At 53.1% G+C, this 57671-nt stretch carries 55 protein-coding genes, 2 tRNA genes and 2 pseudogenes (1 of these 59 running past the window's edge); 38 read left to right on the forward strand and 21 right to left on the reverse strand.

Annotation, left to right across the window (positions count from 1 at the left end):
• Positions 1-179 precede the first annotated feature (179 nt).
• Positions 180-983, forward strand: a complete 804-nt coding sequence (dkgB, locus tag B3X29_RS13370) for a 2,5-didehydrogluconate reductase DkgB (protein WP_103178361.1) — start codon at positions 180-182, stop codon at positions 981-983.
• Position 984: 1 nt separating this feature from the next.
• Here the strand turns inward: dkgB and yafC are convergent.
• Positions 985-1916, reverse strand: a pseudogene (gene yafC, locus B3X29_RS13375) (DNA-binding transcriptional regulator YafC).
• 104 nt (positions 1917-2020) lie between these two features.
• Between yafC and B3X29_RS13380 the strand changes: the two are divergent.
• The 3 genes from B3X29_RS13380 to B3X29_RS13390 all read left to right on the forward strand — a co-directional run bounded on the left by B3X29_RS13380 (position 2021) and on the right by B3X29_RS13390 (position 5002).
• Complete coding sequence (locus B3X29_RS13380; RefSeq protein WP_159339669.1) at positions 2021-3196, forward strand: MFS transporter; 1176 nt, start codon at positions 2021-2023, stop codon at positions 3194-3196.
• Positions 3197-3354: 158 nt separating this feature from the next.
• Positions 3355-4155: an endonuclease/exonuclease/phosphatase family protein gene (locus tag B3X29_RS13385; protein ID WP_039032074.1), complete on the forward strand. Its 801-nt coding sequence runs from the start codon at positions 3355-3357 to the stop codon at positions 4153-4155.
• A gap of 76 nt (positions 4156-4231) precedes the next feature.
• Positions 4232-5002: a class I SAM-dependent methyltransferase gene (locus tag B3X29_RS13390; protein WP_159339670.1), complete on the forward strand. Its 771-nt coding sequence runs from the start codon at positions 4232-4234 to the stop codon at positions 5000-5002.
• 52 nt (positions 5003-5054) lie between these two features.
• On the opposite strand, the gene mltD is transcribed toward B3X29_RS13390, so the two are convergent.
• Entirely contained in the window at positions 5055-6422 is a 1368-nt protein-coding gene (gene mltD / locus B3X29_RS13395) for a murein transglycosylase D (RefSeq protein ID WP_103178365.1), read from the reverse strand.
• Between the two features lie 71 nt (positions 6423-6493).
• The gene (gene gloB, locus B3X29_RS13400; RefSeq protein WP_159339671.1) at positions 6494-7249 is read right to left on the reverse strand and encodes a hydroxyacylglutathione hydrolase; all 756 of its coding nucleotides are present in this window, start codon (positions 7247-7249) and stop codon (positions 6494-6496) included.
• A gap of 32 nt (positions 7250-7281) precedes the next feature.
• On the opposite strand from gloB, the gene B3X29_RS13405 reads away from it, so the two are divergent.
• Entirely contained in the window at positions 7282-7998 is a 717-nt protein-coding gene (locus B3X29_RS13405) for a class I SAM-dependent methyltransferase (protein ID WP_159339672.1), read from the forward strand.
• Here B3X29_RS13405 and rnhA read toward each other — a convergent pair whose 3' ends face one another.
• Entirely contained in the window at positions 7999-8466 is a 468-nt protein-coding gene (gene rnhA / locus B3X29_RS13410; protein WP_290554644.1) for a ribonuclease HI, read from the reverse strand. It lies immediately after the preceding gene.
• 145 nt (positions 8467-8611) lie between these two features.
• On the opposite strand from rnhA, the gene dnaQ reads away from it, so the two are divergent.
• The 3 genes from dnaQ (at position 8612) to B3X29_RS13425 (ending at position 10496) form a co-directional block, all read left to right on the forward strand.
• Positions 8612-9355 carry a DNA polymerase III subunit epsilon gene (gene dnaQ, locus B3X29_RS13415; protein WP_156653947.1) on the forward strand — a complete coding sequence of 248 codons (744 nt, stop codon included), beginning with the start codon at positions 8612-8614 and terminating at the stop codon, positions 9353-9355.
• A gap of 130 nt (positions 9356-9485) precedes the next feature.
• Positions 9486-9562 (forward strand) — tRNA-Asp (locus B3X29_RS13420).
• Positions 9563-9968: 406 nt separating this feature from the next.
• Positions 9969-10496 (forward strand): cytochrome b, encoded by a 528-nt coding sequence (locus B3X29_RS13425; protein WP_156653948.1) that lies wholly within the window; start codon positions 9969-9971, stop codon positions 10494-10496.
• 110 nt (positions 10497-10606) lie between these two features.
• Here B3X29_RS13425 and B3X29_RS13430 read toward each other — a convergent pair whose 3' ends face one another.
• Together B3X29_RS13430 and fadE are read right to left on the reverse strand one after the other, a co-directional pair.
• On the reverse strand, positions 10607-11377 hold the full coding sequence (locus B3X29_RS13430) for an amidohydrolase (RefSeq protein ID WP_103178371.1): 771 nt from the start codon (positions 11375-11377) through the stop codon (positions 10607-10609).
• A gap of 110 nt (positions 11378-11487) precedes the next feature.
• Entirely contained in the window at positions 11488-13932 is a 2445-nt protein-coding gene (fadE, locus tag B3X29_RS13435) for an acyl-CoA dehydrogenase FadE (RefSeq protein WP_156653949.1), read from the reverse strand.
• 238 nt (positions 13933-14170) lie between these two features.
• Here fadE and lpcA point away from each other — a divergent pair, with 238 nt between their 5' ends.
• Together lpcA and B3X29_RS13445 are read left to right on the forward strand one after the other, a co-directional pair.
• A complete protein-coding gene (gene lpcA, locus B3X29_RS13440) occupies positions 14171-14749 on the forward strand; it encodes a D-sedoheptulose 7-phosphate isomerase (RefSeq protein ID WP_103178373.1) in 579 nt (192 codons plus the stop codon).
• 46 nt (positions 14750-14795) lie between these two features.
• Positions 14796-15563 carry a class II glutamine amidotransferase gene (locus B3X29_RS13445; RefSeq protein ID WP_103178374.1) on the forward strand — a complete coding sequence of 256 codons (768 nt, stop codon included), beginning with the start codon at positions 14796-14798 and terminating at the stop codon, positions 15561-15563.
• Here the strand turns inward: B3X29_RS13445 and dpaA are convergent.
• Positions 15534-16274 carry a peptidoglycan meso-diaminopimelic acid protein amidase gene (gene dpaA, locus B3X29_RS13450; protein ID WP_103178375.1) on the reverse strand — a complete coding sequence of 247 codons (741 nt, stop codon included), beginning with the start codon at positions 16272-16274 and terminating at the stop codon, positions 15534-15536. The genes B3X29_RS13445 and dpaA overlap by 30 nt on opposite strands.
• A gap of 424 nt (positions 16275-16698) precedes the next feature.
• Between dpaA and B3X29_RS13455 the strand changes: the two genes are divergently transcribed.
• From B3X29_RS13455 to nqrM, 7 genes are read left to right on the forward strand one after another with little or no spacing between them, the layout of a single operon-like run.
• Entirely contained in the window at positions 16699-18042 is a 1344-nt protein-coding gene (locus B3X29_RS13455; protein WP_159339673.1) for a Na(+)-translocating NADH-quinone reductase subunit A, read from the forward strand.
• A gap of 3 nt (positions 18043-18045) precedes the next feature.
• Positions 18046-19284, forward strand: a complete 1239-nt coding sequence (locus B3X29_RS13460; RefSeq protein ID WP_156653952.1) for an NADH:ubiquinone reductase (Na(+)-transporting) subunit B — start codon at positions 18046-18048, stop codon at positions 19282-19284.
• Positions 19277-20071, forward strand: a complete 795-nt coding sequence (locus B3X29_RS13465; protein ID WP_159339674.1) for a Na(+)-translocating NADH-quinone reductase subunit C — start codon at positions 19277-19279, stop codon at positions 20069-20071. The genes B3X29_RS13460 and B3X29_RS13465 overlap by 8 nt, the downstream gene beginning before the upstream one ends.
• On the forward strand, positions 20064-20702 hold the full coding sequence (locus B3X29_RS13470; protein ID WP_103178379.1) for an NADH:ubiquinone reductase (Na(+)-transporting) subunit D: 639 nt from the start codon (positions 20064-20066) through the stop codon (positions 20700-20702). Before B3X29_RS13465 ends, B3X29_RS13470 begins: the two co-directional genes overlap by 8 nt.
• 6 nt (positions 20703-20708) lie before the next feature.
• Complete coding sequence (nqrE, locus tag B3X29_RS13475; protein WP_103178380.1) at positions 20709-21305, forward strand: NADH:ubiquinone reductase (Na(+)-transporting) subunit E; 597 nt, start codon at positions 20709-20711, stop codon at positions 21303-21305.
• A gap of 11 nt (positions 21306-21316) precedes the next feature.
• Positions 21317-22540, forward strand: a complete 1224-nt coding sequence (nqrF, locus tag B3X29_RS13480) for an NADH:ubiquinone reductase (Na(+)-transporting) subunit F (RefSeq protein WP_103178381.1) — start codon at positions 21317-21319, stop codon at positions 22538-22540.
• Complete coding sequence (gene nqrM / locus B3X29_RS13485; RefSeq protein WP_168192001.1) at positions 22540-22755, forward strand: (Na+)-NQR maturation NqrM; 216 nt, start codon at positions 22540-22542, stop codon at positions 22753-22755. Before nqrF ends, nqrM begins: the two co-directional genes overlap by 1 nt.
• 32 nt (positions 22756-22787) lie before the next feature.
• Here the strand turns inward: nqrM and B3X29_RS13490 are convergent, their stop codons facing one another.
• Positions 22788-23633, reverse strand: coding sequence for a glycerophosphodiester phosphodiesterase family protein (locus B3X29_RS13490; RefSeq protein ID WP_159339675.1), 846 nt, complete (start codon positions 23631-23633; stop codon positions 22788-22790).
• 159 nt (positions 23634-23792) lie between these two features.
• On the opposite strand from B3X29_RS13490, the gene dinB reads away from it, so the two are divergent.
• On the forward strand, positions 23793-24851 hold the full coding sequence (dinB, locus tag B3X29_RS13495; RefSeq protein ID WP_114315831.1) for a DNA polymerase IV: 1059 nt from the start codon (positions 23793-23795) through the stop codon (positions 24849-24851).
• A 139-nt stretch (positions 24852-24990) separates the two neighbouring features.
• Here dinB and pepD read toward each other — a convergent pair whose 3' ends face one another.
• Positions 24991-26448: a cytosol nonspecific dipeptidase gene (gene pepD / locus B3X29_RS13500; protein ID WP_159339676.1), complete on the reverse strand. Its 1458-nt coding sequence runs from the start codon at positions 26446-26448 to the stop codon at positions 24991-24993.
• A 260-nt stretch (positions 26449-26708) separates the two neighbouring features.
• On the opposite strand from pepD, the gene gpt reads away from it, so the two are divergent.
• The 3 genes from gpt (at position 26709) to crl (ending at position 28968) form a co-directional block, all read left to right on the forward strand.
• The gene (gene gpt, locus B3X29_RS13505) at positions 26709-27167 is read left to right on the forward strand and encodes a xanthine phosphoribosyltransferase (protein ID WP_032616685.1); all 459 of its coding nucleotides are present in this window, start codon (positions 26709-26711) and stop codon (positions 27165-27167) included.
• Positions 27168-27264: 97 nt separating this feature from the next.
• Entirely contained in the window at positions 27265-28509 is a 1245-nt protein-coding gene (gene frsA, locus B3X29_RS13510; protein WP_290554656.1) for an esterase FrsA, read from the forward strand.
• A gap of 57 nt (positions 28510-28566) precedes the next feature.
• Positions 28567-28968 (forward strand): sigma factor-binding protein Crl, encoded by a 402-nt coding sequence (gene crl, locus B3X29_RS13515; protein ID WP_103178387.1) that lies wholly within the window; start codon positions 28567-28569, stop codon positions 28966-28968.
• A 62-nt stretch (positions 28969-29030) separates the two neighbouring features.
• Here the strand turns inward: crl and phoE are convergent, their stop codons facing one another.
• Positions 29031-30083: a phosphoporin PhoE gene (gene phoE / locus B3X29_RS13520; protein WP_156653956.1), complete on the reverse strand. Its 1053-nt coding sequence runs from the start codon at positions 30081-30083 to the stop codon at positions 29031-29033.
• Positions 30084-30385: 302 nt separating this feature from the next.
• Here phoE and proB point away from each other — a divergent pair, with 302 nt between their 5' ends.
• Both proB and proA read left to right on the forward strand, forming a co-directional pair.
• Positions 30386-31489 carry a glutamate 5-kinase gene (proB, locus tag B3X29_RS13525; protein ID WP_103178389.1) on the forward strand — a complete coding sequence of 368 codons (1104 nt, stop codon included), beginning with the start codon at positions 30386-30388 and terminating at the stop codon, positions 31487-31489.
• A gap of 10 nt (positions 31490-31499) precedes the next feature.
• The gene (proA, locus tag B3X29_RS13530) at positions 31500-32753 is read left to right on the forward strand and encodes a glutamate-5-semialdehyde dehydrogenase (RefSeq protein ID WP_159339678.1); all 1254 of its coding nucleotides are present in this window, start codon (positions 31500-31502) and stop codon (positions 32751-32753) included.
• Between the two features lie 18 nt (positions 32754-32771).
• On the opposite strand, the gene B3X29_RS13535 is transcribed toward proA, so the two are convergent.
• The gene (locus B3X29_RS13535; protein WP_290554660.1) at positions 32772-35420 is read right to left on the reverse strand and encodes a bifunctional diguanylate cyclase/phosphodiesterase; all 2649 of its coding nucleotides are present in this window, start codon (positions 35418-35420) and stop codon (positions 32772-32774) included.
• Between the two features lie 295 nt (positions 35421-35715).
• Here B3X29_RS13535 and B3X29_RS13540 point away from each other — a divergent pair.
• The 14 genes and pseudogenes from B3X29_RS13540 to B3X29_RS13605 all read left to right on the forward strand — a co-directional run bounded on the left by B3X29_RS13540 (position 35716) and on the right by B3X29_RS13605 (position 47341).
• Positions 35716-35791: transfer RNA gene (locus B3X29_RS13540), tRNA-Thr, on the forward strand.
• Between the two features lie 166 nt (positions 35792-35957).
• Positions 35958-37172, forward strand: coding sequence for a tyrosine-type recombinase/integrase (locus tag B3X29_RS13545; protein WP_290554661.1), 1215 nt, complete (start codon positions 35958-35960; stop codon positions 37170-37172).
• A 68-nt stretch (positions 37173-37240) separates the two neighbouring features.
• On the forward strand, positions 37241-37837 hold the full coding sequence (locus B3X29_RS13550; RefSeq protein WP_045142012.1) for a hypothetical protein: 597 nt from the start codon (positions 37241-37243) through the stop codon (positions 37835-37837).
• 167 nt (positions 37838-38004) lie between these two features.
• Complete coding sequence (locus B3X29_RS13555) at positions 38005-38202, forward strand: helix-turn-helix transcriptional regulator (protein WP_032441478.1); 198 nt, start codon at positions 38005-38007, stop codon at positions 38200-38202.
• A 100-nt stretch (positions 38203-38302) separates the two neighbouring features.
• Positions 38303-38614 (forward strand): annotated as a pseudogene (locus tag B3X29_RS13560) (ash family protein); the annotation flags it as partial.
• Between the two features lie 47 nt (positions 38615-38661).
• Positions 38662-38907: a host cell division inhibitor Icd-like protein gene (locus tag B3X29_RS13565; RefSeq protein ID WP_020802552.1), complete on the forward strand. Its 246-nt coding sequence runs from the start codon at positions 38662-38664 to the stop codon at positions 38905-38907.
• Positions 38900-39775, forward strand: a complete 876-nt coding sequence (locus B3X29_RS13570) for a tyrosine-type recombinase/integrase (RefSeq protein WP_126501463.1) — start codon at positions 38900-38902, stop codon at positions 39773-39775. The genes B3X29_RS13565 and B3X29_RS13570 overlap by 8 nt, the downstream gene beginning before the upstream one ends.
• A 115-nt stretch (positions 39776-39890) precedes the next feature.
• Positions 39891-40094, forward strand: coding sequence for a hypothetical protein (locus B3X29_RS13575; protein WP_290554683.1), 204 nt, complete (start codon positions 39891-39893; stop codon positions 40092-40094).
• A gap of 10 nt (positions 40095-40104) precedes the next feature.
• Positions 40105-40419 (forward strand): DUF4222 domain-containing protein, encoded by a 315-nt coding sequence (locus tag B3X29_RS13580; protein WP_290554685.1) that lies wholly within the window; start codon positions 40105-40107, stop codon positions 40417-40419.
• Positions 40416-42179, forward strand: a complete 1764-nt coding sequence (locus B3X29_RS13585; RefSeq protein WP_290554687.1) for a DNA primase family protein — start codon at positions 40416-40418, stop codon at positions 42177-42179. Before B3X29_RS13580 ends, B3X29_RS13585 begins: the two co-directional genes overlap by 4 nt.
• 413 nt (positions 42180-42592) lie before the next feature.
• On the forward strand, positions 42593-42766 hold the full coding sequence (locus B3X29_RS13590) for a hypothetical protein (protein WP_014830800.1): 174 nt from the start codon (positions 42593-42595) through the stop codon (positions 42764-42766).
• On the forward strand, positions 42763-43548 hold the full coding sequence (locus B3X29_RS13595) for a hypothetical protein (protein WP_290554699.1): 786 nt from the start codon (positions 42763-42765) through the stop codon (positions 43546-43548). The genes B3X29_RS13590 and B3X29_RS13595 overlap by 4 nt, the downstream gene beginning before the upstream one ends.
• A 35-nt stretch (positions 43549-43583) precedes the next feature.
• Complete coding sequence (locus tag B3X29_RS13600; RefSeq protein ID WP_290554701.1) at positions 43584-44075, forward strand: DNA-binding protein; 492 nt, start codon at positions 43584-43586, stop codon at positions 44073-44075.
• A gap of 716 nt (positions 44076-44791) precedes the next feature.
• A complete protein-coding gene (locus B3X29_RS13605) occupies positions 44792-47341 on the forward strand; it encodes an SIR2 family protein (protein WP_290554703.1) in 2550 nt (849 codons plus the stop codon).
• A 399-nt stretch (positions 47342-47740) separates the two neighbouring features.
• Here B3X29_RS13605 and B3X29_RS13610 read toward each other — a convergent pair whose 3' ends face one another.
• The 7 genes from B3X29_RS13610 to B3X29_RS13640 all read right to left on the reverse strand — a co-directional run bounded on the left by B3X29_RS13610 (position 47741) and on the right by B3X29_RS13640 (position 52643).
• Positions 47741-48847, reverse strand: coding sequence for a PTS fructose transporter subunit IIC (locus B3X29_RS13610; RefSeq protein WP_159339679.1), 1107 nt, complete (start codon positions 48845-48847; stop codon positions 47741-47743).
• A gap of 41 nt (positions 48848-48888) precedes the next feature.
• Positions 48889-49200, reverse strand: coding sequence for a PTS fructose transporter subunit IIB (locus tag B3X29_RS13615; protein ID WP_103178392.1), 312 nt, complete (start codon positions 49198-49200; stop codon positions 48889-48891).
• Between the two features lie 71 nt (positions 49201-49271).
• The gene (locus B3X29_RS13620; RefSeq protein WP_156653958.1) at positions 49272-49742 is read right to left on the reverse strand and encodes a PTS sugar transporter subunit IIA; all 471 of its coding nucleotides are present in this window, start codon (positions 49740-49742) and stop codon (positions 49272-49274) included.
• A 190-nt stretch (positions 49743-49932) separates the two neighbouring features.
• Entirely contained in the window at positions 49933-50610 is a 678-nt protein-coding gene (gene alsE, locus B3X29_RS13625) for a D-allulose 6-phosphate 3-epimerase (RefSeq protein ID WP_103178394.1), read from the reverse strand.
• 21 nt (positions 50611-50631) lie between these two features.
• The gene (locus tag B3X29_RS13630) at positions 50632-51894 is read right to left on the reverse strand and encodes a PTS ascorbate transporter subunit IIC (protein WP_103178395.1); all 1263 of its coding nucleotides are present in this window, start codon (positions 51892-51894) and stop codon (positions 50632-50634) included.
• 31 nt (positions 51895-51925) lie between these two features.
• Positions 51926-52192, reverse strand: a complete 267-nt coding sequence (locus B3X29_RS13635) for a PTS sugar transporter subunit IIB (RefSeq protein ID WP_103178396.1) — start codon at positions 52190-52192, stop codon at positions 51926-51928.
• A gap of 10 nt (positions 52193-52202) precedes the next feature.
• Positions 52203-52643 carry a PTS sugar transporter subunit IIA gene (locus B3X29_RS13640; protein WP_103178397.1) on the reverse strand — a complete coding sequence of 147 codons (441 nt, stop codon included), beginning with the start codon at positions 52641-52643 and terminating at the stop codon, positions 52203-52205.
• Positions 52644-52865: 222 nt separating this feature from the next.
• Between B3X29_RS13640 and B3X29_RS13645 the strand changes: the two genes are divergently transcribed.
• Positions 52866-53918, forward strand: coding sequence for a LacI family DNA-binding transcriptional regulator (locus B3X29_RS13645; protein ID WP_103178398.1), 1053 nt, complete (start codon positions 52866-52868; stop codon positions 53916-53918).
• Between the two features lie 116 nt (positions 53919-54034).
• Here the strand turns inward: B3X29_RS13645 and B3X29_RS13650 are convergent, their stop codons facing one another.
• The 3 genes in view from B3X29_RS13650 to B3X29_RS13660 are tightly spaced (at most 9 nt apart) and all read right to left on the reverse strand, a layout consistent with a single transcriptional unit that may run on beyond the window.
• Positions 54035-54946, reverse strand: a complete 912-nt coding sequence (locus B3X29_RS13650) for an XdhC family protein (protein WP_159339681.1) — start codon at positions 54944-54946, stop codon at positions 54035-54037.
• 9 nt (positions 54947-54955) lie between these two features.
• On the reverse strand, positions 54956-57154 hold the full coding sequence (gene paoC, locus B3X29_RS13655) for an aldehyde oxidoreductase molybdenum-binding subunit PaoC (RefSeq protein ID WP_159339682.1): 2199 nt from the start codon (positions 57152-57154) through the stop codon (positions 54956-54958).
• On the reverse strand, positions 57151-57671 hold the 3' portion of the coding sequence (locus B3X29_RS13660) for an FAD binding domain-containing protein (protein WP_156653962.1). It continues 436 nt past the right edge of the window; 521 of the gene's 957 nt are visible here — the last part of the coding sequence; the start codon falls outside the window, past its right edge; it ends in the stop codon at positions 57151-57153. Before B3X29_RS13660 ends, paoC begins: the two co-directional genes overlap by 4 nt.

The following is a 57671-nucleotide window of genomic DNA, read 5'->3' on the forward strand; positions in this document are numbered from 1 at the left end:
CCGTCCGTTCCGCCACTTATTAAGAAGCCCTGAGCTCACGCTCAGGGCTTTTTTCTTGCCTGCTGTTTGATTATTGCTGTAAACGCAAAAATCCTCTGCTTAATACGATCTTTTTTCACATATCCCCGCCAGAGATAATCCTCTTTATTAACAAACATGATGAAGAAAAGAGGAATTTCATGTCTATCCCTGCATTCGGTCTTGGCACTTTCCGCCTGAAAGACGACGTTGTTATCGCATCCGTTAAAACTGCCCTCGAACTGGGTTATCGCACGATTGATACCGCCCAAATCTACGACAACGAAGCCGCTGTGGGTCAGGCGATCGCAGAGAGCGGCGTACCGCGTAACGAACTTTTTATTACCACCAAGATCTGGATTGAGAACCTCAGCAAAGAGAAATTAATCCCAAGCCTGAAAGAGAGCCTGAAAAAGCTGCGCACCGATTATGTGGATCTGACCCTGATTCACTGGCCATCGCCGAACGATGCGGTGTCCGTTGAAGAATTTATGCAGGCTTTGCTGGAAGCTAAAACGCAGGGACTGACGCGCGAAATTGGTATCTCCAACTTCACTATCCCGTTGATGGAAAGGGCAGTTGCCGCAGTTGGCGCAGAAAATATCGCCACCAATCAGATCGAACTATCCCCTTATCTGCAAAACCGGCAGGTGGTGGAGTGGGCGAAGCAGCATGGCATCCATATCACTTCTTACATGACGCTGGCTTACGGTAAGGCTCTGAAAGACGAAACCATTCTGCGCATTGCTACCAGGCATAATGCCACCGCAGCACAGGTTATCCTGGCATGGGCGATGGGCGAAGGTTATGCAGTGATCCCGTCTTCAACCAAGCGTGAAAACCTGGCGAGCAATCTGCTGGCACAGGATCTGAAGCTGGATCTGGATGATAAAAAAGCGATCGCGGCGCTTGACTGCAACGATCGTCTGGTTAGCCCGGAAGGTCTGGCGCCGAAGTGGGACTAATCTAGCCCGCCCTCTGTACCCTGAACCCTCTCACAGCTCCTTCGGGAGCTGTTTTACATGCTCGCTCAGAAAATCAATAAAGGCCCGGATGCGGGTGCTTACCGCTCTGTCACTGTAATAAACCGCACTGAAGGGCATCTCTACCGGCAGGCGCTTGTCTGCCATCAGCTCGACTAACTCCCCCCGCGCAATCTCTTTATCAATCATATAATCCGACAGGCAGGCAATCCCATTTCCTTCAAGGCATAACTGTTTGAGCGTCTCGCCGCTGTTGGATGATAAACCGCAAACCACTTCATGCAGCTGGCCATCATGGCAGGCGAGAGGCCATGTATTAAGGGATACCGGCTCCGTAAAGCCCAGGCAGAGATGCTGCTTCAGTTCCTCTATCGTCTCAGGCTTGCCGAAGCGGGCAATATAGGCCGGGGAGGCGATGATTTTGCGATAACTGGTGAACAGAGGGCGTGCCCGCAGGCTGGAATCGGTCAGCGTCCCCGCGCGGATCGCCACATCCACCTTGCGCTCAATCAGGTTGATAAACGTTTCTGAAGAAACCAGAGAGAGCGTCATTTCCGGATAACGTTCGCGGAAAGGTTTAATTAAAGGCATCAGGAAATGCAGCACCACGGGCGTCGCCGCATCGATACGCAGAAGCCCGCGTGGCGTGCTGCGCGTCTCCATGATCTCTGTTTCTGCGGCGGCCATCTCCTGCAGAATAGACTGCACGCGGCGAAAATAGCGTTCGCCTTCTTCGGTCAGGCTCAGTTGCCGGGTCGTCCGGTTAAGCAGGCTGACGCCCAGCTTCATCTCCAGCTTTTTCACCGAGCGGCTGACGGCTGAATTAGCCTGTCCCAGCTGTTCTGCGGCACGGCTAAAACTGCCGCTCTCAACGACGGCGACAAATATCGCCAGCTCCTCAGACGTTGCTTTCATTGTTGCTTTATCCGCAAAATTGTATTGATACTTTGAGCATTTTTGTTATTTAAACACTGGCGCATACTCCGTGTCATCTTAATCCTGATGAGACGGAGTTATTTATGCCTCTGGCGCTACTTGCCCTGACGATCAGTGCCTTTGCAATCGGCACGACTGAATTTGTTATTGTAGGTCTGGTTCCTACCATTGCTGACCAACTTGCCATCTCGCTGCCTTCGGCGGGTTTACTGGTCTCTATCTATGCCCTCGGTGTGGCTATCGGCGCACCGGTACTGACCGCACTCACAGGCCGTCTGCTGCGTAAACAGCTGCTGATGGCGTTGATGGTGCTGTTTACCGCAGGCAACATCCTTGCCTGGCAGGCACCTGATTATACAACCCTGGTCATTGCCCGCCTCCTGACGGGGCTGGCTCATGGTGTCTTCTTCTCCATCGGCTCGACAATTGCGACGAGCCTGGTGCCGAAAGAGAAAGCGGCCTCTGCTATTGCCATTATGTTTGGCGGTTTAACCGTAGCCCTGGTGACAGGTGTACCGCTGGGCACCTTTATTGGGCAACATTTTGGCTGGCGTGAAACCTTCCTCGCGGTCTCTCTGCTGGGCGTGATTGCGCTGATTAGCAGTCTGGTGCTGATCCCGTCCACTATTCCGGGACGCGCGGCAGCGACGCTGCGCGATCAGCTGAAAGTGCTGACTCATCCTCGTCTGCTGATGATCTATGCCATTACGGCGCTGGGCTATGGCGGTGTGTTTACCGCATTTACCTTCCTGGCGCCAATGATGCAGGATCTGGCAGGGTTCTCACCGAGCGCAGTAAGCTGGATCCTGCTGGGCTATGGCGTTTCGGTGGCGATCGGCAATATCTGGGGCGGAAAGCTGGCCGATAAGCATGGCGCAGTCCCGGCGCTGAAAATTATCTTTGCTGCCCTGGTAGTGCTTTTACTGGTCTTCCAGTTCACCGCTTCCATACAGTATGCCGCGCTGGGTACGGTACTGGTAATGGGGATCTTCGCCTTCGGTAACGTACCGGGTTTACAGGTCTATGTCGTGCAGAAAGCCGAACACTATACACCCAACGCCGTGGATGTTGCTTCCGGTCTTAATATCGCCGCGTTTAATGTCGGTATCGCCCTGGGTTCCATTATTGGTGGGCAGACGGTCGAGCATTTTGGTCTGTCGCAAACGCCGTGGATTGGGGCGGTCATTGTTCTCGTGGCGTTTCTGTTGATTGGCCTGAGTGGTCGTCTGGATAAGCCCGCGCGCGTTACTCTCGGATAACTTTATGTAAGTACTTACCGACAAAACAGCTCAGCGGAATCTGAGTAACTCAGTAGTTTCTTAGTAATAGCGTTGAAAGTGTGAGCTGAAAACCCTATAACATTAGAACCCGCTCCTGTTTCTGGACGGGTTCAAGTTGATAGGGGTCGTTTCACACCGTGCGAAAAAATACCTATGCCATGCGTTATGTTGCCGGACAGCCAGCGGAGCGAATTTTACCTCCGGGGTCGTTTGCGAGCATTGGCCAGGCATTGCCTGCGGGTGCGCCTTTAAGCAGCGACGAAAAAATTCGGGTGCTGGTATGGAATATCTTTAAACAGCAACGCGCCGAATGGTTATCCGTCCTGCAGAATTTTGGTAAAGATGCTCATCTGGTGCTGCTGCAGGAGGCGCAAACCACACCTGAACTGGTCAGGTTTGCGACCACTAACTATCTCGCTGCTGACCAGGTGCCGGCATTTGTCTTACCCCAGCATCCGTCAGGGGTGATGACGCTCTCTGCCGCTCATCCCGTCTATTGCTGCCCACTGCGCGAGCGCGAACCGCTTCTGCGCCTGGCGAAATCCGCCCTGGTCACCGTGTATCCGCTGCCGGATACCCGGCTGCTGATGGTGGTCAATATCCACGCGGTTAACTTCAGCCTTGGCGTGGATGTCTACAGCAAGCAGCTGCTGCCTATCGGCGATCAGATTGCCCATCACAGCGGCCCGGTGGTTATGGCTGGCGATTTCAATGCCTGGAGCCGTCCGCGAATGAATGCGCTTTATCGCTTTGCGCGTGAGATGTCGCTGCGCGAAGTACGTTTTACCGATGACCAGCGGCGCAAGGCCTTTGGTCGTCCGCTCGATTTTGTCTTCTATCGTGGTCTGAACGTGAGTGAAGCCTCTGTGCTGGTCACTCGCGCATCCGATCACAATCCGCTACTCGTTGAATTCAGTCCCGGCAAACCTGAGAGATAGAGGTGCGTCAGGTCTGCCGTGGGGCAGGCCTGTACGGGTGCTGCCCTTTATTTTTCATCAACCGAAGGACAGCAAAATGACAACACAGTCCCATCATGACAACGTAGAAAAACAGTTTGGCTCTCAGGCTAAGGCCTACCTCACCAGCGCGGTTCACGCATCCGGGCGCGATTTGCAGCGTCTGGCTGAACGTCTGGCTGATTTTCCGAAAGCCAGCATCCTTGATTTAGGCTGCGGGGCAGGTCATGCCAGCTTTGTAGCAGCGCAGCAGGTGGCTCAGGTGACGGCATATGACTTATCCAGCCAGATGCTGGAGGTGGTTGCCGCCGCAGCCAGCGAGAAGGGGCTGAATAATATTGCCACCCGTCAGGGCTATGCAGAATCATTACCCTTTGACGATGAAATGTTTGATATTGTGATCAGCCGCTACTCGGCGCACCACTGGCATGACGTCGGCCAGGCGTTGCGCGAAGTTAAGCGGGTGCTGAAGCCGGGTGGGCTGGTTATCATCATGGATATCATGTCGCCGGGTCATCCGGTACGTGATATCTGGTTACAGACGGTGGAAGCGTTGCGGGATACCTCGCATGTCCGGAACTACTCCAGCGGCGAGTGGTTGTCCATGTTCACCGATGCCGGGCTGATTGCACAATCGCTGCAGACTGACAGATTAAGGCTGGAGTTTTCTTCGTGGATTGCGCGTATGCGCACCCCAGAGGCATTGAGTCAGGCGATCCGGTTGTACCAGGAGAGTGCCTCGGCCGAGGTCAAAGCCTACTTTGAGCTGCAGGAAGAGGGCTCCTTTACCAGCGATACCCTCCTGGCTGAAGCCCAAAAGGCGGGATAAACAAAAAAGGCACCGAGGGGAATCGGTGCCTTTTTACATCAGGTCTCTGAAATCAGGAATCCGGTGTGGCGTTGTTTTTTACAAACAACGTTATCCGGTCGCCAGGCTGCAGATTATCCGTATCGCTGTTCCAGCGCATCACATCTTTGATGTTTACGCCGTGACGCTTGGCAATACTGGAAAGCGAATCGCCTTTTTGTACGCGATAGGTAATGCTATCGCTATTATTGGCGAGACGCTGCGCGCTGTTACCCGCGCCAATCGTCAGGTTCTGACCCACTTTCAGGGTAGAGCCACGCAGCTTGTTCCACTGCTGCAGATCTTTCGTGCTCACGCCAAGACGTGAAGCAATGCCTGAAAGCGTATCGCCTGTACGTACCCGATAGCTACGGCTATTTAACGGTGTGTTATCCGCAATCAGCGTAGACTGAACCGCTGCAATCTCACCCGACGCTAACGATACCCGTAACTGTTCAGCGTGTTTCTGCGGCACCAGAACGTATTTTGGTCCGCTGGTACCTAACGTAGAGCCCTTCACACCTGCGTTGAAGGCTTTCAGTTTGGTCACCGAGATACCTGCCATATCCGCAACCTGTTTCAGTTCAACAGGGTTGTTGATACGCACTTTCGCCAGCGCACGACTTTCGTCGGAGGTTGGCAGCTGCACGCCGTACTGTTTGCTGTTTTTGAAGATTTCACTCAAAGCCAGCATTTTAGGTACGTATAATTTGGTTTCCCGTGGCAGTGGAAGCGACCAAAAGTCGGTAGGTTTACCCCGTGCTTTATTCGCTTTCATTGCCTTCAGTACACGACCCTCACCGCTGTTGTACGCAGCGACAGTCAGCAGCCAGTCACCGTCGAACATCTTGTTCAGACGTTGCATCATATCGAGAGCGGCAGTCGTCGAGGCGACCACATCACGACGCGCATCGTAGTTGCGGGTCTGTTTTAAACCATAATTGCGCCCTGTGCTCGGTATGATCTGCCAAAGACCTGCGGCCTTGGCGCCAGACGTTGCGTGTGGGTCAAAAGCGCTCTCCACTATGGGTAGTAGTACCAGTTCCATGGGCATGTTACGTTTCTTAACTTGCCCTGCTATCCAGTACATATACGGCTCTGCCCGTAAAGTTACATCGTGGAGATAGCTCTTATTGCTTAAATACTTCTGTTTCTGTTCGCGAATCCGGCTGTTTTCCGGAATTCCCATCTTTAGCTCGTCACCAATAGAGACCCACAAGTCTTGATCCTGTGCGAAGGACGTCCCATCGTCTGCCCATCGCGATTGACTTGTGAACTTCCCTGCTTCCCCTTGACCAGCTGCAGAAAGGCTCTGTGCGTGCTGTTGTACGTTGCCAGTGTTCTGTGACGACTGGCAACCCACAAGCAGGACAGAGGCGAGTAATATCGCTTTTGCCTTCATGTGTGTGTCAATAGTTGCTTAAAAGACGAGCGATGATAACGACGAATAGTTAAAAAGGCAACATGCAATTGTCAGAAGTCATCTTTCTTTGCCCTTAACCACGCGAAACAATCCTCAGGTTGTAACATATTTGTTTCTTCTTTAATTTTATTAACTAAATCAATGTCATTTGTTCTAAGAAATAAATTAATTTTACGTTCATTTTTCAGAATTACGGGCAGTGTTTTTTGGTTTTTTGCACGTAACTCATTCACTTTGCGGTAATAATCCTGAATCGCACTATCCTCAGGCAGAACGTGCATCGCAAACTTCATATTCGCTAAAGTGTATTCATGTGCGCAACAAATAAGGGTATCGTCGGGGAGAGCGTTAATTTTCTGGAAGGACTGGTACATCTGGGCTGGAGTGCCTTCGAAGAGTCGTCCGCAGCCACCAGAGAACATTGTGTCCCCACAGAAAAGATAAGGGAAGCTAAAGTACGAAATATGTCCAGAAGTGTGACCCGGTGTTGCAATTACAGAAAATTCCAACGTTAGAATGAGGATCTTTTCGCCATCTTTTACTACGCGCGTAGCCCCCTTATCTTGTGTCTCAGCAGGACCGTATACCACAAGATGCGGAAATTTTGCGCAGAGTGCCGCCACGCCGCCCACATGGTCATGGTGATGATGCGTGAGCAGAATGGCTTCCGGCTGCCACTGGTTTTGCTCGATGGCGTTTAACACCGGCTCCGCCTCGCCAGGATCGACAATCACGCAACGACCCTCATCATTGCTTAAAACCCAGATGTAATTGTCCTGAAAAGCAGAAATACTGTTAAGATTCATACATTACCTCTCATAGCGTGGCGGGTGTTTTGATGAAACCGGCAAGGATACCTCAGATTGTTACCGCACCGAAACACTGGGCGGAGTTGCCCTGGGGTGAATACTATCGTGAAGCGCTCGAGTTACAGCTTAAGCCCTGGTTTGCGAAAATGTATGGTTTTCACCTGCTTAAGATTGGCAATCTGAGCGCGGAAATCAACTCTGAAAGCTGCGCCATCTCGCATCAGGTCAATGTTTCGCTGGGCGGGGAACCCGTTCAGGTGAAGGCCAATCCGCTGCAGCTCCCTTTTGCCGAGAAGTCCGTTGATGCGTGCCTGTTGGCACATTTGCTGCCCTGGTGCGATGACCCGCACCGTCTGCTGCGGGAAGCCGATCGGGTTTTGATTGATGATGGCTGGCTGGTGATTAGCGGCTTTAACCCGATGAGTCTGATGGGGCTGAGAAAGCTGGTGCCGGTGCTGCGTCGCACGCCACCCTATAACAGCCGCATGTTCACGCTGATGCGCCAGCTGGACTGGCTCTCGCTGCTCAATTTTGAGGTGATGCACCAGAGCGGTTTTCAGGTGATACCCTGGACGCGGCAGGGCGGGAAGTTACTCAGCACCCATTTTCCGGCGCTGGGCTGTATGCAGCTAATTGTGGCGCGCAAGAGAACCATCCCCCTGACGCTCAATCCGATGAAATCAGGCAAAGCCAAGACCCAATTGCGCCCCGCTGTAGGTGCCACGCGGCAGTACCGGAAGCCCTGATCAGGCTTCCGGTTTATACCCCACATCGTCATGCTGCGGATTGAGCGCAGCAGCGCGCGCCAGTTCGTCGCAGCGTTCGTTTTCGGGATGTCCGGCGTGGCCTTTCACCCATTCCCACTGGATTTTATGCTGGCTGAGCGTCGCATCCAGGCGTTGCCAGAGATCGACATTCTTCACCGGTTTTTTGTCCGCGGTTTTCCAGCCGCGTTTTTTCCAGTTGTGGATCCACTGGGTGATCCCCTGGCGTACATACTGGCTGTCGGTACTCAGCACAATATCGCAATGCTCTTTCAGTGCCTCAAGAGCCACAATCGCGGCCATCAACTCCATGCGGTTGTTGGTGGTCAGGCGAAAGCCTTCATTGAAAGTTTTTTCGTGCTGTCGATACCGCAAAATGGCGCCGTAACCCCCTGGGCCCGGATTGCCGAGGCACGAGCCATCGGTGTAAATCTCTACCTGTTTACGCATCCTGGCAGACATCCTGTAATAAAAACGGTAAGTCTGACATAAATGGTCTTCCTCGGCACGGCAAAATAAAGTCCGCGTGAATTAGCCTTTGAACGCCAGGTCAGGTTGATTACAATGTCATCGTTAATAAGAACAGGCTGACAGAATGAGTATTGCAGACACACATAACGCCGACAGGATCATCGTTCTCGATACCGAAACGACGGGTATGAACCAGATCGGTGCTCACTATGAAGGGCATAAGATCATCGAGATCGGTGCGGTAGAGGTGGTTAACCGCCGTCTTACCGGCAATAACTTTCACGTTTACCTGAAGCCAGACCGGCTGGTGGACCCGGAAGCCTTTGGCGTTCACGGTATTGCAGATGAGTTTCTGCTCGATAAACCTACCTTTGCCGACGTTGCCGATGAATTCATCGACTACATTAAAGGCGCCGAGCTTGTCATTCATAACGCCTCGTTCGATATCGGCTTTATGGATTACGAATTCAGCAAGCTCAACCGCGGCCTGCCGAAAACAGACGCCTTCTGCAAGGTCACTGATAGCCTGGCGATGGCAAGGAAGATGTTCCCCGGCAAGCGGAACAGCCTTGACGCGTTGTGCTCGCGCTATGAGATAGATAACAGCAAACGAACGCTACACGGGGCACTGCTCGATGCCCAGATCCTGGCGGATGTTTATCTGATCATGACGGGTGGCCAGACCGCCCTGGCGTTTAATGCCGATAACGAGGCGCAGCAAGAGTCCGGCGAGAGCGAAATTCAGCGCATTATTCGTAAGTCCAGCGCGCTGCGCGTTATACTTGCGAGTGATGAAGAGTTAATGGCGCATGAATCCCGTCTGGATCTGGTGCAGAAGAAGGGCGGAAGCTGCCTCTGGCGAGGCTAAAAGCCGCTGAAATGCTGGTAAAATAACCGTTTGGATCGTTTTTGCAGCAAACGATTCAAAAGCAGAGAAAAAGCATTGACGGGATCGAGGGTAAACCGTAATATCTGCCTCGTTACCAAGGGAACACAGCGGAGCGGTAGTTCAGTCGGTTAGAATACCTGCCTGTCACGCAGGGGGTCGCGGGTTCGAGTCCCGTCCGTTCCGCCACATTCAGGCCCATGTTAGCAATAACATGGGCCTTTTTTCGATCTCTGTTTTTGTGCAACTTTCCCCAGCAACATCTTCCGTCTGGCTTATGCCGTTGAGCCTGAAAATGCCCAGGTTCCGTTATCCTCATTCAGCGTATTCGCAACGATAGACTCCTCCTTATCTTTTTCCGGCCTGCATAAATAATAAATTCAACAACGCTCCAGTCGCCCAACCGGTTAACGGGAAAAAAGAAGAGGTTAAAAATGGTCTGCGTTCTTCTATTAAGGGGCAGGGCAATATCCTATTTTGCGGAGAAGAATTTCATTGTTAAACCCGGCGCAGGATTAAAGCAGGGCAGGGCGAATGATTTCTGGACGCATGGCTTCAAAGGACGCCAGGTTATTACGTTTTAGAGGACAAGGATATGCAAACTTCTTCCGTTATTCCCACACGTTACGATCGCTTTTCTCGCCTTTTACACTGGGTGGTTGCAGCCGTCATTATCTACGCCATGTGCATGGGCTACATTCTTCACGCGCTGGAAGGGACCCGTTGGTTTACCTTTTTTTCTGTGTTGAATATGTCGCTTGGCACCATTGCAACGCCAATCATGCTGGTGCGTTTTGTCTGGCGCTTCTTTCGTCCTTCAGTGCCTTATCCGGCAACGGTGGCGGGGCGGAAAAAGCAGATGGTGGTTTTTATCCATGAGCTGTTTTATCTGACCATTATGTTGGTGCTGGCCAGCGGCTTCCTGATGCTGCACAAAGATTACAGCCTGTTTGGGCTGCTGCCGATTACTCATCCGATTAACACGATTGAAGTTAATGAATTCTTCTTTAAAGTGCATCGCGTTAGCTGCATTTTACTGGGCCTGATTCTGCTTGGGCATGTCGCGGCGGTAATCAAATATACCTTCAAGGGACAGCGCGAAATCCTGCAACGCATGCTGTAAGAAAAAGACTGACGCCTTTCATTAGATGAAGTAACAAACAGCAGAGCCGCACCGCTCCTGTCCCTTTATGCCGATGAGGTGAGGGGACAAGGACAGTGCGGCTTTACCCTTCAGTCAATACTAAACGGATCCGCATCCTGCCAGGCAGGAAACTTCTCCCGGTACTCCCTCAGCGCGGTCAGCGACAGCTCGGCATCAATCCGGGTTGCATGATGCGGCTCAGCGGTGGCAATAATCTCACCCTGCGGGTTGATCACCCGGCTGTCGCCCCGGTAGTGATGCCCGTTGCCGTCAGTACCGACCCGGTTGCAGCCAGCGATATAGGCCTGGTTCTCAATCGCACGTGCCGTCAGCAGCGCCTGCCAGTGGAGAGAGCGGGGCGCCGGCCAATTGGCGACGTAGATCGCCAGGTCGTAATCATCGCGGTTACGGGACCACACCGGGAAACGCAGGTCGTAACAGACCAACGGCAGAATGCGCCAGCCGCGCCACTCAAAGACAACCCGCTCGTTACCCGCTTCATAGTGCTGGTGCTCGTCCGCCATGCGGAACAGATGGCGCTTATCGTAGAAGTGCACCTTGCCCTCGGGCTCCACCAGCAGAAAACGGTTCACCGGTCCGCGTTCGGTCTGCAACGCTGCGCTGCCAGCGATTAACGCCTGGGTTTGTTGCGCTCTGGCCTGCATCCAGGCAACCAGCTCGTCCTGCGGCAGGGACTGCTTAGCCGCCTCCATGGCGAAGCCAGTGGTGAACATCTCGGGCAGGATAATAATATCCCGTCCGGCGATCCCTTCCAGCTGACGATCAAAATGGCGCAGGTTGGCCGGACCATCCATCCACACCAGCGGTTGTTGCAAAAGCGTAATCTTCAGACCAGGCACAGTTAAGACTCCTCGAATAACCCCATTTTGACACTGTAGCACGACAAACAGAGAAACGGGTGGCAATAAAAAACCCCGCACGAGGCGGGGTTTTGGCGGGCTGAAATGGCTTACGCAGCTTCAGGTTTACGCACGATCTCTTTCAGCTTTACCGGCTGTGTCGCCAGCTCTTCAGCGTCAAAATCATCAACGTTAATACTGCGCAGACGGCTCTCTTCGGCTTTAATCAGCAGGTCCGCTTCATCTTTGGTGATGATGCCGCCCGCCAGCGCCTCTTTAGCCAGCTCGTTCAGGCGGGTGAAGGGCAGGTTTTTACCCAGTTGCTTGCAGATCTTCTGGTGAATCGGGTCGGCCGCCATCACATCCAGCAGCGCCTCTTCCAGCAGACCGACCGGGTTATGCTCGCTTGGGGTCAGATACTGACCGCGGCCAATACGGGAGCGGGTTGCGCTCGGTACCTGCAGGATCTTCGCCACTTTATGATCCAGCTTATCGGACGGGGCCAGATAGTGACGACCGGTCGGGAAGATCACCACGCGCAGGGCGCCTGCCACAAAGCGGTTCGGGAAGTTGGCCAGCAGATCGTCGATGGCTTGTTCCGCCTGATACAGCGCATCCTGCACGCCCCAGTGGACCAGCGGCAGGTCCGCTTCATGACGGCCTTCATCGTCATAGCGTTTCAGTACCGCCGAGGCGAGGAAGATCTGGCTCAGCACATCACCCAGTCGGGCGGAGATGCGTTCCCGGCGTTTCAGGCTACCGCCCAGCACCGCCATTGACACGTCAGAGAGCAGCGCAAGGTTGGCACTCAGACGGTTCAGATGCTGGTAGTAACGACGGGTCGCGTCGCCGGTTGGCGTGGCGCTGGTCAGGCCGCGGGTCAGGCCCAGCCACAGGCTGCGCATTTTATTGCTACCGACATGGCCGATATGTTTAAACAGCAGTTTATCGAAGGCATCCACGTCGTTGTTCTGCGCGGCGGCCATCTCTTCCAGCACGTATGGATGGCAGCGGATTGCCCCCTGACCGAAGATCATCATGCTGCGGGTCAGAATATTCGCCCCTTCAACGGTGATGGCAATCGGTGCGCCCTGATAGCCACGTGCCAGGAAGTTACCTTCACCCAGCATAATGCCTTTACCGCCGGCAATATCCATCGCATCAATGATCGACTGCTGGGCACGGTGGGTACAGTGGTACTTCACGATGGCGGACAGCACGGCCGGTTTTTCACCCAGCATGATGCCATAGGTAATTAAGGAAGCGGCGGCATCCATCACATAGGCGTTACCTGCGATACGGGCCAGCGGCTCCTCAATCCCTTCCATCTTACCGATAGAGATTTTGAACTGACGGCGGATGTGGGCGTAAGCGCCAATCCCCATTGCCACCGATTTCAGACCGCCGGTTGAGTTCGACGGCAGGGTAATACCACGGCCAACAGACAGACACTCAACCAGCATACGCCAGCCCTGACCGGCCATTTTCGGGCCGCCGATGATGTAATCGATCGGCACAAAGATATCCTGACCGCGGGTCGGACCGTTCTGGAACGGTACGTTCAGCGGGAAGTGGCGACGACCAATCTCCACGCCAGGTGTGGTGGTCGGGATCAGCGCGCAGGTGATACCCAGATCCTCTTCGCCGCCTAACAGCTTGTCCGGGTCGGAGAGTTTAAAGGCCAGACCGAGCACGGTGGCGATAGGTGCCAGCGTAATGTAGCGTTTGTTCCAGGTCAGACGCATACCCAGAACTTGCTCACCCTGCCAATCGCCCATGCAGACCACACCCGTATCGGGGATAGCGCCCGCATCGGAACCCGCTTCCGGGCTGGTGAGTGCGAAGCAAGGGATTTCCAGACCACGGGCCAGGCGCGGCAGGTAGTGATTTTTTTGCTCTTCAGTACCGTAATGTTGCAGCAGTTCGCCTGGGCCTAATGAGTTAGGTACACCGACGGTGATCGCCAGGATCCCGGAGACGCCGGACAGTTTTTGCAGCACCCGAGCCTGGGCATACGCAGAGAACTCCAGCCCGCCGTACTCTTTCTTGATGATCATCGCGAAGAAGCGATGCTCTTTTAAAAATGCCCACAGCTCCGGCGGCAGATCGGCCATCTCATGGGTGATCTGGAAGTCGTTCGCCATCCGGCAGGCTTCTTCAACCGGACCGTCAATAAACGCCTGCTCTTCAGCAGTCAGGCGCGGCTGCGGATAGTTATGCAGCTTTTTCCAGTCAGGGTTGCCCTGGAACAGCTCGCCTTCCCACCAGGTGGTGCCCGCGTCGATCGCCTCTTTTTCGGTACGCGACATCGGCGGCATCACCTTACGGAAACCACGGAAGACCGGGGCAGAAATCAGGGATTTACGCATCGAGCGCACGTTGAACGGCACCAGGATAATTGCCAGCGGAACCAGCACCCAGATGTTCCAGATGCCGGTCACGCCAAGGGCAGCGGTCCAGGCCAGTAAGATAAGACTGCTCAGCATTAAGCTGACCCGGTGATAGAACAACACCCCGAGCAGAACAACGGTTAACAGAATACTTAAAATCATCATAAAGAATTGCTCCCTGTCTTGTAGGAGGTCTGACCACTTGTGATGATATGGTTGTAGTGGATGTTATTTCTTTTAGCAATGCATTCACAAAATAATTACAACCTGGTTCACATTGTTCAGGTTTTACCCGGCACAAAAACGCAAAACGCCCGACGATTCCCATGGCTTTAGCTTCTCGCTTTTACCGCTATCCGGTAAACTTGCTCTGTTATTTCATCAATACTGAAGGATTATCCTCATGTACCAGGATCTTATTCGTAACGAACTGAACGAAGCGGCGGAAACGCTGGCCAACTTTCTGAAAGATGAAGCCAATATCCACGCTATTCAGCGCGCGGCGGTCCTGCTGGCCGACAGCTTTAAAGCGGGCGGTAAAGTGCTCTCCTGCGGCAATGGTGGTTCACATTGTGATGCCATGCACTTTGCCGAAGAGCTGACGGGGCGTTATCGTGAAAACCGTCCGGGCTACCCGGCGATCGCGATCTCTGACGTCAGCCACATCTCCTGCGTGAGCAACGACTTTGGTTACGATTATGTCTTCTCCCGCTATGTTGAAGCGGTAGGGCGTGAAGGGGATGTCCTGCTGGGGATCTCCACCTCCGGCAACTCCGGCAACGTCATCAAAGCCATTGAAGCGGCTCGTGAGAAGGGGATGAAAGTTATCACCCTTACTGGCAAAGATGGCGGCAAAATGGCAGGCACCGCAGATATCGAAATTCGTGTGCCTCACTTCGGTTACGCTGACCGTATTCAGGAAATTCATATCAAAGTGATCCACATCCTGATCCAGCTGATTGAAAAAGAGATGGTTAAGTAAGACTTCGCTGGGGGGTGAGTGCCCCCCGCTGTTGTGGAGGTGAGATATGTGCGAACTGCTCGGGATGAGCGCCAATGTGCCAACCGATATCTGCTTTAGTTTCACCGGACTGGTGCAGCGCGGTGGAGGAACCGGGCCGCATAAAGACGGCTGGGGTATCACCTTCTACGAAGGAAAAGGCTGTCGCACGTTCAAGGACCCACAACCCAGCTTCAACTCCCCCATTGCCAAACTGGTGCAGGACTATCCGATTAAATCCTGCTCGGTGGTGGCGCATATTCGCCAGGCCAACCGCGGTGAAGTGGCGCTGGAAAATACCCATCCGTTTACCCGTGAGCTGTGGGGCCGTAACTGGACCTACGCGCATAACGGGCAACTTACGGGCTATAAGTCGCTGGAGACCGGTAATTTTCGCCCGGTTGGTGAAACCGACAGCGAAAAGGCCTTTTGCTGGCTGCTGCATAAGCTGACCGAGCGCTATCCGCGCACGCCGGGCAACATGACCGCGGTCTTTAAATACGTGGCCTCGCTGGCGACGGAGCTGCGGGAGAAAGGGGTCTTTAATATGCTGCTGTCGGACGGGCGGTATGTGATGGCGTTCTGCTCGACGAACCTGTTCTGGATCACCCGGCGGGCGCCGTTCGGCGTGGCAAAACTGCTGGATCAGGATGTGGAAATCGATTTTCAGACCGAAACCACACCCAACGATGTGGTCACGGTGATCGCCACTCAGCCGCTGACGGGCAATGAAGCCTGGCAAAGAATCATGCCAGGCGAGTGGATCTTATTTTGTCTGGGGGAGCGCGTAGTTTGACGCCAGCTGTGGCTGGACGACTTCGTGGCTCAGCGGCTTGCTGACCACATAACGTCCATCCACCACCGAAACGGTCGGCGGCTTGTGCGTCTGCTGGAAGTAGTCATAACCCGGCTTCAGCTGTTTCCAGAAATCGGCGTAGTATGAGCTCTTGTGACGCTGCATATTGGCATCGGTCATGCGGAACGGATAGATGCTGACCTGCACCGCAGACTGGCCAAAGACCAACGCGCCAGTTACAAACTGGAAGATCTCATCAATACCGCTGTCGGTCATGGCGTAGCAACCCACTGACACACAGGCACCATGAATCATCAGATATTTACCGTCATAGCCGTGCGCACGGTCAAAGGCATTGGGGAAACCAATGTTGATCGCTTTATAGAAGCGACTGTCAGGTTTTAGCTGGTTACGCTGAACGCTGTAGAACCCCTCCGGGCTTTTGAAATCGCCCTGACGCTGTTTCGGGCCAAGGCCACCGGAGTAGTTGCAGATTTTATAGCTGTCGAGCAGCTGATACGTCTCACCCATCTTCACGAACAGGTCTAACGTGCGCTCTTCCTTATAGATCTGGATATAGACCGGAGAGCCCATCAACTGCTGTTTGTATTCTTTGCTAATCGGCGTTGTTGAGCTGTTGCTGCTGAGCAGCCCGGCAAACGAAACGCACGGAATAAGAAGCATCGCAATGAACAATGCGATTTTACGCATACTACATGTTCCTTGATAAAACCTAACCAACTTGCCAGGACGGCAAAAGAGACCCGAAATCAGATTAATCTGCATTAGGAGCGCTCACATTAGCACCACTGCATTTTTTCGCAAGCGTCAGCGCGTCGGTTTACAAAATAGTTCTCCTTATAACCTGGATTGGCCGTGCTGGCATTGAGAACTTTGCGTAATCGGTCGCATTTTAGCACCCGCCGCTGCGTTATCGCTGCCGCCTGATTGGCAGAAATGGTACACTCCCCGCGTCTTACGACCGAAGGTGAAGAAAGGATGCTTTTCTCAGGGTCAGCCACGATCCTGCATGTAACATGAGTGAGCGTTCACTGCCTTTCTTCTCCTGTGAAACGACTTCTGACTCGTCCGGCTATCTGGCCGGAACGATTTTTCATGGATAACAACTAACACTATGATTAGAATCAGAAAAGGACTTGATTTGCCGATTTCTGGCATTCCCGATCAGCAGATTTCGCCCTGTCCGATGCCTCGCCATGTTGCGCTTCTGGGGGACGATTACGTGGGCATGCGCCCCACGATGCTGGTACAGGAAGGCGACAGCGTCATCAAGGGGCAGCCGCTATTCGAGGATAAAAAAAATCCTGGGGTCTTCTTTACCGCACCCGCCAGCGGGACGGTAGTCGCTATTCATCGTGGCGAACGCCGGGTACTACAGTCGGTGGTGATCCGCATCGAAGGTGAGGGTGAGCGCGAGTTTACCCGTCACGATGCGACGGCGCTCGCCACCCTTACCCGTGAGGCTGTGCAATCCCAACTGCTGGAGTCGGGACTGTGGACGGCATTTCGTACCCGCCCCTTCAGCAAAACCCCGGTGCCCGGCACCGTCCCGGCAGCCATTTTTGTCACCGCCATGGACACCAACCCGCTCTGCGCCGACCCGCAGCCGCTCATTCTGGCGCAGCGTCAGGCATTTGATGCCGGGCTAACCCTGCTCACGCGTCTGACGGAGGGCAAAGTGCATGTCTGCCAGGCAAGCGGCGGCAAACTGGGCGGACACCCGCAGGGGCAAGTCACCTTTAATACCTTCGCCGGGCCGCATCCGGCAGGGCTTGTGGGTACGCACATCCATTTCCTGGAGGCGGTGAGCCTGACCAAACAGGTCTGGCATCTGAACTATCAGGACGTTATCGCTATCGGCAAGCTGTTCACTACCGGCCAGCTTTGCACCGAGCGGGTTATCGCCCTGGGCGGCCCGCAGATGCGCCATCCGCGCCTGGTACGCACCTGCCTTGGCGCAGACATCAACGAGCTGCTGGTGGACGAAACCCTGGAAGGTGAAAACCGTCATATTTCGGGTTCTGTACTGAGCGGCAGACATGCCGTCGGGGTGCAGGCGTACCTCGGGCGCTTCCATTTGCAGGTCAGCGTGGTGAAGGAAGGGCGTGAGAAAGAGCTCTTTGGCTGGGTGATGCCGGGCAAAGAGAAGTTCTCTATCACCCGTACGACGCTGGGCCATTTCCTGCGCAACAAGCTGTTCAACTTCTCCACCGATACCAACGGCGGCGAGCGGGCGATGGTGCCTATCGGCAACTACGAACGGGTGATGCCGCTCGACATCCTGCCGACCGTGCTGCTGCGCGATCTGCTGGCGGGTGATACTGACGGTGCTCAGGCGCTGGGCTGTCTGGAGCTGGATGAAGAAGATCTGGCGCTCTGCACCTACGTTTGCCCCGGCAAATATGAATACGGACCGGTGTTGCGCGAGGTGTTAACCCGCATTGAGCAGGAAGGATAACTGATGGGCCTGAAACATCTCATTGAAAAACTGGAGCCGCATTTTACTCACGGCGGCAAGCTGGAAAAGTACTACCCGCTTTTTGAAGCGACCGCGACGCTCCTGTATACGCAAGGGCAGGTGACGAAAGGGGCCGCGCACGTGCGCGACGCCATCGATCTCAAACGTATGATGATCCTCGTCTGGTTCGCTGTGTTCCCGGCGATGTTCTGGGGCATGTACAACGTCGGTCTGCAAACCATCCCCGCGCTTAACCATCTGTACGATGCGCAGCAACTTCAGCAGGTTATCGCTGGCGACTGGCACTACCGGCTGGCGCAGACGCTGGGCGTGAGCTTTGCGCCTGATGCCGGCTGGATCAGCATGATGACGCTGGGGGCGGTCTACTTCCTGCCCATTTACATGACGGTCTTTCTGGTCGGCGGCTTCTGGGAAGTGCTGTTTGCCATCGTGCGTAAGCATGAAATCAACGAAGGCTTCTTTGTCACCTCCATTCTGTTTGCCCTGATTGTGCCACCGACGTTGCCACTGTGGCAGGCGGCGCTGGGGATCACCTTTGGTGTGGTGATGGCGAAGGAGATCTTCGGCGGTACCGGACGTAACTTCCTTAACCCGGCCCTCGCCGGGCGCGCGTTCCTGTTCTTTGCTTATCCGGCGCAAATCTCCGGCGATCTGGTCTGGACCGCCGCCGACGGGTTTTCCGGCGCAACGCCACTCTCCCAGTGGGCCGCTCGCGGCGGTGAGGCGCTGGTCAACAACGCCACCGGACAGCCGGTTAGCTGGTTCGATGCCTTTATCGGTACCATTCCTGGGTCAGTCGGCGAAGTTTCCACGCTGATGATCCTGATTGGCGGAGCCATCATTCTCTTTGGCCGTGTCGCCTCCTGGCGCATTGTGGCAGGCGTCATGCTTGGCATGATCCTCACCGCGACGCTGTTTAACCTGATCGGTTCGGCGACGAATCCGATGTTCGCCATGCCGTGGTACTGGCATCTGGTGCTGGGCGGGTTCGCCTTCGGCATGATGTTTATGGCGACAGATCCGGTTTCAGCATCCTTTACCAATAAAGGAAAATGGTATTACGGGGCGCTTATTGGTGCGATGTGCGTCCTTATCCGCGTGGTGAACCCGGCCTATCCGGAAGGGATGATGCTGGCGATCCTGTTCGCCAACCTGTTTGCGCCGCTGTTCGATTACCTGGTGGTGCGTGCCAACATCAAACGGAGGAAGGCGCGTGGCTGAGATTAGAAATAATGACACTATCGGCAAGACGCTGATGGTGGTGGTGGTGCTTTGCCTGGTCTGCTCCATTGTGGTAGCAGGATCTGCGGTGGGTCTTAAATCCCGTCAGCAGGAGCAACGCGCCCTGGATAAACAACGTAACATCCTGGCCGTCGCCGGGCTGATGAACGGCGAAATGAGGGCTGAGGATGTGGCGCAGACCTTTGCTTCACGCATCACGCCACGTCTGGTGGATCTCAATACTGGCGAGCTGCTGGAGACCGATCCATCCACTTACAATCAGGCCCAGGCGCTGAAAGATCCGCAGCGCAGCACGGTACTGGAGGCCAGTCAGGATCCGGCAGGCATCAAACGCCGCAGCAATACGGCGGAGATTTATCTGGTACGCGATGAACAAAACCGTGTCCAGGAGCTGGTTCTGCCGGTCTATGGCAATGGTCTGTGGTCGATGATGTATGCCTTCGTGGCGCTCAACACCGATGGACGCACCGTCAAGGGCATCACTTACTACGATCAGGGCGAAACCCCGGGGCTGGGCGGCGAAGTCGAAAACCCAGCCTGGCGGGCGCAGTTTGTCGGCAAAAAAGTGCTGGATGATAACGGCCAGCCGGCGCTTAAAGTGGTGAAAGGCGGGGCACGTCCGGGTGATGAGTACGCCATCGATGGCCTGTCGGGCGCCACGCTGACCTCAAACGGTGTGCAGCATAGCTTTGATTTCTGGATGGGCGAGATGGGTTTTGGTCCTTTTCTCAAAAAGGTACGTGAAGGAGAGCTGAACAATGGCTGATGTGGGCGAACTGAAAGAAGTTAAACGGGTGCTTATTGGGCCGCTCATCGCCAACAACCCGATTACCCTGCAGGTACTGGGCGTCTGTTCGGCGCTGGCGGTCACCACAAAACTGGAGACCGCCGTGGTGATGACCCTGGCGGTAACGCTGGTGACGGCGTTTTCCAGCTTGTTTATCTCAATGATCCGCCACCACATCCCGAACAGCGTGCGCATTATCGTGCAGATGGCGATCATCGCCTCGCTGGTCATTGTGGTGGATCAGCTGCTGCGGGCATTTGCCTACGAAATCTCAAAACAGCTGTCGGTCTTTGTTGGCCTGATCATCACCAACTGCATCGTGATGGGACGTGCAGAAGCCTATGCGATGAAAATGCCGCCGCTGGCCAGCTTTATGGACGGTATCGGCAACGGTCTTGGCTATGGCGTGATCCTGCTGACGGTCGGTTTCCTGCGCGAGCTTCTTGGCAGCGGCAAACTGTTTGGTATTCCTGTCCTTGAAACCGTACAAAACGGTGGCTGGTATCTGCCAAACGGCTTGTTCCTGCTGGCGCCCAGCGCGTTCTTCATTATCGGTTTGTTGATCTGGGCGGTGAGAACCTGGCGCCCTGAACAGCAGGAAAAGGAGTAACCGACAATGGCTCATTACATTAGCTTGTTTGTGCGCGCGGTGTTTGTCGAAAACATGGCGCTCGCGTTTTTCCTCGGGATGTGTACTTTCCTCGCGGTCTCCAAAAAGGTATCGACCGCCTTCGGGCTGGGCATTGCCGTCACGGTGGTGCTGGGGCTGTCAGTCCCGATCAACAACCTGGTATTTAACCTGGTGCTACGCGACAGCGCGCTGGTTGAGGGGATTGACCTGAGCTTCCTCAACTTTATCACCTTCATTGGGGTGATTGCGGCACTGGTTCAGATCCTCGAGATGATCCTCGATAAATACTTCCCGTCACTGTATACGGCGCTGGGCATCTTCCTGCCGCTGATTGCGGTGAACTGCGCCATCTTCGGTGGCGTATCGTTTATGGTTCAGCGTGATTACAACTTTACCGAGTCGATAGTGTACGGTTTCGGCTCTGGTATTGGCTGGATGCTGGCTATTGTGGCGTTGGCGGGTCTGCGTGAAAAAATGAAGTATGCCAACGTGCCGGCCGGTCTGCGCGGCTTAGGGATCACCTTTATCACCACTGGTCTGATGGCGCTGGGCTTTATGTCCTTCTCCGGTGTGCAGCTGTAAGGGCAAAATCTATGGAAATTATTCTTGGCGTAGTGATGTTCACGCTGATCGTGCTGGTGCTCTCGGGGCTGATTCTGGTGGCGCGCTCAAAGCTGGTCAATTCCGGCGATGTGATCATTGAGATAAACGATGAGGCAGATAAGCAGATCCTGACGCCTGCGGGCGACAAGTTGCTGAACACCCTCTCTGGCAATGGCATTTTTATCTCCTCTGCCTGCGGTGGCGGCGGTTCATGCGGACAATGCCGCGTGACCGTCAAAGAGGGCGGCGGCGATATTCTGCCAACGGAACTGTCGCACATCAGCAAGCGCGAAGCGAAAGAGGGCTGTCGTCTGGCTTGCCAGGTGGCGGTTCGCCAGAACATGAAGATCGAACTGCCGGAGGAGATCTTCGGCATTAAGAAGTGGCAGTGTGAAGTTATCTCCAATGATAACAAAGCCACCTTCATTAAAGAGCTGAAGCTGCGGGTTCCCGACGGGGAAGACGTGCCGTTCCGTGCGGGCGGATACATTCAGATTGAATGCCCGGAACATACTGTCGCGTATAAAGATTTTGATGTGCCTGAGAAGTACCGCGGTGACTGGGATAAATTCAACCTGTTCCGTTTTGTCTCTGAGGTAAAAGAGCCGACGCTGCGCGCCTATTCAATGGCTAACTACCCGGAAGAGAAGGGCATTATCATGCTCAACGTGCGTATTGCCACGCCGCCACCAAACGTGCCGGACGCACCGCCGGGGATCATGTCTTCTTATATCTGGTCGCTGAAAGCGGGAGATAAAGTTACTATCTCCGGTCCATTTGGTGAGTTCTTTGCTAAAGATACCGACGCCGAAATGGTCTTTATCGGCGGGGGCGCCGGCATGGCGCCGATGCGCTCGCACATTTTTGACCAGCTTAAGCGCCTCGGCAGTAAGCGTAAAATCAGCTTCTGGTATGGTGCCCGTTCGCTGCGCGAAATGTTCTATCAGGATGAGTTTGAACAGCTTGCGCGGGACAACCCGAACTTTACCTTCCACATTGCGCTTTCCGATCCGCAGCCGGAAGACAACTGGACCGGCTATACCGGCTTTATTCATAACGTCCTGTATGAAAACTATCTGAAGCACCATGCCGCGCCGGAAGACTGTGAGTTCTATATGTGTGGTCCGCCGATGATGAACGCCGCAGTCATTAAAATGCTGCAGGATCTGGGCGTGGAAGATGAGAACATCATGCTGGATGATTTTGGAGGCTGATGATGATGACCTTCGTGCTGACCTTTGCCGTTTTTGTGCTGGTGATCTTCGGCATGTCCCTCGGCTGGCTGATTAAGCGCAAAAGCATTCAGGGCAGCTGTGGTGGCATCTCTTCCCTGGGGATGGAGAAAGTTTGCGATTGCCCTGAGCCGTGCGATGCGCGTAAAAAGCGTATGGCGCGTGAGGCGCAGCGCCAGCAAAACCGGATCCTCTGAAATAAACAGGCCGCATCAAGCGGCCTGTTTTTTTACTTAAGCCACTCCCGCGCCTGGGCTGGGGAATCGACCATCACCCCATCGGCCCCCAGCGCTTTTGCTTTCTGGTAATCCTCCGCGGAATTTACCCCCAGCAGGATAATGTGACCATTACCCTGCGAGCGGAAACAGTCCATCGCCTCTTTGTCCCATGTCAGGGTTGCCGGAGAGATCCCCTCGCCCAGGGTAAACTTCTCCACCACCTCGACCTTGCGGTTCAGCTCCAGCCCGTACCAGTATGCGTCCATTGTCTTTGCTGGTGCCTGGCACACGTGGTTCAGCGAGATATTTGCCAGCCGGGTACGCGTTTCACTGCGGGTGACAAAACGCGGTATTTCTGCGGGCAGCGCATCCAGATAGCGATCTTCGGTAGAGTACACGCGCACGCGGTTCAGGCTGTTGGTCTCTTTCAGCACGGTCAGCAGCTGCTTGCCCATCCCGACTGCATCAGCATCCGGGGATTTGATATCAATATAGAAGCGGGTCTCAGGCCAGCGTTCAAGCACGGCTTTCAGCGTTGGAATAGTGGCGCCGGTAACGCTCTCTTTCCATTTCGCACCTGCGTTAAATGTCGCCAGCTCTGCCTGGGTGTACTGGGACACTTTTCCCTGAGCGGGGGTTAACGCACTCAAATCGCTGGGACGATACAGAACGGGAACGCCGTCACGGCTGAGCTGCACGGTTATCCAGATAGCCTGAGCATGATTTTCCAGCGCCAGGGCAATGGCAGGCAGCGTATTCTCCGGCGCATCGGCGGTTCCGCCGCGGTGAGCAATAATTTGCGGGTCAGCCCAGGCGTTTGAGGCGATCAGCAGTGAAGCGATAATCATCTTTTTCATGAATAAATTTCCATTTCAAATGCATTAACTTGATGAATTTAAAGTGTTTATTGGCTCTATCTTGTACCACGGTTTAATGACAGAAGTGAGACAGTAAAACTGCTGACGCATTTTTTGTACTTTGTTATACTGGATGTAATTACAGGTGTGGTGAAGACGATGCGCAAAATCATCCATGTCGATATGGACTGTTTTTTTGCTGCGGTGGAGATGCGGGATAACCCGGCGCTGCGGGATATCCCCATTGCCATTGGCGGCAGTCGCGAGCGGCGTGGCGTGATCAGTACCGCTAACTATCCGGCGCGTAAGTTTGGCGTGCGCAGCGCCATGCCAACCGCTATGGCGTTAAAACTCTGCCCACACCTCACCTTATTACCGGGACGCTTCGATGCCTACAAAGAAGCCTCCAGCCATATCCGCGACATCTTTTCCCGCTACACCTCCCTGATTGAACCGCTGTCGCTGGATGAAGCCTATCTGGATGTCACCGACAGCCTGCACTGTCACGGCTCCGCCACGCTGATGGCGCAGGAGATCCGCCAGACGATTTTCAATGAACTGCAGCTCACCGCCTCGGCGGGCGTCGCCCCGGTAAAATTTCTTGCCAAAATTGCCTCGGATCTCAATAAGCCCAACGGTCAGTACGTGATTACCCCTGACGAGGTCCCGGCATTTATCAAAACGTTGCCGCTCAGCAAGATCCCCGGCGTGGGTAAAGTCTCTGCGGCAAAGTTGGAGAAGATGGGACTGCGCACCTGCGAGGATGTGCAGAACAGCGATCTGGGCATGTTACTTAAGCGCTTTGGTAAGTTTGGCCGGGTGCTCTGGGAGCGAAGCCAGGGCATTGACGAGCGCAACGTTAACAGCGAGCGGCTGCGTAAATCGGTCGGTGTGGAACGGACCCTGGCTGAGGATATCCACGAGTGGGCAGCCTGTGAAACCATTATTGTCGAACAGCTTTATCCGGAACTGGAACGGCGGCTGGCGAAGGTCAAACCGGATCTGCTGATTGCCCGGCAGGGGGTAAAACTGAAGTTCAACGACTTTCAGCAAACTACGCAGGAGCACGTCTGGCCTCGGCTCAACAAGGACGATCTGATCGCCACCGCAAAGAAAACCTGGGAAGAGCGTCGGGCAGGGCGCGGGGTGCGGCTGGTGGGATTACATGTCACGCTGCTGGATCCGCAGCTTGAGCGGCAGCTGGTGCTGGGGCTGTAAAAAAGCCCGGTGGCGCTCACGCTTACCGGGCCTACAAACTACTGCCCGGTGGCGCTTTGCTTACCGGGCCTACAAATGACAAACGATGTTGACCTTGTAGGCCCGGCAAACGCAGTGCCGCGGGGCAACAGTCGGCTGATTACTTCGCCGGGATCGCTTTCAGCAGTTCCGTCAGCAGGGTCCAGTAATGGCCCACGCTTTCAATATGAACCTGCTCATCCGGCGAGTGCGGACCGGTAATGGTTGGCCCGATAGACACCATATCCATATCCGGGTACGGTTTTTTGAACAGACCGCACTCCAGACCAGCGTGGATCACCTGAATGTTCGGCGTGCTGTTGAACAGACGCTGATAGGTTTCACGCACCAGCGCCATCACCGGCGAGCTCGCATCTGGCTGCCAGCCCGGGTAGCTGCCCTTGGCGACGGTCTGCGCGCCAGAGAGTTTGCCCAGAGATTCCAGCATGCTCACCACGTAATCTTTCCCGCTGTCGATCAGGGAGCGGATCAGGCAGATGATCTCTGCGCTGTCGTCAGCCATGGTCACCACGCCGACGTTCAGAGAGGTTTCCACCACGCCTTTCGCCACGTCAGAGTTGCGGATCACGCCGTTTGGCGTGGCGTTCAGCAGCTGAACAAAGCGGTCGCGGGACTGTTCAGTCAGCGCCGCTTTATCGCTGGTGCTCGCTTCCAGAACCACGGTCAGGTTCTTCTCTTTGGCGTCCAGTTCGTTTTTCAGGATATCCAGATAAACGGAGGAGAGCTTTTTCAGCGCATCGGCTTTGTCTGCGGCAACCGCCACGGTCGCGAACGCTTCACGCGGGATAGCGTTACGCAGCGTACCGCCATTGAAATCCACCAGACGCAGATCCAGCTCGGCAGCATGACCGGCCAGGAAACGGGCCAGCAGTTTGTTGGCGTTGCCTAACCCTAAGTGAATGTCACCGCCGGAGTGGCCGCCTTTCAGACCTTTCAGCGTCAGCTTAAAGGTCTGGAACCCTGCCGGGATCGCTTCACGGGTCAGTGGCAGCGTGGAGATAAAATCGATACCGCCGGCGCAACCCATATAGATTTCGCCTTCCTCTTCGGAGTCGGTATTGATCAGAATATCCGACTGCAGCCAGTTCGGTTGCAGACCAAACGCGCCATCCATACCGGCTTCTTCGGTCATGGTCAGCAGCACTTCCAGCGGACCATGCTCAACGCTATCGTCGGCCAGCACCGCCAGCGCAGAGGCCATACCGATGCCGTTATCCGCACCCAGGGTGGTGCCGCGGGCTTTAACCCACTCGCCGTCGATGTACGGCTGAATCGGATCTTTGGTGAAGTCGTGAACGGTGTCGTTGTTCTTCTGTGGCACCATGTCCAGGTGCGCCTGCAGCACAACCGGTTTACGGTTTTCCATGCCTGCGGTGGCGGGTTTACGGATCAGAATGTTGCCAACCTGGTCGCGTTCGGCGTGCAGCCCTTTTTCCTTCGCCCAGCCCATGATGTGTTCGGCAAGCTGTTCTTCGTGATAGGACGGGTGAGGAATGGAGCAAATTTTGGCAAAAATATCCCACAGCGGCTGTGGCGATAGTTGAGACAGTTCAGACACAGTAAGTCTCCTTGTCGATCTCCTGCAGACAATCTTGCAGGTCACGGGGTTAGCAGGTTTAGAGTTACCACAAGTCAGACTTGCGAGGTGGGTTTGAGAATACCACTTTCTCTGTCGGCTGGTAGGGGTAAGCAAGTAAAAACTCCCGCTGTAACCGCTTAGCACTGGTTTTTAGTGCTTCAGATCTCTATAATCTCGCGCAACCATTTTCCCCCTCGAACACTTTTTAAGCCGTATAAACACAGGCTGGGACAATTCACATGAGCGAAAAATACATCGTCACCTGGGACATGTTGCAGATTCATGCACGTAAACTGGCTGCGCGCCTGATGCCATCCGAACAGTGGAAAGGCATCATCGCTGTCAGCCGCGGCGGCCTGGTACCAGGGGCACTGCTGGCACGTGAGCTGGGTATTCGTCATGTCGATACCGTGTGCATCTCCAGCTACGACCATGACAACCAGCGTGAGCTGAAAGTGCTGAAACGCGCTGAAGGCGATGGTGAAGGTTTCATCGTGATTGACGATCTGGTTGATACCGGCGGTACGGCAGTGGCTATCCGCGAAATGTATCCAAAAGCGCATTTCGTCACTATCTTCGCGAAACCGGCCGGCAAGCCGCTGGTTGACGATTATGTCATTGATATCCCACAGGATACCTGGATCGAGCAGCCATGGGATATGGGTGTTGTATTCGTCCCACCTATTTCTGGTCGCTAATCCATATTTTTTAACGCCCGGTGATGCCGGGCGTTATTTTTTCGCCACTGGCGCGTTACAATGACCCTCTCTGACGTATCTATAGAGGCAGCGCGCAATGTCCCAGGCGAATCTCAGCGAAATTCTCTTCAAGCCCAAGTTCAAGCACCCGGAAACGTCGACGCTGGTTCGTCGTTTTAACGGCAGTACACAGCCGTCAGTGCAGTCCGCGCTCGATGGCAAAAATATCCCGCACTGGTATCGCATGGTTAACCGCCTGATGTGGATCTGGCGTGGTATCGATCCCCGCGAAATTCTCGACGTGCAGGCGCGTATTGTCATGAGCCAGGCCGAGCGCACCGACGGTGAACTGTACGACACGGTGGTGGGCTATCGCGGCGGCAACTGGATCTATGAATGGGCAAAACAGGCGATGATCTGGCAGCAGAAGGCCAGCCAGGAGGAGGATCCTCTGTTAAGCGGCCAGCACTGGCTGCACGCCTCTAACCTCTACAGCATTGCGGCTTACCCGCACCTGAAAGGCGACGAGCTGGCAGAGCAGGCCCAGGCGCTGGCAAACCGCGCCTACCAGGAGGCGGCCCAGCACCTGCCTGGCCGGATGCGCGAAATCAGCTTTACCATCCCCGGTGGCCCGGCGGTCACCGGCTTCCTCCATATGCCCGCGGGCGACGGCCCCTTCCCGACGGTGATGATGTGCGGCGGCCTCGACTCCCTGCAGACCGATTACTACAGCCTGTATGAGCGCTACCTGGCGCCGAAAGGGCTGGCGATGCTGACCCTCGACATGCCCTCTATTGGCTTTTCGTCAAAATGGAAACTGACCCAGGATTCCAGCTTGCTCCACCAGCATGCGCTGAGAGCGCTGGAGCAAAACCCGTGGGTGGATCACACCCGCGTAGCGGCGTTTGGTTTCCGCTTTGGCGCCAATGTCGCTGTCCGTCTGGCTTATCTCGAATCTTCGCGTCTGAAGGCGGTGGCCTGTCTGGGGCCGGTGGTTCACGCCCTGTTAAGCGAACCTGCCCGCCAGAGCAGCGTGCCGGAAATGTACCTTGATGTGCTGGCCAGCCGGCTGGGTATGCACGATGCCTCGGACGAGGCGCTGCGCGTAGAGCTCAACCGCTACTCTTTGAAAATGCAGGGGCTGCTGGGGCGTCGTTGCCCTACGCCAATGCTCTCTGGTTTCTGGAAAAACGATCCCTTCAGCCCGGAAGAGGAGTCCCGCTTAATCACCTCGTCATCTGTGGATGGCAAGCTGCTGGAGGTGCCGTTCAGCCCGGTGTATGAAAATTTTGACAAAGCACTGCAGCAGATCACGCGCTGGATCCATCAGAGATTGAGTTAAGAGATTGCTAATTTTTTTGGGTTTGGTAAAACAGTGGCTTCACAAAAGGAGATCGCAATGACGTTACCGAGTGGACATCCGAAAAGTAGGATGATCAAGAAGTTTATGGCTCTTGGCCCCTACATCCGCGAAGAGCAGTGCGAAGAGAATCGCTTCTTTTTCGATTGCCTGGCAGTTTGCGTTAACGTAAAGCCAGCGCCGGAGAAGCGCGAATTCTGGGGATGGTGGATGGAAATGGAAGCAGAAGCGTCACGCTTCACCTACAACTATCAGTTTGGCCTGTTCAATAAAGAGGGTCACTGGCAGGAGATGGCCATTAAGGATCCCGAAGTGATCCAGCGCCTTGAGCATACCTTGCGTGAATTCCACGAAAAAGCCCGTACGCTGCTGGCAACGTTCGATCTGAAACTCGAGCCTGCTGATGATTTCACCAATGAACCGGTGAAGCTGACAGCATAAGCCCGGCATCAAAAAAACAATAAAAAAACCCGGCGCTTAGCCGGGTTTTTTATCGGCATAAATCAGAACTGGTAGGTCATACCCAGCGCAACGATGTCATCGCTGCTCACACCCAGTTTATTGTTGTCATCAATCTGGTTGATTTTATAATCAACAAACGCGGACATATTTTTGTTGAAATAGTAGGTCGCGCCGACGTCGATATATTTCACGATATCTTCATCACCGATGCCTTCAATATCCTTGCCTTTTGACTGGACATAACCCAGGGATGGACGCAGACCAAAGTCAAACTGATATTGCGCAACGGCTTCGAAGTTTTGCGCCTTATTGGCAAAGCCACCGGAGATTGGCGTCATATTACGCGTTTCGGTGTACATGGTTGCCAGATAAATGTTGTTGGCGTCATATTTCAGGCCGGTACCCCAGGCTTCGGCTTTTTTACCTTCGCCGCGCGCCAGCAGGTTCTGGGCATTGGTTCGGTCAGAGTTGGTGTAGGCGCCGCTGATGGCGAAGTCGCTGCCGCCGAAATCATAGGTCAGAGCGGTACCAAAGCCGTCGCCGTTCTGTTTTTTAGCTTCGCGGCCTTCGTTTTTACCCTGATATTGCAGCGTCAGATCCAGGCCATCGATGGCGCCGAAGAAGTCACTATTACGGTAAGTTGCCAGGCCGCTGGAGCGCTTGGTCATGAAGTTGTCGGTCTGCGCAGAAGAGTCACCGCCGAATTCCGGGAACATATCGGTCCAGGCTTCAACGTCATACAGCGCACCGAGGTTACGACCGTAATCGAATGAGCCGAAATCCTTCAGCTTAATACCGGCAAAGGCCAGACGGGTTTTCTGTGAAGAGTCGCTTTCAGCTTTATTGCCGGAGAACTCAGCTTCCCAGCGGCCATAACCGGTGAGCTGATCGTTAATCTGGGTTTCGCCCTTAAAGCCGAAACGCACATAAGTCTGGTCACCATCTTTGGCATCATCATCGCTGATATAACGCATCGCTTTCACTTTTCCGTAAACGTCCAGTTTATTGCCGTTTTTATTAAACACTTCGGCTGCCTGTACAGATGCGGAAGCAACAACGCCCATTACCACTAATGCCAGAGTACTCTTTTTCATTTTCAATCCTGGTTTTATATACGCGCTAATATTCGCTGAACAGTAAGCTCATGCTTTTGTTCCGTGAAAAAACAGGAAGGGTTTTAACGTTCTGTAATGAACGTTTTATGACAATCTCAGAATAATTTTAAATAATTGTATTTTTCTGTTTCAGTAATAAAACCGTCAAATTCTGCCGCTACGCTTCCTGATCCCGCGCAACAAAGTGGTTGCCTCTGCGTTATGGCGGTTGGCAACGGACCCCAGTCCTGATAAAAAGTCTGATTAATATCATTTCCCTTATTGTTGAACGGCAGAGAACTATGAGTGACAGCCAGACGCTGGTGGTAAAACTCGGTACCAGTGTGTTAACAGGCGGATCGCGCCGCCTTAATCGCGCCCATATTGTTGAGCTGGTGCGCCAGTGCGCGCAGTTGCACGCCGCAGGGCACCGTATTGTGATTGTCACCTCCGGGGCGATTGCTGCCGGGCGTGAACACCTGGGCTACCCCGAACTTCCGGCCACTATTGCCTCCAAGCAGCTGCTGGCGGCGGTGGGGCAAAGCCGTCTGATTCAGCTCTGGGAACAGCTGTTCTCCATCTATGGCATCCATGTCGGACAGATGCTGTTGACCCGCGCCGATATGGAAGACCGGGAGCGTTTTCTGAACGCCCGCGACACCCTGCGCGCGCTGCTGGATAACAACATCGTTCCGGTCATTAACGAAAACGACGCGGTCGCCACCGCAGAAATCAAAGTCGGCGATAACGATAACCTTTCGGCGCTGGCCGCCATTCTGGCGGGCGCAGACAAGCTGCTGCTGCTGACCGACCAGCAAGGTCTCTTCACCGCCGATCCGCGTACCAACCCGCAGGCTGAACTTATCACCGATGTAAAAGGTATCGACGATGCGTTGCGCGCCATCGCGGGCGATAGCGTCTCTGGCCTCGGCACCGGCGGCATGGGGACCAAACTGCAGGCCGCCGATGTGGCCTGCCGCGCCGGGATCGACACCATCATCGCCGCGGGCAGCCGTCCGGGGGTTATCGGCGATGTCATGGAAGGCATCTCGGTGGGCACTCGTTTCCATGCCGAAGCGACCCCGCTGGAAAATCGCAAACGCTGGATCTTCGGCGCGCCACCCGCCGGACAGCTCACCGTGGATGAGGGCGCCACCGCCGCTATTCTGGAAAGAGGCAGTTCATTGCTTCCAAAAGGAATTAAAAGCGTGACAGGTAACTTCTCCCGTGGTGAAGTGATTCGTATCTGTAATCTGGAAGGGCGCGACATTGCCCACGGCGTCTCCCGCTACAACAGCGATGCGCTGCGCCGCATTGCAGGCCACCATTCACAGCAGATCGATGCCATTCTCGGCTATGAGTACGGCCCGGTTGCTGTCCATCGCGACGATATGATCACCCGTTAAGGAGCAGGACATGCTGGAACAAATGGGCGCCGCTGCCAAAGCCGCCTCGTACAAACTGGCGCTCCTTTCCAGCCGCGAGAAAAACCGCGTGCTGGAAAAAATCGCTGACTATCTGGAAGCCCAGTCCCACGAGATTTTGCTCGCTAACGAGCAGGATCTGCTGGAAGCCCGCCGCAACGGTCTGAGCGAGGCGATGCTCGATCGCCTGGCATTAAACCCCGCGCGTCTGAAAAGCATTGCTGACGATGTGCGTCAGGTATGCAGTCTGGCCGATCCGGTAGGGCAGGTGATTGACGGCGGACTGCTGGACAGCGGCCTGCGCATCGAACGTCGCCGCGTGCCGCTGGGGGTGATTGGCGTGATCTACGAAGCCCGCCCGAACGTCACCGTTGATGTCGCCTCGCTGTGCCTGAAAACCGGCAATGCCGCCATCCTGCGCGGTGGAAAAGAGACCTGGCGCACCAACGCCGCCACGGTAAAGGTGATCCAGCAGGCGCTGGAAGAGTGCGGCCTGCCAGCTGGTGCGGTACAGGCGATTGAAAGCCCGGATCGTGCCCTGGTCAACGAGATGCTGCGCATGGACAAATATATCGACATGCTGATCCCACGCGGTGGCGCAGGCTTACATAAGCTGTGCCGCGAGCAGTCGACGATCCCGGTGATCACCGGTGGTATCGGCGTGTGCCATATTTTTGTAGATGACACTGCCGAGCTCGAACCGGCCCTGAAGATCATCGTCAACGCCAAAACCCAGCGCCCAAGCACCTGTAACACGGTGGAGACGCTGCTGGTACACCAGGGCATCGCCGAGACCTTCCTGCCGGCACTGAGCAAGCAGATGGCGGAAAGCGGCGTGACTCTGCATGCCGATGCCAACGCGCTGATGCAGCTGCAGAACGGCCCGGCGAAGGTTGAGCCGGTGAAAGCGGAGCAGTACGACGACGAGTTTCTGTCGCTGGATCTGAACGTGAAGGTGGTGGCCGATCTCGACGATGCTATCGCGCACATTCGTGAACACGGCACCCAGCATTCAGATGCGATCCTCACCCGCACCCTGAGCAATGCCGGTCGCTTTATCAACGAGGTGGACTCATCTGCGGTTTACGTCAACGCCTCCACCCGCTTCACCGACGGCGGCCAGTTTGGTCTGGGCGCAGAAGTGGCGGTCAGCACCCAGAAGCTGCATGCCCGCGGCCCGATGGGTCTTGAAGCGCTCACCACCTACAAATGGATTGGCTTCGGCGACGATACCATTCGCGCCTGATTGCCTGCGTGGGCAGCCTCAGCGGTTGCCCGCGCTCGCTCTGGTGTTGAGACCTGCCCGATTCTGCGCCGCCAGGTCCAGCACGGCGATTTGCTGTTTTAGCGCTGTCAGGCTGAGTGGCCTGCTGATGTAATAGCCCTGGGTTTCATCGCACTCCATCATCATCAGTTTTTGCAGTTGTCCTTCGTTCTCTACGCCTTCAGCCGTAATACTCAGCGAGAACGCTTTACCCAGGCCGATAATATTTTCGACGATGGTATTGGCGCTGTCGCTCTCTGGCATACCGTCGATAAACGATTTATCCAGCTTGATGCCATCGAACGGGAAATTGCGCAGGTAGCTCAGGGAGGAGTAGCCGGTGCCGAAGTCGTCCATCAGCAGCTTCACGCCCAGTTTCTTGAGCGCCAGCATGATTTCGAGACTGTTTTCAGGATTCCACAGGGTGGCGTTTTCGGTGATTTCAATCTCCAGCCGGGATGGATCTAACTGCGATATCTCTAGCGCCTCTTTGATGCGCTCCACGACCTGCCAGGACTGGAACTCGACGGCAGAGATATTCACCGACACGGAGAGGCCGTGCAGCGACTGCTGCGCGTCCCGACAGGCGGTTTTCAGCACCCAGTCGCTCAGCGGAACGATCAGCCCGGTCTCTTCGGCCAGGGAGATAAACTGATCCGGCATGATCAGGCCGAGCTCAGGGTGATCCCAGCGAACCAGCGCCTCCACGGCGATAATGCGCGAGGAGTCATGACCATAGCGCGGCTGATAGACCAGATGGAACTGCTCTTTTTTAATCCCGTCGCGCAGGCTCTCTTCCATCTCGCGACGCTGCACCATCTGTTCAGCCATTTCAGGCGTATAAAATACCCACTTGTTACGGCCGGTGCTTTTGGCTTTGTACAAGGCGATGTCTGAGAAGCGCAGGAGCTCGCTCGCGTCGACCCCATCATGCGGTGCGATAGCCACGCCGATACTGGCACCGATTACGATCTCATTCCCGTTGATCAGGAAGGGGCGCGTAAGTTCGGCAATGATACGTTCGCACAGGGTATCAACGTACTTCCTGTCATGAATGTCGGAGATAATCAGGATAAATTCGTCCCCGCCCTGGCGCGCCACCAGATCGTAATCGCGGATACAGTCTCGTAGCCTGGTCGAAACTTCATGCAGTACGCTATCGCCGGCACTGTGACCAAACAGATCGTTGACCGGTTTGAACTTATCGAGATCGAGGCTGAGCATCGCCAGCGGATGCATCTGCGTAGGCTGCGCCCGCAGCTTGCCCTCAAGGAACTCGCGCATCCGCACCCGGTTGGGCAGCCCGGTGAGATCGTCGTGCCGGGAGAGATACTCCACGCGCGCCTGGGCCTCCACTTCAAGAGTGACATCCGTGGCGGTGCCACGGTAGCCGGTGATCCCCTCCGGCGCGATAACCGGTTTAATCGCAATATGGCAGTAGCGCTGGTGGCCCATCGCCGAAAGATAACGGCAGTGCAGCAAGCGGCGATGACCCGTCTGGCCGGGAAGGGTGATCCACTCCGCCAGCGACTGGTTTTCGGCCTCCATCAGCTCGCTGAGCGGACGGCCAATCCAGGCCGATATGCTGTGCCCGGTGATCCCGGGAAAACGCTCCGAAAGCCAGGTAAAACGCAGCTCGGTGTCCGTCTCCCAGATCCAGTCCGTGGTCGCCTCGGCAACGTCACGAAAACGCCGTTCGCTGGCGGTGAGCGCCAGACGGTTCTGCGCCAGCAGCCAGGTATTTTCATCATACATGCGCGCCTTTTTCAGCGCGTTACGCCCCAGCATCACGCCGGGAATAGCGGTGCACAGCGCCAGCAGGATCAGCAGCGGCAGGATATAGCGCAGCAGCTCCCGACCCGGATTTTCGCTTTTCCATTCGAACGTAACCTGCTGACCATCAACGGGAAGGGTGGCTACCCCGCGTCGTCCTGCCAGCGTTGAGGTGCCCGTATGCTGCACGCGAGTCTGGGCGATACCATACTCTTCACCCAGCGCGGCGAGTTTACGCTCATCCAGCACGTCCACAAACACCAGCACCGAGGCTGGGCCGGGGGCAGCTGTAATGCTTGAGTCATCGCCCGTAGTGATGTTGGCTGCTGCTACCAGTGCCGGATGACCTCCCTTCAGTACCACCGTGTTAGATACGGGGACGGCGTCCGGTTTGCTTATTTTCTGAATCAGGTCGGGCATGGGATCGTCGCCCAGCCAGGCTTGCAGAGAGCGTGTCACCAGCTTGCCGTTGATGACGCTATAACGGGTCTGCCCGTTGACATCCAGCACGAAGACCCCTTCGTACTCAAAATCGCGCCAGAGGGTCGCGCCCATATTCTGGCGGGTATAGGCCCAGTCGATATCCACCTTCGGATGCAGGTGCTGGTAGGCTTCTCCCCACCAGGCATAGTCTTTAATGTGGGTCGCGAGGGTATCGACACGGTTATGAATGGCCTTTTGCAGCAGCATGGCGCTGTGCTTATCGCTGTCTTCATTGATATTTCGCACAATCGTCAGCAGCGCGATGATGGCGATAATAAACAGCACCATTAGCAGAGAGACCATCAGCAGCAGGGCGCGTTTGATAAAGCTGGCGGTTCTTTTTGGCTCAAGGTCCGTGCCAGCTATGTCATCGGTGACAAAAAATTTATTCATTATGTACCCACTCTCTCAGGCATTTCTGTGTTCCGATTAGAATTGTTATCGACCTGTTCTGGCGGGGCTTGATGCCAAAATGAAAACTGAAGATAGCCGATCCTGTTGGGAAATGGGGTAAGATGGCATCGCCGATGCAGGCAAATAACCACAAAATGTGAAGAAAGGCGAAAATAGCCCTTTTTTCTGCATGGTTTTTGCGCGAGTTGGTGTAAAAATCAACGACTAAAAGAGGAGGGGTTGACGAGGTGGGCTCTTTTTCTTACCCTTTTACACCGCAGTACCTCTCCTGAAAGCCGATATAGCTCAGTTGGTAGAGCAGCGCATTCGTAATGCGAAGGTCGTAGGTTCGACTCCTATTATCGGCACCATTCTAACGTTTCCCCAAGTCTACTAAAGTTCACTGAAACCCCTTATACTCTGCGCTTTACAGCCCCTTTTAGTATTTCTACGTCTACTAAAGTTCCCTGAAATCTAAGGTCGTTTGGGGGTACTTATGGGGGTATATGCTGTTCGGTCTAGAGGAGGTACCCCCAAGTGAAACTAAACGCCCGGCAGGTGGATGCCGCCAAACCTAAAGATAAGCCTTACAAGCTTGCTGATGGTGGTGGTTTGTATCTCCTGATTAAACCTAATGGCGGCAAATACTGGCGGCTCAAGTATCGTGTAGCCGGCAAAGAGAAGCTGTTAGCGCTTGGCGTGTATCCTGATGTCACATTGGCCGATGCTCGGGCAAAACGTGAAGAAGCCAAAAGGGGTATCGCTGGGGGTATCGATCCTATGGAAGCGAAACGGGAGGAGAAGATTGCCCGTGAAATTCAGTTAAACAACACCTTCAAAGATATTGCCCTTGAATGGCACAGCAGCAAACTAAAAAAATGGTCTGCTGGTTATGCTTCAGACATCCTCGAAGCCTTCAATAAAGATGTGTTCCCATACATTGGCAAAAAACCAATAGCCGAAATCAAACCGCTTGAACTGTTGAATGTGCTTCGGCGCATTGAGGGGCGCGGCGCTACCGAAAAGGCAAGAAAAGTTAGGCAGCGCTGTGGGGAAGTTTTCCGTTACGCAATAGTCACCGGTCGAGCTGAGTATAACCCCGCCCCGGATCTCACCAGCGCGATGCAAGGGCACGAGTCCAATCATTTTCCTTTCCTCACACCTAAAGAATTGCCTGATTTCTTCAATGCGTTGTCAGGATATTCAGGAAGCGAGTTAGTTGTTTTGGCTGCTCGTTTGCTGATTATCACCGGATTGCGTCCCGGCGAACTCCGTGGGGCATTTTGGGATGAAATCAATATCAGTAAGGCGGTCTGGGAAATACCCGCCTCACGCATGAAAATGCGTCGCCCTCATGTGGTGCCGTTGTCCAGGCAAGCTCTTACGCTTATTGGTCAGCTCCAAGAGCTAACAGGCAATTACCCGCTTGTGTTCCCAGGCCGAAACGATCCGCGAAAAACAATGAGTGAAGCCAGCATAAACCAAGTCTTCAAGCGGATTGGCTATAAGGGAAAAGTCACCGGGCACGGTTTCCGGCACACCATGAGTACCATCCTGCACGAACAGTGCTACAACACCGCGTGGATAGAAACGCAGTTGGCACACGTCGACAAAAACTCTATTCGAGGTACGTACAACCATGCGCAGTATCTGGATGGTCGCCGCGAAATGCTCCAGTGGTATGCCGACTATATGGAGGCGTTGGAAAAAGGCGAAAATGTAGTGCATGGAACGTTTGGGAAAAGCGCTTAACTGTATGTATAGACAGTGCTAATTGACAGTAGTAGACTTCTGTAGACTATCGTTAGCAGGAAGCTTTTATGCGAGAAAACATCCTCAACATGCCCCATCATCTTCGCCGACAACGTGTGGTCACTGCTGAGCAGGCTGCAATGGCTATGGCTGGCGTGTACAGTTGTTCACGCTTAGATGAGCTGAAAGCTAAATTCCCTCCTGAGATCTACAACATTGCTTCCAGTTACTTGAGGATAATTTTGAGTGCTGTAAACGCAGAAGAACTACATCCCAAGAGAACATGGTCTAGCTCACCTGGCGGAGATATCACTGGAGCTGATTTTTATTCCAATGATATTTGGCCTTGGGCTGTTAAAGAAATATCAGCTACAGATAGTTGGTTTGGATGTGATCCAGATAGCTCTAGCGAAAAGTACCAGCCTTTACGAAGCGGGTGGGGCGAGTTTGCTGGTAAAGATACAGCGTTAAAACTGATCGCTGGAATGGCTATTGCGCTTGAAAAATCAGGTGGTAAATATGTTCGCGGTAAAAATTTGAACAAATCCGAAGTTGCTAGGAGTGCTTCAAGAAGCATATTGGAACATGGCGATGGCATCGATGTGACAGATAAGGCATTGACTATGCTAATTAATGAAGCTCTGAACACATACGCTTCCAAATAGCTCGTAAGGATTTCCAAAAAGTCGATCTACAGGTTCTAAAACTTCTGACCGTACTTCTATTTCAGTGGAAGAGCTGCTTCCAACTGATTTACCGTGACTTCCACAACTACCCGCATGTTTTTGCTGAAATATACCTCGTAGACCACATTAGACTTCGAGAGGTATATATGTCCCATTCCCTTATCCGCTTACCTGAAGTTCAGCGCAGAACCGGCTATAGCAAGGCTTGGATCTATCGACTCATGGCTGAGCAACGTTTCCCCTCATCCATAAAGATTGGTTCTCGAGCAATTGCTTTCATTGAAAGCGAAATTGATGAATGGATTAGTGAGCGCATTGAATCGTCACGCAGCCAAACGAACTGAGATTCCGTGAGCAGAGATAATTTGCGAGAGTTTGCACTTCGGATCTCGCAGAATAAGTTTGTCGCGACAGCTCACTAAACAATTCAAAAAGGTTAATGCCATGAAGAACAATTATGCCCGTCTGGGGCAGGGCTTCGCTCACCCTAAAAACTCCTTGCCTTGTTATTCAACTGAAGGGTATGCTTTAAAAGCACCAGCAAAATCTGGTGTCGGGCGTGAGAACCCGGATAAGCAAAAGGCGATACCAGACGCCTATAGCGTCTTTTTTTGTGTCGTAAAGCCAGTACATCTTCATTCAGCGGGGAAGAGCCGCATCGAATCTATGGTGGCGCTGGCGGGGCAGCCGAAAGGCTGGCCGGTATCCTTTTGCACCGGTATTCTCACCCCCGTCAGTGTCACCACCCTTTATGAGCGTGAGAACTCAGGTGGTGACTCCAGTAAGCAAAAGGAGGCTGCCACATGGCTACTACCCCAACCCAAAAACTGCCCAAATTCACCTGGCTTTTCCTCGGTACGCCGAAAGGCCGGACCTGCACTCCCGTTGTTATCCGCATCGTTGCCGACAGTGAGCAAGAAGCCCGCGAGTTTTATTCCCGCTGGGATCTTATCTTTGCCGCCAAAATTCGCTCTGAATGTTCGCTTTATCAATACAGTAGCGGCGCGTTTGAACTGGATGTTGCGAAACTGGGAGGTAGCCATGTTTAACCTCCAGACCCTGACAGCTAAAGCCCGCGAGCTGCGCGGCAACGTGGTAAAAGCCACTACCACGAAAGGCACCCGCACCATGACCCCCGTTTACGAACGGGAAGAGCAGCGCAAACTGCGCGAACGCATCCAGCAGACCCAGCCGGAGTGGGTTTTACTCTGGTGGGATATTGCGACCGTAACCGGCTGGCGTACCAGCGACGTGTGCAACTTCCGTTACTCCTGCATCAACTGGGAAACCGGCATTGCAACAATCATCGTGGCGAAGCAGACCAAAGCAGCGGAAGCCAGAGCGACCCGGAAGGGGATCGAGATTGTTCGCCAGCAGCGCAAGGACGCTGCCCGGCTTGCTGGCGATCACATTGGGTACATGCACTGGGATAGCGTGAGCTGCGACGAGCTGGCCGCCGGCATGACGGAAGAAGAACAGGCGATCGTGTTTGAGCTGGTGGCAAAGGCTGAAGTGAAGCACGACACCAAACAGCTGCCGCCGGGCATCATCAAACGACTGCGGGAACGCATGGAGCGCAATCTTATCGGTGACGACCTGGTATTTTCCCGCAGCCAGATTGAAAGTAATCGTTGCCAGTCTCTGGAAGGTAGCGTGAGCCGCCAGACAATCTGGAAGAAACTGCACAACGTAATGCTGTGGTTTACCCGCGTCGTAAACACGCGTCTGCGCCTGAGCGCCTATTCCAGCCGCAAAATTGCCGCCTTTAATCTCATGTCAGCCGGCGGCGAACAGGGCTTGCTGGTCGCCTCTGAAATGCTCGGGCACAGTAACCCGGCAATCACCCGAACTTACCTCCAGTTAGGCAGCAAGGCCTCCGCCATTCAATCCCGTCTGGCCATGGAGGTATCTGTATGACAACGGTTATCCCAATTTGCTGTCTCGGTACTTTCGCCGATCACATCCCTGCGCAATTAAATAGCGTGCGATTTTGTTTTGCCGGCCAGTCATTAAGTGAAGGGGAGGTGAAATTATGACTCCTGTTTACGATCTGGTTCGCCGGGCCGACGGCAAAAACGTTTTCAGTTTCCCGGCCGGCGGCCGCTATCTGGTGGACACTTCAAATGGCCTTCAGTCGATGCGCCCCCTTATGGACGACGAGATCATTTTTACGGTGGAGAGTGCCGCGCACTTTCTGAAGAAAATTGGTTATCAGGTAATTCCGCCAGCGGCGTGAGGTAAAAAATATGACGATTAAAAATTCCGGCTTAGCTGCTGGTGGCCGCGCTCACCCTGAAATCAGGCCGGGCGATAAATGGAAGGACAGTCGGGGCAACCAGGTAATTATCGAAAGTTACCGATTCGACAGAGTGACATATTGCCGCGAGGGGTACAGCTCACCGTGTTTTTGCACGCCAGAAAGACTGGTGCGGGAATTTGAATTTGTATCTTCCGCGCCGGTCGCCGGCGAAAAAGATATCGATCGAATTATGCGGGTGCAGGGCATCGAACGAATTCGGGTTATGCGGGAAATCATCAGGGAGCGAGGGAACAGAAAATGAAGAATGCACCAAACCTTAAAAAGCAGCCGGCGGATCTCATGGAGGAGTCAATTATCTTTGCCGGCGCCGACGCCTGGACGTTCGCCAAAGCATGGCAGGAAATGAACCCGATCGGTGACACCGTGCCGCCTGTCGTGCTGGATAAAAAGCAGCTGGCGGAGCTGGAGAATATCCGGATTGTGGATGATGGCCGGCTTTATGCCCGGGTTTGCCGTGGCGGGCATCTGACCGAACGGCAGATAACCATTCTCGCCACAAAGCTGGCGGTGGCCGGCGTGGAGCGTGCGCAATTCTACTCTGAAGGTTATCAGCTTCTGGAGGACTGGACGCCGCAGCTGCCGCGCCTCAAAGCCGATGCGGAAGCCGGCAAAAGCATGGTGATCGGCAAACCCCTGACGGATGTAAACCTCCGCGACCTGGCTGATAACGAAAAGGCGCTCATACTGGCCGCGCGTTACACCGGCATTGCAATCAACGAAAACAGCGAGGGCGTGTACGTCTACCGCGCCGGCATCTGGGAGAAAACGTCTCTGCTCGAGCTGAGCCGCGAAATGGTGGCTATCTACAACGAGAACAAAACCAACTTCAGCAAGCGCGCGATCAACAACGTTATCGACGCCCTGAAAATTGTTATCCCGGTAATGGGGGAGCCGCGGCGCAGCCTGATCCCCTTTGCTAATGGCGTCTACGATATGGAAACCGGCATTTTCTCCGAACACAGCCAGGATAACTGGCTGACCAACCACAACGGCGTGACCTACACGCCGGCGGTGCCGGGCGAAAACCTCCGCGACCACGCGCCGAACTTCCATAAGTGGCTAAGTTACGCATCAGATAGAGACGCAATTAAGATGCAGCGCATCGCTGCGGCGCTCTTTATGGTGCTGGCGAACCGGTACGACTGGCAGTTGTTCCTCGAGATAACCGGGGAGGGGGGCAGCGGGAAAAGCGTCTTTACCCACATCGCCACGATGCTGGCCGGCGCGCATAACACCGCCAGTGGGAATATGGCGGCGCTCGACAGCGCGCGCGGGCGGGCGCAGTTCGTCGGCAAGAGCATGATAACCCTTCCTGACCAGCCCAAATATTCAGGAGAGGGCACCGGGATAAAGGCTATCACCGGCGGGGATGCGGTGGAGATCGACCCGAAGCACGAGCACCAGTACACCGCCGTTCTGCGGGCGGTGGTTGTGGCCACGAACAACACGCCGATGATTTTCACCGAACGTGCCGGCGGCGTTTCCCGGCGCCGCGTAATTTTCCAGTTTAACCGGCGCGTCAGCGAAGAGGATAAGGATCCCGACCTGGCAGAAAAGATATCCGCTGAAATTCCGGTGGTTGTTCGTCGGCTGCTGGCAACCTTTTCGGACCCGGAAAAAGCGCGGGCGCTGCTGCTGGAGCAACGGAACAGCGAAGAAGCACTGGAGGTGAAGCAGAAAACGGATCCCCTGTACGCCTTCTGTGCGCATCTGGAGCGCCTGGCTGATTGCGTGGGAATGCTGGTGGGCAACCGTAACCCGCCTCATCGCCCCCGCATTTACCTCTATCACGCTTATCTGACGTTTCTTGAGGCTAACGGTTTCGAGAAGCCGCTGACGCTGAATAAATTCTCTGAGGGAATGGAAAGCGCCATGCGGGAGTTTAATCACGAGTACCGCAAGGAGAGAAAGACCCGCGGCGTGGTGACGAACGTCGAACTTTCAGAGAGTGCGGAGGACTGGCTGCCGCAGGCGCACCCGTTAGCTGAGGAAAAAAGATGAATGTTTAGCTAAATATGGCGAAAGGTGTTCATAGTGTTCATTGATTGATTAAAGTTCAATAAAATCAATAAGATTAACTATGAACACCTTTGTGTAAGGTATTCATAGGGTATTCATAGTGTTCATAGGTCACTTTGACTGTGTGCTCATAAAGTAAACAGAAATATGAACACCATGAACACTTGTAACCCCTGTATGTAGACCGGTGTTCATAGGTTAATTTATTGTTTTTTATGTAATTTATCGCCCTTATGAACACCATGTATACCTTGAGGGCAAATTCTTTAAAACGCATCCACTCTTTTCACGTTGTGGACCCCTGCTATTTCATTAACATCGTTTCATAAATCGCAATTTATTATTTGGTTGTTGCGATTAATGAAACTTTAACGATCACTTTAACAGGGGGCATCATGAGCAAGGTTAACGTTAAGCCCGTTTTGCTGAACGGGGAGCAGATTCAGGCTCTGAAAACCATCCAGGAGAGGGAGCGCCAGAAGTCGGGCATGGGGATCGCGCCGTCAATCCATGCTGTTGCACGCAAGGTATTTGATGCGGGGCTATCAAAAATGGAGGCTGGCCAGTGAGCTACTCAATCAAAATAGGGAAACACAGTATCGAGCTGTCAGGTTATGCCGGTAAGGTTGTTGCGCCAAATACTCAGATGGCCGCTTTATTCCGTGGTATGGCGGGCGAACTCACCAGCCTGAGGACAACGGCGCAGCAGGCCGAAGCTGAGGCGGATTTGCTGGACGTTATCCGCAACGATCCGGATCTGAACGAACAGGCAAAAAACCGCAGGGCAGGTGAAGCCCGGAACCCGGACACGCTCAAAGACTTTACACGCGGGGTGGCAGCCGTAAGCGAGCAGGCCGCAAACATTCTCGATTACCTGAAGAACAAGCTCGCTCCGGTTAATCCCCTGGCAACTGATGATGTTCAGGGATTCATGCGTGACAGTGAAATGCGCCAGGCATTCGCCCGACTGGATCGCCGCAGCCAGGAAAAAATGTTGCTGTCGATGCACAGTGGAAAGCATAAGGAGCTGGCTGGCGCTTTACTAAGGGCGCACGCAGTGTGTTCTGGACTCGATACGGAACAGCTAAAACGTCTCGGCTTCTCCCGTATCGCATCGGAGAACGGGCAGGTGATTAGCGCGGTTGCCGAGCTGGTCGATGCGGTAAGGAAAGACGTCGCACAAATTACAGCTGTCCGAACCTGGTATAACAATCTCGTTTACGGGAAGAACGACGATCCATCAGAAGTTCTGCCCCGCATGACCGGCCTTGATCAGTTAAGCGAACATGTCAGCGCGATGCTCAAAGGCAGCCAGCGGCAGACACATTCAGAAGAGAAGCAGGCCGCCTGAGGGCGGCTTTTTTCTGCCCGGAGGGATACACCAGAATGCTGTTAAGTAAATCAGCCTACGCCAGGCATATGGGCGTCAGCCGGCAAACTGTTTACGGCTGGATAGCCCGCGGTGAAATTGTAATTTCAGGCGATAAAGTGGATGTCGAAGCATCGCAGGCTAAACAAAATTCTGCTGGTGCTGGCGAACACCAGACTGAAATGACGTGGGCACAGGCCGCCGTGTGGGTATGGGGGCATGACGGCGGGAAAGAGCTGCCGGCTGATATTGATGCTGGTCAGCGAATAGAGGTAGCAGCCGCTGAGCTGGGTTTTGATGTTCAGCACGAGCCCGATGAACAATTGCTGATTCTCTTCCGGCCGGATGAAGAAACCCACAGCTTCTATGGCAAAGATCACATGGCTGGTGGTCTGCGTTTCCTGCGTTCCGAGCTGGCCTATGTGGCCGCAATGCATCCCGACACCCAAGATGACTGGAGCGAGACAGGATTAAAGGCACTCTGTCTGCTGGCAGGTGAAAAACTGTAAACCCCCGGCCAAACCTAACTCCTCTAACTTGACACTTTTTCGTGAAAAACGGGAAAAGTGTCAACCCAACCTAACGGATCCTAACGTTCACGCACAACAGCTGCAGCCAACGTGTAAAGGGCTGGCGTTGAGATTTGTTGAGCCTTGGCTGTTAGCTTTTGTTAATCCTGATGCGAAGCTGGGCAGGTGTCAGCCTGTTATGGTTTGTTATGCCTCACCAAAAAAGTGTCAGCCGCTGCCGCTTCAGAAAACTTCAGGTACACGAACTCGTGAAGGGGAGGTGTTAAGCACTCCCCTTTTGCAACCATCCTCAAGCTTCATTCAGATCACTGTTCTGGTTGGCCCGGACGCTGGCGTACAGACTGAGTTGTCAAAACTTGTCATCCACCGCCAGTGGGGATTTTTTGCTACAAGCGCTCTAAGTTACAGTTGCTTTCAAGTGACACTTTTATAGAAGAGTTGCATGCCTTATCTATAATCACATCTTTACTATGAATCTATAGAAGATTTTTACGTGATCTGAAATCTTTAATGTATTGAATTTTATGGGTATTATTTTTTTAGGTAAACAGGACCATGTTTTATCGTAGTGCTTGATTTCGCTAAATACACTCTTGTGAAACTGGTAAATAGATTGTATGTTATTTGTGTGAATAGGTTTTTTTAAAGTAATTTTCGAATATATTTCAAGTAAATTCGTTTATATGGAGATAAATATGGATGCTATGTTAAATAGCCTTAAACTTGCAAATTCAGCTAACGAATTAATAAGCGATGAAACGTATGAACGCCTCAAAAGATTGATTTCAACAGGTAATGCCATTGTATTTGTAGGTGCAGGATTTTCAAAAGAATCCATAAACATAATTGGAAGTACCCCGCCTTTAGCGAAAGATCTTGCTTTGCAAATTTCAAATAAGTCAGCAAACTATTTAAAAGAAATTGGTGCCGACTCTCATTATATTGAAGAAATTAAACAATGTGATGATTTAATGGTGGCTTCAGATTTCTTTCTTAACAATATCCCTCAAAAAGACGAGCTTCTACAATTACTTAAAAATAATTATACAATTAAAGATGTTACGCAAGAGCAGGTAGATATCTTCAGTATGAAGTGGCGAAGGATATACACTACAAACTATGACAATGCTATTGAACTTTCTTTGATTAAATCAGGAAAATCAGTCACTCCTCTAACGCTCGAAGATGCACCAAATCAGTACAAGTCTGCTGAAGATATCTGCCTCCACATCAATGGAAGAATTGAGCGTTCAAAAGAAAGCGATCTTGATTCTGCTATAAAACTAACAACATCATCCTATCTTTCTCCGGAGCAGTTCCTAACATCGAGCTGGTATAGGCAGTTTAAAGCCGATATAGACAATGCAAGTGCTATAGTTTTTCTTGGGTATTCGATGTATGACATTGATATTCAGAAAATTTTCTTTAATGATTCCTCTATTAAAAGTAAAACCTTTTTTATTACTAGGGAAGGCACCACCAAATTCCAAAATTATAAGTTAGCCATGTTTGGAGAAGTGATAAATATAGGTGTGAACGCCTTTTCCCATATTGCTGCCAAGTGCATTGAAGAATCACATCAAGACAAAGAAGTTGGTTTGATAAATTCTTTAGAGCTCTATATTCCTGGGGAGGAACATGATGAAATAAGAGATAATGACATCGCCAATTTTATGATCTTTGGGAAAGTGAGCGATCGATATATAGATGAAGTCACTCTCAATGATAATATGCAAGACAAGATAATTTTACGTGAAGAAGTTAGTAAGATTATTGATCATATTGAAACAGACAATGATATTTTAATTGCCAGCGATTTAGGTAATGGCAAAAGTATAATGACTCGAATGTTAATGTCGAAATTATCAAGGAAAGGATATCTCTGTTTTTATTATTTATATAATGAATTTAGCTTCAGTAAGGACATTGAACGATTATCCAAGTTGGGGCAAAAAGTTATTATTTTCATAGATGATTATAGTAACTGCATTGATGATACTCGTTATGCCATAGAAAACCGTAAGGACAATATACAGCTTGTACTGACTACGCGTCATTTTGGCTATGAAAATACTAAACAACATTTATTAACGATGGATATGAGCAGTTTTAAAACTCATAGCGTCGATTATTTATCAGATTCCGAAGTTGATAATTTCGTACATATAGTTGATCACTTAGGGGGATGGGGCGAAAAAGCAGGGCTTTCTAGGCATGAAAAATTATCAGAACTTGATGAAAATGCTAGGAGCCAACTTTCGTTCTTGCTATTATCAATCCTCAAATCCGAAGCTATACAATCTAGAATTCGGGAAATATCTAATCTTGCACTGAATGATAAAGAATATAAAGAAACAGTTTTTGCCATTCTATTATTAGATGTCATAGGTCTCCCATTGGTAAGATCTTTAATTTCAGATGTGGCGGTTAATGAAAAAATTTACAGCGCGGAGTTTACTGAAAATGAAGGTGTTAAAAACTTATTTATCATAAGTAATGGCATGGTTAAGACTAAATCTAGCACGTTGTCTAGATTCCTTATAGCGAATATTTTTGAACATAAGTATGTTGTAAATCAATTGCTTAAGGTTATTGAGCATTTGTATGTTATTAATAAAGATGCAAAAGATCATAGATTACAAACGTTGATTACTTCTCTACTGAGATTCTCTATTATTGAAAAGCTTCTCCCACAAAGACGTGTGGAAATAAATTATTTTTATGAGAAAGTTAAACATATTATTCCTAATCTCATAAATGATCCTCATTTCTGGGTGCAATATGCAATGTCTATGATACCGTTCAAAGACTATCCAAGTGCTGATAGATATTTAGCTACTGCCTATTCCTTGGCTGCAAGAAAAGATAACTATCATACAAAAAATATTGATACGCAGCGTGCAAGATTACATCTTTTGGTTTCTCTTACAAAAACTGGAAATGAAGCATTCCTTGAGTTTGAGGCCGGTGACAACCTTATACGAATTATTCCAAATGATATTTATAAATACCGTCAGGTGCTTAGATATAGGGACATATATGAAAAAGTTTATCCAACATTTAATGCTAAACAAAAGGTATTTTATGAGCACGCTGTAAAACGTATTATAAAAGAATCAGAAAGTCCTGAGTTGGTTGAGGATTTAACTTATAAAATTGGTGTAAATTGGCTCGATAAGTTGCGTGGAAATTTGAAAATGATAGTGGAAAATATACAGGAAAATAGACCTAAAGGTAAAAAGTAACTCTTGATTAGAGCCTGTTTTTTACAGGCTCTATTGCTTTACTAAGTTTATAAGAAACTAACCTTAAGATAATGCGTTGACTATTCGGAAAAAATCATTGGGGGTACTTTTGGGGGTATCAATTTCATTGGTGAAATAAAAAACATTAAAAAACAACGGGTTTTGTTTTTTGTTTTGTTCCTATTATCGCACCATCTAAGTCAACGCGTTACCTCTGATATTCACCAGTCAGGAATGTAAGTCCCAAGTATTATCAACAGAACATATTCTTTGCATAATTTTTAGCCTGCACCGTTTACATAAGCCTGAGAAGGTGTTCGGGCAGCACCAGTAGCCTGGATACCGCCCAGCGAAACATAGAATGTTGCCAATCTACCCTGCGTGTTTTTACGTCCAGGCTTAGCTTATTTTGATGTCATCCAGATTAATATCTTCCTCTTCATCATCGTGGTTTATAACCACGTCGCGAGGAACATCCTTTTTGATGACGGCATAGACAGTAGCCGTGACAACGATATTCACCAGTAACGCCATAATACCCGCCATGGGGTGTGACATGGTTGGAATCATCAACACGCCGCCGAAAGGTACGGTTGCGTCAGCACCATATACCATGGTAACGGCACCACCACAGGCGCCACCGATTGCCGCAGCGGTGATACCACGAATGATATCGTTCATCACGATAGGTATAGAGCCTTCGACGATATTCACCACTCCCATCGGCACCGCCGATTTCAACATCTCGATCTCTTCGTTGTTATAGATGTTTTTGCGCAGAAGTTTGGCGATAAAAAATGCCAGCCCCAGGCCGATAGGGGTTGCCGTATTCACTAGCTGAAGTGCAGTAATGGGTTCATTTATGCCCTGCGCCTGAAGCGTTAAGACGAATGCGAAGCAGGTTTTATTGATCGGCCCGCCGAAATCAACAATACACAACGCGCCAATCACAGCCCCTAAGACTAAATTGGAAGAGGTACCCATACTTCTCAGGAAAGAGGTAAGCGCATCGGTAAAAATACCGATAGGCGTACCGATGATGTAGACCATGATCAGGGCGCTGATGATAGAGGCAAAAAATGGCACAATCAGTGTAGGCATTAAGCCACGAGCCCAGCCAGGTACCTTCACATTTTTAATGATGGCAAGCGCAATATAGCCGGAAATGTAGCCGCCGATCATGCCGCCGATGAAACCTGCACCAATAGCATTAGCCGCCAGGCCCATAATAAAACCCGGCGCAATACCGGGTTTGCCAGCGATCGAGCCGGAAATCCCGATAGCGATAACGACGGGCAAAAGTCCAAGGGCCTTTGCGCCCATCGTTGCTAAGGCCTGCCACAGATCAAACTGGCCCGGCACTAACGCGCCCTGAACCGTACCCCCCAGGCCCATGCCGATGGCAATAATAAATCCAGCACCACAGACAATGGGAATTAAGAACGAGATAGCAGTAAGCAGATGACCTTTAGGGTTGGCTGCTTTCCATATTTCTTTTATATTCATAAATTACGCCCTTTAATTTATAGGATACGCACAGGTAAAAGTTATGAATTCACTAATTCACTGAGCTTTTCAATAAGCTTATTAGGAGATTTAACCGCCATTTCTGTTGGAACTTTAACTACTCGCTTTCCGGCGAACCGTTCTTCTCCAGATACCTTTACATCAGCGGCCAGCAGAACAATATCGGCCTGTGCAATTTCTTCAGCGGTTAAGGCGTTCTCGATACCAATAGTGCCTTGCGTTTCAATTTTGACATTGTGACCTGCTTTTTTTGCTGCTGTTTCAATTTTCTTCTGCGCAATGTATGTATGTGCAATACCTACAGTACAGGCTGTAATTCCAACGATATTCATGGGTATTCTCCATAATTTGCTTTGAGATGTTCAAACTTATCAGATAATGGCAGAGGTAATAATTTCCGGAATTAAACGGTCTGGTCTTCAGCTTCTGAATTTAATAGCTCAATGAGCTTCTGAGGATTAGTTTCTACCAGCAACTTAGCGATAATATCCTCGTCGGCTAATGAGCCTGAGACATGTGATAATAAACGGATGTGAGTTGTATTCTGATCTGCCAGACGAACAGCAAATAAAATAATACAGTGGACATCGCTCCCATCCATCGTTTCCCAGGGAATGTCGTGTTGGGTACGCCCAATAGCCAATGCCGTATGGGCGACAGCCGAGGATTTACCGTGCGGGATCGCAATATGATTTTCGAATCCCGTTGATCCCTGCTCCTCTCGCAGCCAGACATCCCGAATAAATTCATCTTTATTAATGACCGCGCCATCCTGCACCAGTAAATCCGTTAATTCTTCAATGGCATCTTCCTTACTTCTCGCACTCATGCTTAACTTGATATTTTTGACGTTAAGAACTTCCGAAATATCCATAATTCACCTTCGATAATAAAAAAGCATTGATATAAGTGGGGATACAAAATGCTTCTTGCTTTGGCAACTACGCGCTAAAAGGTACAGCGCCCTCAACCGTACTAATCAGGAGCGCGGATAAAGAGACAGACCGGTTAAATAGACCTTTACCCTGCGCGATGGCTTAATACGGCTGAGCGCACTGCAATTTTCAGGCAGCGACTTCGCGCTGGTAAATATCGACCATTTTATCCCAGGCATCACTCACATTATCCGCCAGGGAGAACAGGCCAGAGGTCCCGACAATAAAGACGTCAACACCGGACTGAGCAATTACATTAAAGGTTTTCTCGTTGCAGGAGCCGTCAATCTCGGTCAGATAGTGGTAACCATGCGCTTCACGCATCGCAATCAATTCTCTGATTTTGTTGAGTGATTCCGGAATAAATTTCTGCCCGGCGTAGCCTGGGTCAACCGACATGACGGTCACTTTGTCCAGCAGATGCGCGTACTCTTTAATGGCATCAGCCGGGGTAGCCGGGTTCAACACCACGCCACAGCGACGGCCCGCATCTTTAATCTGGTTCAGCAGACGGAATATTTTGTTATTCGCCGTCTCCGGATGGAAGCTGATAATATCGGCCCCTGCATCAATACACATCGGAATAATATCTTCCGGGTGGTTCACCATAAGGTGCACATCGATTGGCACATCGGTGATTTTCTTCAGGTTTTCGATAAAGAACGGTGATAGCGTAATATTTTTCACATAGCTGCCATCCATAATATCAACGTGATAAAAATCCGCCCGCCCGTTCATTGCCGTAATTTGTTCTCTGAATTGCGTTAAATCCATACACATTAACGAGGGCGAAAATTTAGCCGCCATACTTACCTCCAAAAGAATCAATTAGTTAAACAGTGATACGACATGCCCAAGAATGATGCCAACCACCCCGAAGTCCGCATCGCCAAAGGTGGTGGATGCAAAGCCAAGGTCGCCCATCAGAGGCAGCAAAATTGCCGGCAAAAATGAAATCAGCAGACCGTGAGCAAATGCACCCACCACCGCGCCGCGGCGACCTCCGCAGATGTTGCCGTAAACGCCCGCCGTCGCGCCGCAGAAGAAGTGCGGCACCAGGCCAGGAACGATGACGCTTAAACCAAAGAGCGGGCACAGGAACATACTCACCAGACCGGCGGCAAAGCTTGACAGGAATCCGACGATCACCGCGTTTGGAGCGAATGGAAAGACGGTAGGGCAGTCGAGAGCCGGTTTGGCGTCTTTCACCAGTTTGTCGGCGATGCCTTTAAAGGCCGGAACAATTTCGGCAATAATCATGCGCACGCCCGCCAGGATGATCCACACGCCTGCCGCGAAGGTCAGCGACTGGATAATGGCGAAGATGATAAAGTTCTGACCACCGCTGATACTGGTTTCGACAAACTCTTTGCCTGCTACCAGCACCAGAATCACGAACAGGATCATCATCGTCAGCGAGATGGCGACCGAGGAGTCACGCAGGAAGTTCAGTGATTTCGGTACCTTCAGCTCTTCAATCGACGGGCTGCCCTTACCGATCGCTTTTCCCACCAGCGCCGACAGCAGATAGCCAGTTGAACCAAAGTGTCCCAGTGCCAGGTCATCAGTACCAGTTATTTTGCGTGTGAACGGCTGCAGAATGGCCGGCGAGACCACCATCATGATGCCGAGGATCACCGCTCCCACCAGCACCACCCACAGGGGTGACAGACCGCCGACTGAGAGGATAACGGCCAGCATCGCCGACATATAGAGCGTGTGGTGTCCCGTCAGGAAGATGTACTTCAGCGGTGTAATACGGGCCAGGACAATGTTAAACAACATCCCCAGGACCATGATCATTGCCGTTGCGGTACCGTAGTTTTTCTGCGCCAGCGCCGCCATAGCATCCGTATTGGGCACTACCCCCTGAATATGGAATGAGTGCTCAAACAGCTGGCTAAAGGTCGTTAATGTCGTGGCGATAATCGCCGCTCCGGATGTTAATATCACAAAACCCATAATGGTTTTGAGGGTTCCGGAAATAACATCGGAAAAAGCTTTTTTCTGCAATAATAAGCCGATCAGGGAAAAGAGACCGACCAGGATTGCTGGTGTGCCCAACACATCATGAATAATAAACTGCAGCATAGAATAACTCCGTAAGGCCGCAAATAATTAATCAGAGATTTTCGGAAAGAATTTCTTTGATTTTATTGTTATCCAGCAGGTTAGATAAGCCAAAGACCTGGGCAGAATGGCTGGAAAGATGTTCGGCAATATCCTTAGCGCTAAGAATAATATCGGCAGTTTCACTTTTTGCCGAAGTCAGATCGGTATGAGAAACCTCTGCTTCTTTATTCAGCTCTTTAATTATTTTTTTTACGTTCATTTCGACGATAAAACTGCTGCCTAAACCGTTACCGCAAACAATCAGAACTTTTTTCATCTTCACCTCTTTATCCGTTGATAACAGTTTGAATTGTTTCCAATGTTGATGCTTTCAGCAGTGCTGAGAGTCGTTCATCATTGCTAAAAATCTCCGCCAGGGCGGTAATCATATTGATATGCTCATCTCCTGAAAGTGCACACAACATAATCACAACATAAATAGGGTCATTCTCGTCGGCGTTAAAAGAAACCCCTTGTTTAATATGTAAAAGCGACAGTCCGTTTTTAATCGCCCCTTGCTCCGGGCGAGCATGTGGCATCGCCAGGCCGGGAGCTAATACATAATAAGGACCCAGCTCCTGATGGCTCTTAAAAATGGCTTCAACATATTCTTCGGTAATCGTCTCTTTCGCTAATAAGGGCTGAGCCGATAACCTAATGGCCTGTTTCCAGTCGCTGACTGAATCCACAATCTGGATATTTTCTACAGGTAGCCAGGTTGTAATCATAAATACCCCGATAGCGTTGAAAGTGAACTTACTATAGTGGAATGACTTCGCGGCTTACCGTGATCTGTATCGCAAAGTTAGCGCTAACACGGCAATAATGTTAAAATCCTTGTTACCGCTAACTTTATTATCGATACTTGTAATTACTTTGCAGTTGGGCAATGCGAAAAACGCTAAACATCATTTACAATGGTTGCCCAGTCAGGCGAAAGGAGGAGATCAGTGCAGACGTTAGAAGCGGACGATAGCGCGAGAGAAAAACGCAGGAAAAACACCGGTAAAATTACGCTCGCTGAAGTTGCAAAACTGGTCGGCGTTAGCACGATGACCGTGTCGCGCGCGTTACGTATGCCTGAAAAAGTGAATCCTGAACTCCGTAACCGCATCGAAGCGGCAGTGAGTGAGCTGGGCTATGTGCCCAATCTCCAGGCCCGTAGCCTCGCCTCCGCTGACTCCAGCCTGGTGATGGGCGTGGTGCCCTCATTTTCTTCTCCGGGCTTTCTTGCCGTCTCCGAAACCCTGCAGACCGTGCTCGCGACTCAGGGCTATAGCATGATGTTTATTGAGTCCAGTCAGGGAGGGCAGAGCGAAGAGCGCGCTTTTGCGCAAATGCTCGCCTATAACCCGGCGGCGATTGTTCAGTTCAACATTGATAACATCAGCAGTTGTTCGCAAATGATCAGTAACACCGGCGTGCCGGTGGTTGAAATTGGTGCCATCAATCGCGATGCGAGCTGGGTCAGTATTGGCGTTGACTATGCTGCTGCCATCAAAAAGCTGGTCACATCGCTTGTGCAGGCCGGATATAAGAATATCGGCCTGCTTTGCACGGCGTCCAATAACATTATGTTTCGCCAAGTACTGAGCGGCTGGAACAGCGCCATGCTCTCCGTTAACCACTCGCCCCACCGTGTGGTGACTTCTCATCTGCCCGCAGGTATTACGACCGGTTTAAACCTGCTGGGCGATATTCGTATTACCTGGCCAGAGCTGGATGCGCTGATTTGCACCTCTGATGAAATTGCCTGCGGCTGCATTATGGCCTGCCACGGTGCAGGGCAAAAAGTGCCTGACGCCCTGGCTCTGGCAAGCCTGAGCGGGGGGACCCTTGCCGCAGTCTGTTCCCCGGCGCTGACGGCGGTTGAATTCCCATGGAGTGAGACGGGAACGGTCGCAGGGAAAACGTTGCTTGATCTACTGGCTGGCAAATCGACAGATAAAGCCATTGAATTACCCTCAACGTTACAAGTTCGCGCCAGCACCAGAAAGCAGTAAGGCCGGTACCCTGGTTATGCCGCCGCATACGACAGGATGACGGGTGGTCACTGGCATTCCCGCCATGCTTATTCGCCGCTCACGACCAGCAGCATTTGACGCCAGATCCTGGTGGATCACCGCGTGTGGGCCCTTACCGCCGCCACGTCCGCCACCACCGACAGCGCCAGCGTGTTAGCATCCCGCGCCTGGGGGAAGATGCCAATCGGGGCCTTAATCCGCGCGATATCCGCATCTTTCCAGCCCAGCTCACGCAGTTTACCCACCCGACGCTGGTGGGTGCGCTGGCTGCCAAGGGCACCGATATAAAACGGCGCCGTTCCCAGCGCGGCCTGTAACACCGGCAGCTCCTTGTGCTGATCGTGCCAGAGCAAAATCACCGCCGTGTCCGCATCCATCAGCTCAACCGTGGGGGGATTGCAATACACCTCGTACCCCGCCGCCTGCGCCACATTGGCTGTCGCCTGCGCCTCCACCGACCCGCCATAGATCAGTAGCCGCGGGCAGGGGCGATAGCCCTGCTCGAAGCGATCGTCCTTCCAGCCTGTCCTGGGTGTCCAGGGCGCCGACTGCAAGGATTGGGAAGAGGGGAGGTAATGCAGTCCCACCGGTTTACGCTGGGCGAGGCTGTTCAGCACCGCCAGCAGCGGCTGTACCGTGCGCACTTTATGGATGTTCAGCGTGATCCCGCCGCCGCAGGGGAGCACAATATCGAACCACGGCGATCCCTCGCCATACTTCACCTGACGGTCCGTGCCGCAGGCAAGGGTCTCCAGTGCCTCGTACGCGGCAGCGGCCTCCACGCAGCCGCCGGAGACATAGCCGCAATAGAGCCCGTCCTCGCGAACGGCCATCTGCGCCCCCAGCGGCCTGGCGGCCCCGCCGCGGATCTCCACCAGGGTCACCAGCGCCACCGCCATGCCTGCCGTAAACGCCTCCGCCGCGAAGCGCAGCACCGCCACGCTGTCGTCGGTAGCAAAAGCCTGCTCGGGGATTATCTGTTCACTTAGCGCAGCGCCTTGCAGCATGCTCTCTCCTTACACCACATCGGGTAGCGCATCGATCAGCTTGTCCAGGGTGATGGGATACTCCCGCACCCGTACCCCCGTCGCGTTATAGATCGCATTGGCGATGGCCGCCCCGACGCCACACAGCCCCAGTTCACCCACCCCTTTGGCCTTCATCGGCGAGGAGATGGGATCGGTATCGTCGAGGAAAATCACCTTCTGTTCCGGGATATCGGCATGAACCGGGACTTCATACGCCGCCATATCGTGATTAACGAAGTAGCCAAGACGGGTATCCACCGCCAGCTCTTCCATCAGCGCCGCGCCGAGCCCCATGGTCATCGCGCCAATTACCTGGCTGCGGGCGGTTTTCGGATTGAGGATCCGGCCTGCGGCACAGACCGCCAGCATGCGGCGGACCCGGACTTCACCTGTCGCCATATCGACCGCCACTTCGATAAAGTGACCGGCAAAGGTCGACTGCTGATACTGCTTATCCAGATCGCCAAACTCGATATTGTCTTCGGCGGTCAGCGTGCCGTTGGCTGCGGCCTCGCGAATGTCTGCGCTGCGGGTATCAAGAACGATCTTGCCGTCGCTGAACTGCGCCTGGTCCGGATCAAAACCGAGGTTCGTGGCAATGGTCTGGCGTAACTTCACGCAGGCGGCGTAAACCCCCGAAGTGGAGGTGTTCGCACCCCACTGGCCGCCTGAACCGGCCGACACCGGGAAGTTCGAATCACCGAGATGCACCGTCACCTTGTCCAGCGGCACGCCCAGCATCTCCGCCGCCGTCTGGGCAATGATGGTATAGCTCCCGGTGCCGATGTCCGTCATGTCGGTTTCTACCGTCACGTTTCCGTCCGCGTCCAGATGCACCCGGGCACCCGATTTTTCTAACAGGTTATTGCGAAAACCGGCCGCCATGCCGTAGCCCACCAGCCAGCGTCCGTCGCGAACCTGGCCGGGCGTTGCGTTGCGCTGCTTCCAGCCGAACTCTTCGGCGCCGGTACGCAGGCACTCGATAAGCTGACGACGGGAGAAAGGGCGGTTGGGATCGGCCGGATCGACCTGAGTATCATTGAGAATGCGAAATTCGACAGGATCGATGCCCGCTTTCTCCGCCATCTCATCAATGGCGATCTCAAGCGCCATCATGCCCGGCGCTTCACCGGGGGCGCGCATGGCGTTGCCCTCGGGCAGATCCAGTTTTGCCAGCCGCAGGCCGGTATGACGATTGGCGCCCGCATAAAGCAGTTCGGTCTGCTGCACCGCCGTCTCCGGCGTGCCGCCGGGCAGATTGCCGGACCAGCTGTCATGGGCGATGGCGGTAATCTTGCCCGCCTTGTCGGTCCCGATGCGAATATGCTGGATGGTCGCCGGGCGGTGAGTGGTGTTGTTGGGAATTGTCGGGCGCGACAGCATGACCTTTACAGGGCGCTTCAGGGTGCGGGCCGCCAGCGCGGCCAGCAGCGCATCGCTCCTAAGGAACAGCTTGCCGCCAAAGCCTCCGCCGATATAGGGGGAGATGATGCGCACGTTCTCCTCGGGGATCTTCAGCGTCGCCGCCAGATCGGTGCGGCACCAGGCGACCATCTGATTGGAAGTCCAGACGGTCACCTTGTCGCCGTCCCAGACCGCCATAGAGGCATGCGGCTCCATCGCCATATGGCTCTGATCGGGGGTGGTATAGGTCACATCTATCTTCACCTCGGCGGCGGCAAAGGCGGCGTCAACATCGCCGACGTTTTTGTCAGGGGTCTTCTCCGGGGGCTCGTTGACGGCGGGTTTTTCCTCTGCCAGCGACCAGGCGCCCTTTTCACGGCGGTACTGGACCTGCACCAGCGACGCCGCGGCCCGGGCCTGCTCGAACGTCTCTGCCACCACCAGCGCAACGGCCTGATGGTAGTGCTCTATTTTCGGGCCGCCCAGCAGAGTGGCCGTATTTCTCTCGCCTTTGCCGAGCTCGCCAGCACTGCTGGCCGTGACGACCGTCAGCACGCCTGGCGCGTTTTTCGCGGCCAGGGTGTCGATGGCGGCAATCTCGCCTTTGGCAATCGCCGATCCGACCACATAGCCATAGGCCGCATTGGGCGCGGTGTCGTGCCATTCGTAGGCATAGTGCGCCTTGCCGGTGGTTTTTAGCGGGCCGTCGATACGGTCATGGGGCTGTCCAACCACCTGTAACCGATCGATTGGGTTTTCCCCTGCCGGTTTCTCAAATTTCATACCTGAGCCCTCGCTTCTGTCAGCACGGAGGCAAGCGTTCGCTTCGCCAGGGTAAGTTTGAACCTGTTTTCAGCCGTCGGATGCGCGTCGGCAAACAGCGCGTCATACACCGCCTGTGCCCCCTGGGGGAGTTGCGCATCGGCCTGCGCCATCCGCCAGGGTTTATGGGCGACACCGCCCAGCGCGACGCGGCCGGTGCCATCGGGCTGGACAATCGCAGCCACCGAGACCAGCGCAAAGGCGTAGGAGGCGCGATCGCGAACCTTACGGTAGATGTGTTGCCCGCCCACGGGCGGCGGCAGGGTGACGGCGGTAATCAGCTCGCCGGGCGTCAGCACGGTCTCAATATGGGGCGTTTTTCCCGGCGCACGATAGAAATCGGCGAGGGGGATGTTGCGCGTTTTTCCATCTGCATTGATGGTTTCTACCACCGCGTCCAGCAGGCGCATCGCGACGGGCATATCGCCGGGATGGGTGGCAATGCAGGCTTCGCTCCCCCCGACGACCGCATGCTGAC

It is taken from the genome of Leclercia sp. UBA5076 (assembly GCF_002416465.1).
Classification (GTDB): domain Bacteria; phylum Pseudomonadota; class Gammaproteobacteria; order Enterobacterales; family Enterobacteriaceae; genus Enterobacter.

Coding starts and splice junctions, on each gene's coding strand:
- mltD (WP_103178365.1), bottom strand. CDS start 6,422: ATGAAGGCAAAAGCGATATTACTCGCCTCTGTCCTGCTTGTGGGTTGC.
- B3X29_RS13610 (WP_159339679.1), bottom strand. CDS start 48,847: ATGAATATAAAAGAAATATGGAAAGCAGCCAACCCTAAAGGTCATCTG.
- B3X29_RS13575 (WP_290554683.1), top strand. CDS start 39,891: ATGACTCCTGTTTACGATCTGGTTCGCCGGGCCGACGGCAAAAACGTT.
- B3X29_RS13615 (WP_103178392.1), bottom strand. CDS start 49,200: ATGAATATCGTTGGAATTACAGCCTGTACTGTAGGTATTGCACATACA.
- B3X29_RS13630 (WP_103178395.1), bottom strand. CDS start 51,894: ATGCTGCAGTTTATTATTCATGATGTGTTGGGCACACCAGCAATCCTG.
- B3X29_RS13635 (WP_103178396.1), bottom strand. CDS start 52,192: ATGAAAAAAGTTCTGATTGTTTGCGGTAACGGTTTAGGCAGCAGTTTT.
- crl (WP_103178387.1), top strand. CDS start 28,567: ATGACGTTACCGAGTGGACATCCGAAAAGTAGGATGATCAAGAAGTTT.
- nqrM (WP_168192001.1), top strand. CDS start 22,540: ATGATGATGACCTTCGTGCTGACCTTTGCCGTTTTTGTGCTGGTGATC.
- dpaA (WP_103178375.1), bottom strand. CDS start 16,274: ATGCGTAAAATCGCATTGTTCATTGCGATGCTTCTTATTCCGTGCGTT.
- B3X29_RS13535 (WP_290554660.1), bottom strand. CDS start 35,420: ATGAATAAATTTTTTGTCACCGATGACATAGCTGGCACGGACCTTGAG.
- B3X29_RS13490 (WP_159339675.1), bottom strand. CDS start 23,633: ATGAAAAAGATGATTATCGCTTCACTGCTGATCGCCTCAAACGCCTGG.
- rnhA (WP_290554644.1), bottom strand. CDS start 8,466: ATGCGTAAACAGGTAGAGATTTACACCGATGGCTCGTGCCTCGGCAAT.
- phoE (WP_156653956.1), bottom strand. CDS start 30,083: ATGAAAAAGAGTACTCTGGCATTAGTGGTAATGGGCGTTGTTGCTTCC.
- dnaQ (WP_156653947.1), top strand. CDS start 8,612: ATGAGTATTGCAGACACACATAACGCCGACAGGATCATCGTTCTCGAT.
- B3X29_RS13590 (WP_014830800.1), top strand. CDS start 42,593: ATGAGCAAGGTTAACGTTAAGCCCGTTTTGCTGAACGGGGAGCAGATT.
- B3X29_RS13405 (WP_159339672.1), top strand. CDS start 7,282: ATGAAACCGGCAAGGATACCTCAGATTGTTACCGCACCGAAACACTGG.
- B3X29_RS13570 (WP_126501463.1), top strand. CDS start 38,900: ATGTTTAACCTCCAGACCCTGACAGCTAAAGCCCGCGAGCTGCGCGGC.
- B3X29_RS13445 (WP_103178374.1), top strand. CDS start 14,796: ATGTGCGAACTGCTCGGGATGAGCGCCAATGTGCCAACCGATATCTGC.
- dkgB (WP_103178361.1), top strand. CDS start 180: ATGTCTATCCCTGCATTCGGTCTTGGCACTTTCCGCCTGAAAGACGAC.
- B3X29_RS13390 (WP_159339670.1), top strand. CDS start 4,232: ATGACAACACAGTCCCATCATGACAACGTAGAAAAACAGTTTGGCTCT.
- proB (WP_103178389.1), top strand. CDS start 30,386: ATGAGTGACAGCCAGACGCTGGTGGTAAAACTCGGTACCAGTGTGTTA.
- lpcA (WP_103178373.1), top strand. CDS start 14,171: ATGTACCAGGATCTTATTCGTAACGAACTGAACGAAGCGGCGGAAACG.
- gpt (WP_032616685.1), top strand. CDS start 26,709: ATGAGCGAAAAATACATCGTCACCTGGGACATGTTGCAGATTCATGCA.
- B3X29_RS13600 (WP_290554701.1), top strand. CDS start 43,584: ATGCTGTTAAGTAAATCAGCCTACGCCAGGCATATGGGCGTCAGCCGG.
- alsE (WP_103178394.1), bottom strand. CDS start 50,610: ATGGCGGCTAAATTTTCGCCCTCGTTAATGTGTATGGATTTAACGCAA.
- B3X29_RS13550 (WP_045142012.1), top strand. CDS start 37,241: ATGCGAGAAAACATCCTCAACATGCCCCATCATCTTCGCCGACAACGT.
- B3X29_RS13640 (WP_103178397.1), bottom strand. CDS start 52,643: ATGATTACAACCTGGCTACCTGTAGAAAATATCCAGATTGTGGATTCA.
- B3X29_RS13425 (WP_156653948.1), top strand. CDS start 9,969: ATGCAAACTTCTTCCGTTATTCCCACACGTTACGATCGCTTTTCTCGC.
- proA (WP_159339678.1), top strand. CDS start 31,500: ATGCTGGAACAAATGGGCGCCGCTGCCAAAGCCGCCTCGTACAAACTG.
- B3X29_RS13605 (WP_290554703.1), top strand. CDS start 44,792: ATGGATGCTATGTTAAATAGCCTTAAACTTGCAAATTCAGCTAACGAA.
- B3X29_RS13455 (WP_159339673.1), top strand. CDS start 16,699: ATGATTAGAATCAGAAAAGGACTTGATTTGCCGATTTCTGGCATTCCC.
- nqrE (WP_103178380.1), top strand. CDS start 20,709: ATGGCTCATTACATTAGCTTGTTTGTGCGCGCGGTGTTTGTCGAAAAC.
- B3X29_RS13620 (WP_156653958.1), bottom strand. CDS start 49,742: ATGGATATTTCGGAAGTTCTTAACGTCAAAAATATCAAGTTAAGCATG.
- fadE (WP_156653949.1), bottom strand. CDS start 13,932: ATGATGATTTTAAGTATTCTGTTAACCGTTGTTCTGCTCGGGGTGTTG.
- B3X29_RS13470 (WP_103178379.1), top strand. CDS start 20,064: ATGGCTGATGTGGGCGAACTGAAAGAAGTTAAACGGGTGCTTATTGGG.
- B3X29_RS13380 (WP_159339669.1), top strand. CDS start 2,021: ATGCCTCTGGCGCTACTTGCCCTGACGATCAGTGCCTTTGCAATCGGC.
- frsA (WP_290554656.1), top strand. CDS start 27,265: ATGTCCCAGGCGAATCTCAGCGAAATTCTCTTCAAGCCCAAGTTCAAG.
- B3X29_RS13585 (WP_290554687.1), top strand. CDS start 40,416: ATGAAGAATGCACCAAACCTTAAAAAGCAGCCGGCGGATCTCATGGAG.
- B3X29_RS13580 (WP_290554685.1), top strand. CDS start 40,105: ATGACGATTAAAAATTCCGGCTTAGCTGCTGGTGGCCGCGCTCACCCT.
- gloB (WP_159339671.1), bottom strand. CDS start 7,249: ATGAATCTTAACAGTATTTCTGCTTTTCAGGACAATTACATCTGGGTT.
- B3X29_RS13555 (WP_032441478.1), top strand. CDS start 38,005: ATGTCCCATTCCCTTATCCGCTTACCTGAAGTTCAGCGCAGAACCGGC.
- paoC (WP_159339682.1), bottom strand. CDS start 57,154: ATGAAATTTGAGAAACCGGCAGGGGAAAACCCAATCGATCGGTTACAG.
- dinB (WP_114315831.1), top strand. CDS start 23,793: ATGCGCAAAATCATCCATGTCGATATGGACTGTTTTTTTGCTGCGGTG.
- B3X29_RS13460 (WP_156653952.1), top strand. CDS start 18,046: ATGGGCCTGAAACATCTCATTGAAAAACTGGAGCCGCATTTTACTCAC.
- nqrF (WP_103178381.1), top strand. CDS start 21,317: ATGGAAATTATTCTTGGCGTAGTGATGTTCACGCTGATCGTGCTGGTG.
- B3X29_RS13565 (WP_020802552.1), top strand. CDS start 38,662: ATGGCTACTACCCCAACCCAAAAACTGCCCAAATTCACCTGGCTTTTC.
- B3X29_RS13650 (WP_159339681.1), bottom strand. CDS start 54,946: ATGCTGCAAGGCGCTGCGCTAAGTGAACAGATAATCCCCGAGCAGGCT.